Annotated in this window: 55 protein-coding genes, 1 tRNA gene and 1 riboswitch; of the genes, 44 read left to right on the forward strand and 12 right to left on the reverse strand. The window is 63.4% G+C overall.

Translation table 11 applies throughout. The features are described 5' to 3' along the window. The coding region (locus tag J8I87_RS34185; protein ID WP_209936686.1) for a hypothetical protein at positions 1-193 on the reverse strand (193 nt) is incomplete at its 3' end. Between the two features lie 69 nt (positions 194-262). On the opposite strand from J8I87_RS34185, the gene thpR reads away from it, so the two are divergent. Next, positions 263-892, forward strand: a complete 630-nt coding sequence (gene thpR, locus J8I87_RS34190) for an RNA 2',3'-cyclic phosphodiesterase (protein ID WP_209936688.1) — start codon at positions 263-265, stop codon at positions 890-892. A gap of 24 nt (positions 893-916) precedes the next feature. Here thpR and J8I87_RS34195 read toward each other — a convergent pair whose 3' ends face one another. From J8I87_RS34195 to J8I87_RS34210, 4 genes are all read right to left on the reverse strand, one after another. After that, complete coding sequence (locus J8I87_RS34195; protein ID WP_209936690.1) at positions 917-2,185, reverse strand: D-amino acid dehydrogenase; 1,269 nt, start codon at positions 2,183-2,185, stop codon at positions 917-919. Between the two features lie 13 nt (positions 2,186-2,198). Further along, positions 2,199-3,476, reverse strand: a complete 1,278-nt coding sequence (locus J8I87_RS34200) for an MFS transporter (protein WP_209936692.1) — start codon at positions 3,474-3,476, stop codon at positions 2,199-2,201. 514 nt (positions 3,477-3,990) lie between these two features. Then, the gene (locus J8I87_RS34205; protein ID WP_209936694.1) at positions 3,991-4,764 is read right to left on the reverse strand and encodes an SDR family NAD(P)-dependent oxidoreductase; all 774 of its coding nucleotides are present in this window, start codon (positions 4,762-4,764) and stop codon (positions 3,991-3,993) included. After that, entirely contained in the window at positions 4,761-6,494 is a 1,734-nt protein-coding gene (locus J8I87_RS34210; protein WP_209936696.1) for an ABC transporter ATP-binding protein/permease, read from the reverse strand. Before J8I87_RS34210 ends, J8I87_RS34205 begins: the two co-directional genes overlap by 4 nt. A 325-nt stretch (positions 6,495-6,819) precedes the next feature. Further along, positions 6,820-6,930, forward strand: a riboswitch (TPP riboswitch). A 226-nt stretch (positions 6,931-7,156) separates the two neighbouring features. Between J8I87_RS34210 and J8I87_RS34215 the strand changes: the two genes are divergently transcribed. From J8I87_RS34215 to tatC, 29 genes are all read left to right on the forward strand, one after another. Further along, complete coding sequence (locus tag J8I87_RS34215) at positions 7,157-8,296, forward strand: FAD-dependent oxidoreductase (RefSeq protein ID WP_209936698.1); 1,140 nt, start codon at positions 7,157-7,159, stop codon at positions 8,294-8,296. Between the two features lie 10 nt (positions 8,297-8,306). After that, positions 8,307-8,504 carry a sulfur carrier protein ThiS gene (gene thiS, locus J8I87_RS34220; protein WP_209936699.1) on the forward strand — a complete coding sequence of 66 codons (198 nt, stop codon included), beginning with the start codon at positions 8,307-8,309 and terminating at the stop codon, positions 8,502-8,504. Positions 8,505-8,551: 47 nt separating this feature from the next. Beyond that, positions 8,552-9,376, forward strand: coding sequence for a thiazole synthase (locus J8I87_RS34225; RefSeq protein ID WP_209936701.1), 825 nt, complete (start codon positions 8,552-8,554; stop codon positions 9,374-9,376). Beyond that, the gene (gene thiE, locus J8I87_RS34230; RefSeq protein WP_209936702.1) at positions 9,373-10,515 is read left to right on the forward strand and encodes a thiamine phosphate synthase; all 1,143 of its coding nucleotides are present in this window, start codon (positions 9,373-9,375) and stop codon (positions 10,513-10,515) included. Before J8I87_RS34225 ends, thiE begins: the two co-directional genes overlap by 4 nt. 84 nt (positions 10,516-10,599) lie before the next feature. Continuing rightward, the gene (locus J8I87_RS34235) at positions 10,600-11,424 is read left to right on the forward strand and encodes an ABC transporter ATP-binding protein (protein WP_209936703.1); all 825 of its coding nucleotides are present in this window, start codon (positions 10,600-10,602) and stop codon (positions 11,422-11,424) included. Continuing rightward, positions 11,421-12,188: a lipid asymmetry maintenance ABC transporter permease subunit MlaE gene (mlaE, locus tag J8I87_RS34240; RefSeq protein ID WP_209936704.1), complete on the forward strand. Its 768-nt coding sequence runs from the start codon at positions 11,421-11,423 to the stop codon at positions 12,186-12,188. Before J8I87_RS34235 ends, mlaE begins: the two co-directional genes overlap by 4 nt. 103 nt (positions 12,189-12,291) lie before the next feature. Further along, a complete protein-coding gene (gene mlaD, locus J8I87_RS34245) occupies positions 12,292-12,834 on the forward strand; it encodes an outer membrane lipid asymmetry maintenance protein MlaD (RefSeq protein WP_209936706.1) in 543 nt (180 codons plus the stop codon). Between the two features lie 12 nt (positions 12,835-12,846). Further along, positions 12,847-13,797, forward strand: coding sequence for a VacJ family lipoprotein (locus J8I87_RS34250; RefSeq protein ID WP_209936707.1), 951 nt, complete (start codon positions 12,847-12,849; stop codon positions 13,795-13,797). A 140-nt stretch (positions 13,798-13,937) separates the two neighbouring features. Continuing rightward, positions 13,938-14,570 (forward strand): phospholipid-binding protein MlaC, encoded by a 633-nt coding sequence (locus tag J8I87_RS34255; RefSeq protein WP_209936708.1) that lies wholly within the window; start codon positions 13,938-13,940, stop codon positions 14,568-14,570. Further along, on the forward strand, positions 14,567-14,872 hold the full coding sequence (locus J8I87_RS34260) for an STAS domain-containing protein (protein ID WP_209936750.1): 306 nt from the start codon (positions 14,567-14,569) through the stop codon (positions 14,870-14,872). The genes J8I87_RS34255 and J8I87_RS34260 overlap by 4 nt, the downstream gene beginning before the upstream one ends. Before the next feature lie 290 nt (positions 14,873-15,162). After that, entirely contained in the window at positions 15,163-16,089 is a 927-nt protein-coding gene (locus J8I87_RS34265) for an ABC transporter ATP-binding protein (protein ID WP_209936710.1), read from the forward strand. Further along, entirely contained in the window at positions 16,086-16,853 is a 768-nt protein-coding gene (locus J8I87_RS34270; RefSeq protein ID WP_209936711.1) for an ABC transporter permease, read from the forward strand. Before J8I87_RS34265 ends, J8I87_RS34270 begins: the two co-directional genes overlap by 4 nt. A gap of 11 nt (positions 16,854-16,864) precedes the next feature. Continuing rightward, positions 16,865-17,104: a BolA family protein gene (locus tag J8I87_RS34275; protein ID WP_054918605.1), complete on the forward strand. Its 240-nt coding sequence runs from the start codon at positions 16,865-16,867 to the stop codon at positions 17,102-17,104. A 218-nt stretch (positions 17,105-17,322) separates the two neighbouring features. Continuing rightward, positions 17,323-18,585 carry a UDP-N-acetylglucosamine 1-carboxyvinyltransferase gene (gene murA, locus J8I87_RS34280; RefSeq protein WP_209936712.1) on the forward strand — a complete coding sequence of 421 codons (1,263 nt, stop codon included), beginning with the start codon at positions 17,323-17,325 and terminating at the stop codon, positions 18,583-18,585. After that, on the forward strand, positions 18,582-19,280 hold the full coding sequence (hisG, locus tag J8I87_RS34285; protein ID WP_209936713.1) for an ATP phosphoribosyltransferase: 699 nt from the start codon (positions 18,582-18,584) through the stop codon (positions 19,278-19,280). The genes murA and hisG overlap by 4 nt, the downstream gene beginning before the upstream one ends. A 66-nt stretch (positions 19,281-19,346) precedes the next feature. Next, the gene (gene hisD / locus J8I87_RS34290) at positions 19,347-20,669 is read left to right on the forward strand and encodes a histidinol dehydrogenase (RefSeq protein WP_209936714.1); all 1,323 of its coding nucleotides are present in this window, start codon (positions 19,347-19,349) and stop codon (positions 20,667-20,669) included. A 152-nt stretch (positions 20,670-20,821) separates the two neighbouring features. Continuing rightward, the gene (gene hisC, locus J8I87_RS34295) at positions 20,822-21,892 is read left to right on the forward strand and encodes a histidinol-phosphate transaminase (RefSeq protein ID WP_209936715.1); all 1,071 of its coding nucleotides are present in this window, start codon (positions 20,822-20,824) and stop codon (positions 21,890-21,892) included. Between the two features lie 57 nt (positions 21,893-21,949). Beyond that, positions 21,950-22,537 carry an imidazoleglycerol-phosphate dehydratase HisB gene (hisB, locus tag J8I87_RS34300; protein ID WP_209936716.1) on the forward strand — a complete coding sequence of 196 codons (588 nt, stop codon included), beginning with the start codon at positions 21,950-21,952 and terminating at the stop codon, positions 22,535-22,537. 61 nt (positions 22,538-22,598) lie between these two features. Then, positions 22,599-23,219: a MarC family protein gene (locus J8I87_RS34305; protein ID WP_209936717.1), complete on the forward strand. Its 621-nt coding sequence runs from the start codon at positions 22,599-22,601 to the stop codon at positions 23,217-23,219. After that, complete coding sequence (hisH, locus tag J8I87_RS34310) at positions 23,216-23,857, forward strand: imidazole glycerol phosphate synthase subunit HisH (RefSeq protein ID WP_209936718.1); 642 nt, start codon at positions 23,216-23,218, stop codon at positions 23,855-23,857. The genes J8I87_RS34305 and hisH overlap by 4 nt, the downstream gene beginning before the upstream one ends. 197 nt (positions 23,858-24,054) lie before the next feature. After that, positions 24,055-24,807: a 1-(5-phosphoribosyl)-5-[(5-phosphoribosylamino)methylideneamino]imidazole-4-carboxamide isomerase gene (hisA, locus tag J8I87_RS34315; protein ID WP_209936719.1), complete on the forward strand. Its 753-nt coding sequence runs from the start codon at positions 24,055-24,057 to the stop codon at positions 24,805-24,807. 131 nt (positions 24,808-24,938) lie between these two features. Then, the gene (gene hisF, locus J8I87_RS34320) at positions 24,939-25,712 is read left to right on the forward strand and encodes an imidazole glycerol phosphate synthase subunit HisF (RefSeq protein WP_209936720.1); all 774 of its coding nucleotides are present in this window, start codon (positions 24,939-24,941) and stop codon (positions 25,710-25,712) included. A 1-nt stretch (position 25,713) separates the two neighbouring features. Then, complete coding sequence (hisI, locus tag J8I87_RS34325; RefSeq protein WP_209936721.1) at positions 25,714-26,124, forward strand: phosphoribosyl-AMP cyclohydrolase; 411 nt, start codon at positions 25,714-25,716, stop codon at positions 26,122-26,124. Then, complete coding sequence (locus J8I87_RS34330) at positions 26,121-26,495, forward strand: phosphoribosyl-ATP diphosphatase (RefSeq protein ID WP_209936722.1); 375 nt, start codon at positions 26,121-26,123, stop codon at positions 26,493-26,495. The genes hisI and J8I87_RS34330 overlap by 4 nt, the downstream gene beginning before the upstream one ends. Before the next feature lie 96 nt (positions 26,496-26,591). Next, positions 26,592-26,987 (forward strand): DUF4870 family protein, encoded by a 396-nt coding sequence (locus tag J8I87_RS34335; protein ID WP_209936723.1) that lies wholly within the window; start codon positions 26,592-26,594, stop codon positions 26,985-26,987. Positions 26,988-27,033: 46 nt separating this feature from the next. Continuing rightward, positions 27,034-27,399 (forward strand): histidine triad nucleotide-binding protein, encoded by a 366-nt coding sequence (locus J8I87_RS34340; protein ID WP_209936724.1) that lies wholly within the window; start codon positions 27,034-27,036, stop codon positions 27,397-27,399. Between the two features lie 305 nt (positions 27,400-27,704). Next, positions 27,705-27,941, forward strand: coding sequence for a Sec-independent protein translocase subunit TatA (gene tatA / locus J8I87_RS34345; protein WP_209936725.1), 237 nt, complete (start codon positions 27,705-27,707; stop codon positions 27,939-27,941). 56 nt (positions 27,942-27,997) lie between these two features. Further along, positions 27,998-28,552, forward strand: coding sequence for a Sec-independent protein translocase protein TatB (gene tatB, locus J8I87_RS34350; protein ID WP_209936727.1), 555 nt, complete (start codon positions 27,998-28,000; stop codon positions 28,550-28,552). A 42-nt stretch (positions 28,553-28,594) separates the two neighbouring features. After that, positions 28,595-29,374, forward strand: a complete 780-nt coding sequence (gene tatC / locus J8I87_RS34355; protein ID WP_209936728.1) for a twin-arginine translocase subunit TatC — start codon at positions 28,595-28,597, stop codon at positions 29,372-29,374. A 144-nt stretch (positions 29,375-29,518) separates the two neighbouring features. Here the strand turns inward: tatC and J8I87_RS34360 are convergent, their stop codons facing one another. Next, the gene (locus tag J8I87_RS34360; RefSeq protein ID WP_209936729.1) at positions 29,519-30,727 is read right to left on the reverse strand and encodes a Do family serine endopeptidase; all 1,209 of its coding nucleotides are present in this window, start codon (positions 30,725-30,727) and stop codon (positions 29,519-29,521) included. A gap of 19 nt (positions 30,728-30,746) precedes the next feature. Here J8I87_RS34360 and J8I87_RS34365 point away from each other — a divergent pair, with 19 nt between their 5' ends. The 8 genes from J8I87_RS34365 to J8I87_RS34400 all read left to right on the forward strand — a co-directional run bounded on the left by J8I87_RS34365 (position 30,747) and on the right by J8I87_RS34400 (position 37,157). Next, a complete protein-coding gene (locus tag J8I87_RS34365; protein WP_209936730.1) occupies positions 30,747-31,493 on the forward strand; it encodes a Nif3-like dinuclear metal center hexameric protein in 747 nt (248 codons plus the stop codon). A gap of 218 nt (positions 31,494-31,711) precedes the next feature. After that, entirely contained in the window at positions 31,712-32,329 is a 618-nt protein-coding gene (petA, locus tag J8I87_RS34370) for a ubiquinol-cytochrome c reductase iron-sulfur subunit (RefSeq protein WP_209936731.1), read from the forward strand. Further along, positions 32,329-33,711: a cytochrome b gene (locus J8I87_RS34375; RefSeq protein ID WP_209936732.1), complete on the forward strand. Its 1,383-nt coding sequence runs from the start codon at positions 32,329-32,331 to the stop codon at positions 33,709-33,711. Before petA ends, J8I87_RS34375 begins: the two co-directional genes overlap by 1 nt. A 23-nt stretch (positions 33,712-33,734) precedes the next feature. After that, positions 33,735-34,490 (forward strand): cytochrome c1, encoded by a 756-nt coding sequence (locus tag J8I87_RS34380; protein WP_209936734.1) that lies wholly within the window; start codon positions 33,735-33,737, stop codon positions 34,488-34,490. A 96-nt stretch (positions 34,491-34,586) separates the two neighbouring features. Beyond that, positions 34,587-35,198 (forward strand): glutathione S-transferase N-terminal domain-containing protein, encoded by a 612-nt coding sequence (locus J8I87_RS34385; protein ID WP_006052302.1) that lies wholly within the window; start codon positions 34,587-34,589, stop codon positions 35,196-35,198. A gap of 69 nt (positions 35,199-35,267) precedes the next feature. Further along, the gene (locus J8I87_RS34390; protein WP_209936735.1) at positions 35,268-35,747 is read left to right on the forward strand and encodes a ClpXP protease specificity-enhancing factor; all 480 of its coding nucleotides are present in this window, start codon (positions 35,268-35,270) and stop codon (positions 35,745-35,747) included. Between the two features lie 19 nt (positions 35,748-35,766). Continuing rightward, a tRNA-Thr gene (locus tag J8I87_RS34395) sits at positions 35,767-35,842 on the forward strand. A gap of 190 nt (positions 35,843-36,032) precedes the next feature. After that, a complete protein-coding gene (locus J8I87_RS34400; RefSeq protein WP_209936736.1) occupies positions 36,033-37,157 on the forward strand; it encodes a class I SAM-dependent methyltransferase in 1,125 nt (374 codons plus the stop codon). 20 nt (positions 37,158-37,177) lie between these two features. Here the strand turns inward: J8I87_RS34400 and J8I87_RS34405 are convergent, their stop codons facing one another. Next, entirely contained in the window at positions 37,178-38,452 is a 1,275-nt protein-coding gene (locus J8I87_RS34405) for a TIGR03862 family flavoprotein (RefSeq protein WP_209936737.1), read from the reverse strand. Positions 38,453-38,773: 321 nt separating this feature from the next. Between J8I87_RS34405 and J8I87_RS34410 the strand changes: the two genes are divergently transcribed. Beyond that, positions 38,774-38,983, forward strand: coding sequence for a DUF1059 domain-containing protein (locus J8I87_RS34410; protein WP_209936738.1), 210 nt, complete (start codon positions 38,774-38,776; stop codon positions 38,981-38,983). A 159-nt stretch (positions 38,984-39,142) separates the two neighbouring features. Here J8I87_RS34410 and J8I87_RS34415 read toward each other — a convergent pair whose 3' ends face one another. Then, positions 39,143-39,463, reverse strand: a complete 321-nt coding sequence (locus tag J8I87_RS34415; protein ID WP_209936739.1) for a DNA-binding protein — start codon at positions 39,461-39,463, stop codon at positions 39,143-39,145. A 399-nt stretch (positions 39,464-39,862) separates the two neighbouring features. Here J8I87_RS34415 and J8I87_RS34420 point away from each other — a divergent pair, with 399 nt between their 5' ends. Beyond that, the gene (locus tag J8I87_RS34420; protein ID WP_209936741.1) at positions 39,863-40,693 is read left to right on the forward strand and encodes a class I SAM-dependent methyltransferase; all 831 of its coding nucleotides are present in this window, start codon (positions 39,863-39,865) and stop codon (positions 40,691-40,693) included. Between the two features lie 21 nt (positions 40,694-40,714). Here J8I87_RS34420 and J8I87_RS34425 read toward each other — a convergent pair whose 3' ends face one another. Together J8I87_RS34425 and J8I87_RS34430 are read right to left on the reverse strand one after the other, a co-directional pair. Beyond that, positions 40,715-41,284 carry a DUF1415 domain-containing protein gene (locus J8I87_RS34425; protein WP_209936742.1) on the reverse strand — a complete coding sequence of 190 codons (570 nt, stop codon included), beginning with the start codon at positions 41,282-41,284 and terminating at the stop codon, positions 40,715-40,717. Between the two features lie 28 nt (positions 41,285-41,312). Beyond that, positions 41,313-41,945, reverse strand: a complete 633-nt coding sequence (locus J8I87_RS34430; protein WP_209936743.1) for a TetR/AcrR family transcriptional regulator — start codon at positions 41,943-41,945, stop codon at positions 41,313-41,315. Positions 41,946-42,116: 171 nt separating this feature from the next. Between J8I87_RS34430 and J8I87_RS34435 the strand changes: the two genes are divergently transcribed. Further along, a complete protein-coding gene (locus J8I87_RS34435) occupies positions 42,117-43,400 on the forward strand; it encodes an MFS transporter (RefSeq protein ID WP_209936744.1) in 1,284 nt (427 codons plus the stop codon). 192 nt (positions 43,401-43,592) lie between these two features. Beyond that, positions 43,593-44,186 (forward strand): nitroreductase family protein, encoded by a 594-nt coding sequence (locus J8I87_RS34440; protein WP_209936745.1) that lies wholly within the window; start codon positions 43,593-43,595, stop codon positions 44,184-44,186. A gap of 70 nt (positions 44,187-44,256) precedes the next feature. Here the strand turns inward: J8I87_RS34440 and J8I87_RS34445 are convergent, their stop codons facing one another. Continuing rightward, positions 44,257-45,726: an MFS transporter gene (locus J8I87_RS34445; protein WP_209936746.1), complete on the reverse strand. Its 1,470-nt coding sequence runs from the start codon at positions 45,724-45,726 to the stop codon at positions 44,257-44,259. A 264-nt stretch (positions 45,727-45,990) separates the two neighbouring features. Between J8I87_RS34445 and J8I87_RS34450 the strand changes: the two genes are divergently transcribed. Then, positions 45,991-47,259, forward strand: coding sequence for an Hsp70 family protein (locus J8I87_RS34450; protein WP_209936748.1), 1,269 nt, complete (start codon positions 45,991-45,993; stop codon positions 47,257-47,259). Positions 47,260-47,355: 96 nt separating this feature from the next. On the opposite strand, the gene J8I87_RS34455 is transcribed toward J8I87_RS34450, so the two are convergent. Beyond that, positions 47,356-47,559 carry a cold-shock protein gene (locus tag J8I87_RS34455; protein WP_054918658.1) on the reverse strand — a complete coding sequence of 68 codons (204 nt, stop codon included), beginning with the start codon at positions 47,557-47,559 and terminating at the stop codon, positions 47,356-47,358. A 518-nt stretch (positions 47,560-48,077) separates the two neighbouring features. On the opposite strand from J8I87_RS34455, the gene J8I87_RS34460 reads away from it, so the two are divergent. Beyond that, the coding region (locus tag J8I87_RS34460) for an APC family permease (protein ID WP_209936749.1) at positions 48,078-48,607 on the forward strand (530 nt) is incomplete at its 3' end.

The raw sequence follows: 48,607 nt of genomic DNA on the forward strand, positions 1-48,607 counted from the left end.
CTTTGCTTACTTTCTTTGCGGCGGCAAAGAAAGTAAGTGCCGCCCCGCACAGGGGCAACGCCCGCGCCGCGAGGCGCATCGCGGATGCCAGCGATAGCGGCAAAACAAAACGCATCGCGGATGCCAGCGAAAGGGCAAGGCGAACCACATCGCGGATGCCCGCGCGGGAAAAACCCAAAGCAAACCAAAGCAACCCAAAGCACTGCATCCCATATCGCGCTAATCTCCCATTGAAGCAGGAACACGCCCGGGAGACCCAACGATGCAACGCACCGATCCGCAGCCTGATCCGGAAGAACCAGAAAGCACCGCAACGCCCGTCGATATTGGATCCGCGAACAGCGAAGCGGCGCCCCATCACGATTATCAGCGCTGTTTCATCGCGCTCGTGCCCGACGAGGCCACCCGCGATGCGCTCTCGGCAATCCCCGTCCCGACGATGGCGCGCCGCGTGCCCTACGAACAATTGCATCTGACCGTGACGTTTATCGGCGTGCTGCCGTACGAACTGAGCGCGGCATTGATCGACGCGATGACGCGCGAGACGGTGCCGCTTAATCCGTCGCCCGTCACAAAGATCGAACACTGGCCGCGCGCGTCGCATCCGCGCCTGACGGTCGCCACGCTGGCGATGTCCGATGAATTCGTCGCGCTGGATTGGCGCGTGCGTTCGTCGATGATCGCTCTCGGCTTGCCCGTCGACGCCCGCACGTTCCGCCCGCATGTGACGCTTGCGCGCTACCGGCACGACGCGGCAGCAGTCGGCCCCGCCGCTGATCTGCACACCGAACTCATCGCGCGCTTCGAGTCGCTGACGCTGTATTCGAGCACGCTGGCCCGCAATGGCGCGCGCTACCGGTCGCTGGCGAGCGTGCCCGTCGTCTACGCATGACGCGCGGCATAGCCCGCGCGTGACTCACGACGCGCGATAGCGCGCCAGCGTCAGTCCGTCGAGATCGATCTCCGGTTTGCGTTGCGTGATCAGGTCGGCGACCACGCGCCCCGATCCCAGCGACATCGCCCAGCCCGTCGAGCCGTGTCCGAGATTGATCCACAGCCTATCGATGCCGCAAGGTCCGAGCAGCGGCGCGCCGTCTGGCGTCATCGGACGGCGGCCGACCCAGAATTGCGCCGATGAAGGCGCCGTCGCGTGCGGGAACCAGTCGTCGAGCACTTTCATCAGCGTCTGCAGCGCCTGCTCGCGCAGCGTCGCCCGGCGGTCGCCAAGCTCGGCCGTGCCAGCGACGCGCAGATTCGGCCCGAAGCGTGTGATCGCCGTCTTCAGCGATTCGTCCATCAATGCGGCGCGCGGCGACTTTTCGTCATCGACGATCTGCAACGTCGCCGAGTAGCCTTTCACCGGATACAGCGGCACTTTCACGCCGAGCGGCGCGAGCAGTTCCGCGCTATCGACACCCGCCGCCACGATCACCGCATTCGCGACCAGCGTCTCGCTGCCCACCGCGCTTTCCACATGCACGCCATGCGCGGCGCCGCCCCGCACGTCGAGCGCCGCCACCCGCGTGTCGAAACGAAAGTGCACGCCGTTCGCCTCGCAGATCGCACGCAGTTCACGGGTGAAGCGCGCGCAGTCGCCTGCTTCGTCATCGGGCAGATAGAGGCCGCTCAGCGGCGCTTGACGAGCCCAGCGCAGCCCGGGCTCGATCGCGATGCATTCGTCCGCGCTCACTTCGCGATGCTTGATGCCCGCGTCGCGCAGCACGGCCAGCGCGGGCTGCGCGAGCTCGATGTCGAAGGCCGTACGAAAGAGTTGCAGATAGCCCTGGCTGCGTCCGTATTCGAACGGATGTCGCCCGCGAAACTCGCGCAGACATTCACGGCTGTAGTACGCGACGCGCTGCATTCGCTGCTTGTTGACGCGAAAGCGCGCTATATCGCATTCGCGCAGCCAGCGCGCAATCCAGCGCCATTGCGCCGTATCGAGCGTCGGCTGGAAGATCAGCGGCGAAGCGGGCTTGAACAGATACTTCAGGATCTTCAACGGCATGCCCGGCGCGGCCCACGGCGTCACGTAGCCGGGCGCGATCACGCCGGCATTGCCGAAGCTCGTCGCGAGCGCGACGTCGGATTCGCGCTCGATCACGGTGACCTCGCAGCCGCGCTCGCGCAGGTAGAAGGCGGTGGCGACGCCGATGATGCCGCCACCGAGAACGATCGTATGCATGGAGTGTGAAGCGTTATTGCACGGCCGATTCCGTGTGCTCGGCGGTGTCTGCCGTGAGCGACTTGCCTCTTGTCTCCGGCAGCGCGAGCGCCGCGACGACCACCAGCAGATAGCCCGAACCCGCGACGATGCCGATTGCTTTCACGAGCGTCATCGTTTGGGACAGCGTGCCGACCAGAATCGGAAAGAACGAGCCGATGCCGCGCCCGAGGTTGTAGCAGAAGCCTTGCCCCGAGCCGCGGATCGCGTTCGGATACAGCTCGGACAGATACGCGCCGACGCCCGCGAATATACCTTGCACGACGATGCCGAGCGGAAAGCCGAGCAGCAGCATTGCGCCGTCGGTGATGGGCAGCATCGTGTAGGCCATGCCGAGCAGGAACGAGCCGATGGCGAACAGGATGAACGAAGCACGGCGTCCAATCTTGTCGGAGAGAATCGCCCCGACGATATACCCCGTGAACGAGCCGACGATCAGCACGACGAGGTAGCCGCTCGTATTGAACACGGACAGATGACGCACGGTTTTCAGGTACGTCGGCAACCAGGTCGTGATCGCGTAGTAGCCGCCCAGCATGCCGCTGCACAGCAGGCTGCCGAGGATCGTGGTCTTCAGATACCCGGGCGAGAAGATCTGCAGGAAACGGGACGTGTCAAAGCCGCTGTCGCGCGCGCGGCGCGTGGCCACGTAGATGTCGGGATCGCTGACGTTGCGGCGGATATAGATGATCCACAGCGCAGGCACGATGCCGATCCAGAAGCATGCGCGCCATGCGTATTCTTCGGGCAGCAGCGCGAAGAACGCCCAGTAGAGGATCGCGGCCGCCGCCCAGCCGAACGACCAGCTGCTTTGCACGGTGCCGACGGCTTTCGCGCGATGCTGCGGCGAGCGGATCGTCTCGGCCATCATGATCGTCACCACCGACCACTCTCCGCCAAAGCCGATGCCTTGCAGCGTGCGCGTCGTCAGCAGTTGCCAGAAGCCATTCGTGAAGCCGGACAGACAGGTGAACACCGCGAAGGTCGCGATCGTCCATTGCAGCACGCGCACGCGGCCGTAGCGGTCGGCGAGTATGCCGGCGAGCCAGCCGCCCATCGCCGACGAAATCAGCGAACTCGTCGCGATCATTCCCGCTTCGCTTTTCGACATGCCCAACGACGCGATCAGCGTCGGGATCAGGAACGAGTAGATCATGAAGTCGAACGCATCGACGGCATAACCGCCGAAGCCCGCGTAGAGCGTGCGCCGCTCGCGCGTCGATAGTTCTGAAAACCACTGAAATGACGCCATCCCCTCTCCTTTGGTCGCATGCGGGCTGATTGCTGTTTTGATCCAGGCGGTTCGTGGGTGGCTTGTATTCTACGGTCGGCTTCGGCGGCGGGCCACGGCGTCGCCAAAAAAGCGTGCCGAACGGTGAAATGGCATTAACGCATGGCAGGGCGCCCGCATTCCAAATGCTTACCGATTACTACATGTCACTGTGGTTGTGTTTGCGTCATTACACTGCACGTCGGCACGTCTAATGATCGATCGCGCTGCCGATCGACCTGTCAACTCGTTTAGCGACGAAGCGATCCAGTATCTGTAGATGCTCGTGACATGGCAGGTATTTCCAGTGACGTTGAACATGCGTCACGGGCTGCCCCGGGGCAGCGTCTGGCCCACCATGCAATCGTCGCTGGAAATACCTGTGCGCAAAACACGGACCGCGCGCGCTTGGAAAATGCTTTCGAACGGGTCGAGCGTTCTGTCCGGAAGTTGCGCGTGCAGGCAGCGCGTAACGCGCGGCGAACGCGCGCCTCGTTCAACCGAGCGTCAGCCCGCCGTCGACGTGAATCACTTGCCCCGTGATATGTCGTGCTTCGTCGGAAAGCAGAAATACGATCAGTGCAGCGATGTCGCCAGGCTCGGCGACATGTCCGAGCGGCGTCGCCTCCGCCGCGCGCGCCCATGCCGGCGCGTTGTCCGCGCTCGGGCCGCGATCCTTGCGCGTATAGCCCGGCGCGACGCAGTTCACCGTGACGCCGTGCGGCGCGAATTCCGCCGCCGCCGTTTTCGCCAGCGATTCGAGCGCGGCTTTCGCGGCGGCCGTCGCCGCAAACGGCGAGTCCGCGCGATAGCGATGCGCGACAAACGAACTCACGGCGACGACGCGTCCGCGCTTCGATGTTTCGAGTGCAGGCGCCGCGCGTCTGACGAGCGCGGCGAACGCGGCGGGCACCGCCGCGAACGATTCGGCGAGCGCTTCGAAATCGAGCGCGCCGATCGATTGACGTTGCGCGTGTCCCGCGTTGGCCACGATCTGATCGAGCGCGCCGAATTGCGCGAGCGTCTGATGGACCGCGTGTTCGGGCGCGCCGCGCTCGGCGAGGTCGCCCAACACCGTCGAACACGTCGCGCCGCGCGATGCGCAGTCGGCCGCGACGTTCTCGAGCCGCTCGCGCGAGGCTGCGTCCGCGCCGCGCGCATGCAGCATCAGCGCGACACGCGGCGCCGCGATGCGCCGGGCGAGCGCGGCGCCGATGCCGGAGCCCGCGCCCGTGATCAGCACGGCGCGCTCGAACGCGGCGCCGCTCATGCGGCCACGCGCTCCACGGCGCGCTCGATGAACAGCGTCTGATCGTGGAACGCTTCGAGCGTCTTGCGATGCGCGACGCTGACAATCGCCGCACCCGGCAGACGCTCGATCAGCGCGTTGTAGATGATGCTTTCGTTGTCGGGATCGAGCGCGCTCGTCGCTTCGTCGAGGAACAGGAAGTCCGGCTTCTGCAGCAGCGCGCGCGCTGCGGCGAGCCGCTGCTGTTCGCCCGGCGACAGCGAGCGCTCCCAATGCGCCGACTCGCCGAGCCGGCCCGCGAACTCCGCGAGACGGCAGACGTTGAGCGCTTCACGGCACGCTTCGTCGGAATAGGCGGACGCATCGGACGGATAGCAGAGCGCCGACTTCAGCGTGCCGATCGGCAAATAGCTGCGCTGCGGAATGAACAGCAGCCTTGCGCCCGCGGGCATCTCGATCGTGCCTTCGCCGAACGGCCACAGGCCCGCGAGCGTGCGCATCAGCGTGCTCTTGCCCGCGCCCGACGGACCGCGCACGAGCCAGCGCGATCTTGGCGAGATCCGGAACGAGCCGACGTTCGCCATCGGCTCGCCGTCCGGACGCTGCAGCCGCAGGTTCGTCACGTCGATCGAATCGGTGTCGGTCAGGTGAATGTTGATGCCGCCGTGCGCCGTGCCTTCGACCACCGACTCGTGCAGATGCTGCGAGCGCATCACGCGATGGAATTCCCGCAGACGGTTGACGGTCGCGCGCCATTCGGCGAGCGAATCGTAATTGTTGATGAACCAGGAGAACGAATCGCTGACCGTCCCGAACGCGCCCGTCACCTGCTGATACACGCCGAGCGAAATCGACTTCGAGAAGTACTTCGGCGCGGCGGCGATGTACGGAAACACGATCGCCAGCTGCGAGTAACTGATGACGACGATATTGAACCGCCGCGTGAAGCGCATGATGAGACGCCAGTTGTCACGGATATGGCCGAACACGCCTTTGAGCGCTCTTTCTTCCGAGGGCTCGCCTTGATACAGCGCGATCTGGTCGGCGTTCTCGCGGATGCGGATCAGCGAGAAACGGAAGTCCGCTTCGACGCGCTGCTGCTGGTAGTTGATCGACACGAGGGGATGGTTGACCTTGTGCGTGACCCACGAGCCGAGCGCCGCGTAGATCAGCGCCGCCCACACCATGTAGCCGGGAATCGAGACCTCGGTGCCGAACACTTGAAACGCGAGCGCACCCGACAGGTTCCACAAGATCACGATGAACGAGAACAGCGTGACCGTCGTGGACAGAAGGCCGAGCGACAGATTAAGCGTTGAACTCGCCAACCCTTGCAGGTCGGCGGACACACGCTGGTCGGGGTTGTCGGCGAGATTGTCGCGTTCGATCCGGTAGTACGCGCGGTCGCCTAGCCACTCGTTCAGATAGCGGTTGGTGAGCCATTGCCGCCAGCGGAATTCGAGCATCTGGCGGAAGTACGTCCGATACGAGCCGAGCAGGATCAGCGCGAGCGCGATGACGGTGAACTGCAGCAGCGAATACTTGAAGACGGGGTAGTTGTATTGCTGGATCGCGTCGAAGAACGTGCGCTGCCAGGTGTTGAACCAGACGTTGGCCGCGACCATCGTCATGTTCATCGCGATGACGAGCGCGAGCAGGCCCCACGCTTTCCATCGGTCCTCGGACACCCAGTAGGGCTTGATGAGGCCCCACGCGGTGATGTCCGCGGGATTGGTCGAGTTGTCGGTCATAAGCATCCTTTCATACGGTCGGCCGAGCTGCGGCGCCGACGCATTGCGTGGCTGCGTTGCACTGCTGCCCCGCACCGTCGAATTCGCGGCCTGGGCTGCGATTGTTCCGGCAGCGACTTAATCTGAACTTAAGCGGACACGACACCGCGCCTCAGCCCGCAGCGCAGACCCGACAGCGGGCTTGCAGCGGCGCGGCATCCAGTCCGCATTGACGCGTGCCATTGTGCCAGAGCCGGGCAAGACCACGCCTGGAAGAAAAATAAGCCCCCGCCGATTGCGGTCTGCCCGGGTTTGCGGCGCGCGCGGCTTTTATGGTCTAATGGTCCGGACGAAACAGGGGTGCTTTGTGCGCGGGCAGTCACTGCGGCGAGGCTGAGAGAAACCCTTCGCACCCGATCCGGGTAATACCGGCGCGGGAAGTTTTCGGGAAGTTTTTCCTGGAAGTTCTCCTTCCGCCGGGGTGGCGTTCCGGACCCAACCGTGAGCGCCCAATGCCCGGCCGGCCTTGCCCGCCGGTTTCGTCCTTGGGTACGTGCGCACGTCAGCCGTACGGAAAAGGATTCGATGACCGCTCATTCTTCAGTTATTTGCTTCATGGCCGCCGGTTTCGCGCGGTGCTTTGCCGTGGGTGCGCCGTCTGCGGCACATTGGGGAGCCGGGCGATGAAATCTTCCGCTCAACCGGATTTTGCCGTGATCGGCGGCGGGCTCTGCGGGCGACTCGTCGCGTGGCAGCTTGCGGGCGATGGGCACCGCGTCGCGCTTTACGAACGGGGCGACGCGGCCGGCTCGCAAGCGGCCGCGTGGGTCGCGGCAGCGATGCTCGCGCCGCTCGCCGAAGCCGCCAGCGCGGAGCTGCTGATTACGCGGCTCGGCGCGGCGTCGCTGGAAACCTGGCCGACGCTGCTCGCGCAGTTGCCGGAGCCCGTGTTCTTCCAGCGCAACGGCTCGCTGATCGTGTGGCACCACAGCGATCGAGCCGAAGCGCCGCTGTTCGAGCGCAGGCTGCGCGCGAACGCACCCGCCGAACTGCTCGACGGCGGGCTGGTGGCGCTCGCGGGCGCGCAGGTCGGCGCGGCCGAACCCGCGCTCGCGGGCCGCTTCACGCAAGGCTGGCTGCTGCCGCACGAAGGTCAGCTCGACAACCGTCAGGTGCTGACTGCGCTGGCGGCGGGACTGGCGGCGCGCGGCGTCGAGACGCACTGGAACACGGCCGTCGACGATCGGGCGTTGCCCGCCGCGCGGATCACGATCGATTGCCGAGGGCTCGGTGCGAAGCCTGTCATGCCGACGCTGCGGGGCATTCGCGGCGAAGTCGCGCGCGTGCACGCACCCGGCGTCGGTCTGACGCGCCCCGTGCGTCTGCTGCATCCGCGCTATCCGCTGTATATCGCGCCGAAGCAGGACGACCTGTATGTGATCGGTGCAACGGAGGTGGAGGGCGAGGACATGTCGCCCGTCAGCGTGCGCTCGGCGCTCGAATTGCTGAGCGCGGCGTTTTCGGTGCATCCGGGTTTCGGCGAGGCGCGCATTCTCGAACTGAATTCGCAATGCCGGCCGACGCTGCCGGACCATCGCCCCGTGCTGTTGTGGGACGGCGCCAGTACGCTGCGCGTGAACGGACTGTACCGGCACGGCTACATGATCGCGCCGGAAGTCGCGGGCGAAGCGGCGCGGTTCTCGGCGGCGCTGCTGGATGGGCGCGTCGCCGATGCCGATGCGTTCGCCGAATGGCAGCGCAACGCGCGCTGGAGCGAACTCTTCCAGCTCGACCGCGAGCGGTCCGCAACACTCAACGTTTGAACCAGAAGACATGGATATCCAGATCAATCAGAAACCGTTGTCGCTGCCCGAAGGCGCGACCGTCGCCGATGCGCTCAGCGCGTACGGCGCGCGGCCGCCGTTCGCCGTCGCGCTGAACGGCAATTTCGTCGCGCGCGCGCAGCATGCGGCGCGCGCATTGCAGGCGGGCGACAAGCTCGACGTCGTGCATCCCGTCGCAGGCGGCTGATCCGCCACGCGACGCCGAGACAAGTGACCTAAGCCAAGGACTCACACATGAACTCTCACGCGAACGCTCCCGCCGACGCGCTCACGCTCTACGGCGAGACCTTTCAGAGCCGCGTGCTGCTGGGCACGTCGCGCTATCCGTCGCTGCAGTCGCTGTCGGATTCGATCACGGCGTCGAAGCCCGGCATGGTGACCGTCGCGCTGCGCCGGCAGATGAGCGAGGGCGGCGCGCAAGCCGGCTTCTTCGATCTGCTCAAGCGCCATCGCGTACCGCTCCTGCCGAACACGGCGGGCTGCCAGACGGTAGGCGAGGCGGTCACGACCGCGCATATGGCCCGCGAGGTCTTCGATACTGACTGGATCAAGCTCGAACTGATCGGCGACGACTATACGCTGCAGCCCGACCCCGTTGGGCTGATCGAAGCGGCGGCGCAACTCGTGAAGGACGGCTTCAAGGTGCTGCCGTATTGCACGGAAGACCTCGTGATCGGCCGCCGTCTGCTCGACGCCGGCTGTGAAGCGCTGATGCCGTGGGGCGCGCCGATCGGCACCGGCAAGGGTGTCGTGAATCCGTACGGTCTGCGCGTGCTGCGCGAGCGTCTGCCCGACGTGCCGTTGATCGTCGACGCGGGTCTGGGCGTGCCGTCGCATGCGTGCCAGGTGATGGAGTGGGGCTTCGACGGCGTGCTGTTGAACACGGCTGTCTCGCAGGCCACACACCCCGAAACGATGGCGCGGGCGTTCGCGATGGGCGTCGAAGCGGGCCGCGAGGCGTATCTGGCTGGCCCGATGGCCGAACGTGAAACCGCCCACGCGAGCACGCCCGTTGTCGGCATGCCGTTCTGGCACCAGGATGGGAGCGCCGCGGCATGACGGACACCCTCAAACTCGCGGGCCGCGACCTGTTCTGGCCGCCCGCCGACGAACTCATGGAAGCCGCCGAGCGTATCCGCGCCCGGCTGGGAGACTGGCCGCCGACGCATGTGAACTGGCGCATCTGCCTGACGGCGCCCGACGATGCGAATGGCGGTGACCTGATCGTCATAGCCGATTCGCCGCGCGCTTTACAGCACGACGGACAGCACGTCGCGCGGATCGCGCGCTGGCTCACGCAGGGCGCGGGCGTGATCGAAGCGGCGGCGGGCCGTGCGGTGCTGCATCTGGGCGGCGTGCGCTATCAGCTCGAAGGTCATCTTCCCGAAGACTGGATCGCCGCGCTGGCGGCGTTCCTCGACTGCGGATTCGATCCGCATGACGCGCTGGTGCTCGCGCTCGCCTGGCGCGACGGCGACGAGACGAGAGCCGCCGATGCGTGGCCATGCGACCTGTCGCGCTTTCCGCGCATCGCGGGCTTGCCGGATGCGCCCGCGCAACCGTTCGCCGCATGTCCCGATGCACTCGGCCTTTACGCGGTGCTGCCGACAGCGGATTGGGTCGAACGCGTGACGGGCTTCGGCGTGAAGACGGTGCAGTTGCGCCGCAAGTCGGCGCAGCCAGGCGAACTGAAAGAGGAAATCACGCGCTCCGTCGCGGCGGGACGTGAGCACGACGCGCAGGTCTTCATCAACGATCACTGGCAAGCCGCCATCGACGCGTGCGCGTACGGCGTGCACCTCGGCCAGGAAGACGTGCATACGGCCGATCTGCACGCGCTCGCGGCGGCTGGCTTGCGCCTGGGCCTGTCGACGCACGGTTACTATGAGATGTTGACGGCGCTGCATTTCCGTCCGAGCTACATCGCGCTGGGCGCCGTGTTCCCGACGACGACCAAGGTGATGCCGACGGCGCCGCAAGGTCTGGCGAGGCTCGCGCGCTACGTGAAACTGCTGGATGGGGTCGTGCCGCTCGTCGCGATCGGTGGAATCAGCGGCGAGGTGCTGCCGCAAGTGCTCGCCACGGGCGTGAAAAGCGCGGCCGTCGTGCGCGCGGTGACGGAAGCAGCCGATCCCGCCTCCGCCGTAGACGCATTACAGCAGGCGTTTGCGCAACGCAAGATTCAGAAAAGTTTATAAAAGTTAAATCGTTAGCGTCGTCAAGGCAGGGTTTGCACGAAGGCCCTATAATTCGGCCTTCCGTGTAAAAGAACTGTCAGTTTCGTGCCATCCTCTTCTGAGACCCTCCTTGAGCTGCGCGACGTCGACTTCGGCTATGGCGACGAGCGCCTTGTCCTGTCGAATCTGAATCTGCGCTTCAAACGCGGCCAGGTGGTCGCGGTGATGGGCGGCTCAGGGTGCGGGAAGACCACCGTGCTGCGGCTGATCGGCGGCCTCGTGCGCGCAAATCGCGGGCAGGTGCTGTTCCACGGACAGGACATCGGCGCACAGACGCGCGAGGGCCTGTACGCATTGCGCCGCAAGATGGGCATGCTGTTCCAGTTCGGCGCGCTCTTCACCGACATGTCGGTGTTCGAGAACGTCGCCTTCGCGCTGCGCGAGCATACCGATCTCCCTGAGGAACTGATCCGCGATCTCGTGCTGATGAAGCTCAACGCGGTCGGCCTGCGCGGCGCGCGCGATCTCGCGCCGTCGCAGATCTCTGGCGGCATGGCGCGGCGCGTGGCGCTGGCCCGCGCGATTGCGCTCGACCCCGAACTGATGATGTACGACGAGCCCTTCGCCGGTCTCGACCCGATCTCGCTCGGCATCACCGCGAACCTGATCCGCGCGCTCAACCAGGCGCTCGGCGCCACGTCGATTCTGGTGACGCATGACGTGCCCGAATCGTTCGCGATCGCCGACTACGTCTACTTTCTCGCAAACGGCGGCGTGCTCGCCGAAGGCACGCCCGCCGAGCTGCGCGCATCGGCCGATCCGACCGTGCGCCAGTTCATCGACGGCACGCCCGACGGCCCGTTCAAATTTCACTATCCGAGCAGCACGCCGCTTGCGGCGGACTTCGGCATCGGCGGAGGTCGCGCATGATCAGCAGCATCGGCCGTTTCGTCATTTGCGGGCTCGGACAGACGGGTTACGCGACGCGCATGTTCGTGCGCCTCGTCCTTGAATTTTTTCCGCTGCTGCGCCGTCCGCGTCTTGTCACGAAGCAGATCCACTTCGTCGGTAACTATTCGCTGGTGATCATCGCGGTGTCGGGGCTGTTCGTCGGCTTCGTGCTGGGTCTGCAGGGCTATTACACGCTCAATCGCTACGGCTCCGAACAGGCGCTCGGCCTGCTCGTCGCGCTGTCGCTCGTGCGCGAGCTGGGGCCCGTCGTGACGGCGCTGCTGTTCGCCGGGCGCGCGGGCACGTCGCTCACGGCCGAGATCGGCCTGATGAAGGCGGGCGAGCAACTGACCGCCATGGAAATGATGGCCGTCGATCCGCTGAAAGTGGTCGTCGCGCCGCGCATGTGGGCGGGCATCGTTTCGATGCCGATTCTCGCCGCGATTTTCAGTGCGGTCGGTGTGATCGGCGGCTATGTCGTGGGCGTGCTGATGATCGGCGTCGATGCGGGCGCGTTCTGGTCGCAGATGCAGGGCGGCGTCGACGCGTATCGCGATGTCGGCAACGGCGTGATCAAGAGTATCGTGTTCGGCTTCGCGGTGACGTTCATCGCGCTCTACCAGGGCTACGAAGCGAAGCCCACGCCGGAAGGCGTGTCGCGCGCGACGACGAAAACCGTCGTCTATGCATCGCTCGCGGTACTCGGTCTCGATTTCCTGCTGACCGCGCTGATGTTCAGCTAAGCGGTATTACGACTTGCGCGGAGTGGTCCGCGGCGCGGCGCGCGAAGACGAGCAGCGCCGCCCGGATGTCACGCCGCAGCGACAGATTCTCTTTGGGATGACGATGAAAAAAACTGCTCTCGATTTCTGGGTCGGTCTGTTCGTGGTGCTGGGGTTCATTGCGCTGCTGTTTCTCGCGCTGAAGGCCGGCAACATGAGCTCGCTGTCGTTTCAGGCGACGTATCCCGTCAAGCTGAAATTCGATAATATCGGCGGCCTCAAGGTGCGCGCGCCCGTCAAGAGCGCGGGCGTGACGGTGGGCCGCGTGGCGTCGATCGGCTTCGACAGCAATTCGTATCAGGCGCTCGTGACGCTCGATCTCGACAAGCAGTATCAGTTTCCGAAGGACACGTCCGCGAAGATCCTGACGTCGGGTCTGCTGGGCGAGCAATACATCGGCCTCGAACCGGGTGGCGACACCGAAATGCTAAAGGCCGGCGACACGATTTCGATGACCCAGTCGGCCATCGTCCTCGAGAATCTGATCGGACAGTTTTTGTATAGCAAGGCAGCGGATGCGGGTGGGGCCAAGCCGGGCGGGTCCGCGGGCGCGGCGCCCGCGCCGGCAGCGCCGGCTGCCGCTGCGTCTGGCGCATCCGGTCAATAAGGAGAACAACAAATGAAGACGACGCGCCTACGTGTCGCGGCGCTCGCGCTGGCGGCGGCAACGCTCGCCGGCTGTGCAACCGTTCAGAACCCCACGAAGGAAGATCCGCTCGAAGGCTTCAACCGCACGATCTTCACGTTCAACGACACGGTTGACAAATACGCCGTGAAACCCGTCGCGAAGGGCTACGTGTTCGTCACGCCGCAACCGGTTCGCGACAGCGTGACGAACTTCTTCTCGAATATCGGGGACGTGTACATCGCAGCGAACAACCTGCTGCAACTGAAGATCGCCGATGGCGTGTCGGACATCATGCGTATCGTGATCAACACGATCTTCGGTGTCGGCGGCCTGTTCGATGTCGCGACGATCGCGAAGCTGCCGAAGCACGACAACGACTTCGGCTTGACGCTCGGCCACTATGGCGTGCCGGCGGGGCCGTATCTCGTGCTGCCGCTGTTCGGGCCGAGCACGGTGCGTGACGGCGTGGGCATCGTGGGCAACTACTTCATCAATCCGCTGACGTATGTGAAGCCGGATAGCGTGAGCTGGGCGCTCTACGGCCTGAACCTGATCAACACGCGCGCGAACCTGCTGAACGCGAGCGACGTGCTCGAAGGCGCGGCGCTCGACAAGTACTCGTTCGTGCGCAACGCCTATCTGCAGCGTCGCCGTTATCTGCTGTCGGACGGCAGTGCGTCGACGGGTCTGCCGGACTACGGCAGCGAAGCGCCGCTGCCAAAATATGAGGATGTCGACGGCGGCGCGGCGGCAACGCCCGCACCCGTGCCGGGTGGCGCCGCGCCCGCCACGCCGGCGCCCGCATCGGCGCCGGAACCGGCTTCTGGCGCGACACCGGGCGCTGCCGAGCCCGCCTCCAGCACACCAGCGCCGCCGACGGTCCCGGCGGGCCAGATCGTGCCGCCCGCGCACTTCGGCTACCCGTCGCTGAAGCTGCGATAAGGAATGCCAGTTGCGAGAGTTGTCTATCCGTCTGCCGTAACACTCGGATACGACTCTCGCAGTTTGGGCGTGGATTGCGGCTGAACTGGCGTGATATTGTCGCCTCCAACGCTAAGCTTATTTTTTTTGCAGGACTGGAAATGAAAAAATTCTTCTTCTACATCCCGTTTTTTGCAGCGCTGTTTGCGTTCGGTAGCGTGGCGTCCGCGCAAACCGTGGATTCCAGCAACCCGGACGCGTTAGTCAAGACGGTCACACAGCAGGTGATCGACGCCGTGCGTGCCGACAAGACGATCCAGAGCGGCAATATCTCGGCCGTCACGAAGCTGGTGAACGAAAAAATTCTGCCGTACACGGACTTCCGCCGCACGACGCAACTGGCGATGGGCCGCAACTGGCGCACCGCGACGCCTGAGCAGCAGGACGCCGTCGTCGAGCAGTTCAAGACGCTGCTGATCCGCACGTATTCGGGCGCGCTGGCCCAGGTGAAGGACCAGCAGATCCAGTACAAGCCGTTCCGCGCAAACCCCGACGACACCGACGTGGTCGTGCGCTCGGTCGTGATGAACAACGGCTCGCCCGTCGAACTCGACTATCGCCTGTACAAGACGCCGCAAGGCTGGCGCGTGTATGACCTGAACGTGCTCGGCGCATGGCTGATCCAGGCGTACCAGCAGCAGTTCAACGAGCAGATCCAGAAGAGCGGCGTCGATGGCCTGATCCAGTTCCTCACGGCGCGCAACCAGCAACTCGCAAGCGGCAAACAGTCGTGAACAATCTTGCAAGCGCGCCGGTGAGCACGTCGGCCAATACGTTCGAAACGGGCGCCACGCTGACCCACGAGAGCGCAAAAGCCGCGCTCGCGGCGGGGCTTGCGCGCATCGGCGGCGGGGCGACGGCCGTCGATTGCGCGCCGCTCACGCAGTTCGATTCGTCGGCGCTCGCCGTGCTGCTCGCTTGGCAGCGCGCGGCGAGCGCACGCGGCACGCCGCTTGTCATCGTCAACCTCCCTGCGGGACTGTCCAGTCTCGCGCAAGCGTACGGCGTCGACTCCCTCATTTCGATCCGACATTGACGCTCATCCGATGGTGATGCGTCCTTGAGCTCTGCGGCGCGTCCAACCGCGCGCAATGGCTCGGGCTCTCTCAAGGCAAGTCGGGCGGTTTCGACTTTTGCCCTATAATCAAACGTTTTTTGGCGCCTGGCTGTTTCGGTCTGTACCCCGGAAACGGCTGCAGTAGCGGGCGGAGCCGTCGCGAGAGCGGCGTTTCGCGCCGGGCCCCAATTTCCGCTTTCCTTTCTTCAAGTTTTGCGCCCCTTGCCGGGCGACCTATCAGGCGCTGTCCACCTCGACGGCGCACAGTCATGTCAGCGATTGAAATTCGTAACGTCAGGAAGCGCTACAAGGATCTGCAAGCGCTCAAAGGCGTCAGCTTCACTGTCGAACAAGGCGAGTTCTTCGGGCTGCTCGGTCCGAACGGCGCGGGCAAGACGACGCTCATCAGTATCCTCGCCGGGCTTGCGCGTGCCGACGAGGGCAGCATCGCGGTTCACGGGCACGATGTCGTCGACGATTTCCGCCGCGCGCGCCGTGCGCTCGGGGTCGTGCCGCAGGAACTCGTGTTCGATCCATTCTTCACCGTCCGCGAGACGCTGCGCATCCAGTCGGGCTACTTCGGCCTGCGCAAGAACGACGACTGGATCGACGAAGTGATGGCCAACCTCGACCTCACCGAAAAAGCCGACGCGAACATGCGCGCGCTGTCGGGTGGGATGAAGCGCCGCGTGCTGGTCGCGCAGGCGCTCGTGCACCGTCCGCCCGTGATCGTGCTCGACGAGCCGACGGCGGGCGTCGATGTCGAGCTGCGCCAGACGCTGTGGAAGTTCATTTCGCGTCTGAATCGCGAGGGCCACACGATCGTGCTGACCACGCACTATCTGGAAGAAGCCGAATCGCTGTGTGACCGGATCGCGATGCTACGGCGCGGCGAAGTCGTCGCGCTGGAGCGCACCAGCACGCTGCTGCAGCGCTTCGCGGGCACGCAGCTTTTCATCCGCTTCGAGCAGGGCGTGCTGCCTGCCGAACTGCGTTCGCTCGAAGTCGATCCGGGCGACGTCAACGGGCGTCAGCATTTGCTGCGCCTGTCGAGCTATGACGATGTGGAGCGCATCCTCGCGCAATGCCGCGCGGCGGGCTGCACGTTCGAAGAAATCGAGGTGCGCAAGGCCGACCTTGAAGATGTGTTCATGCAGGTGATGAACGGACCGGAAGTCGTCGAGGGGTTGGCATGAGCGGCTATAGCGGTGGATTCGGCACGCTCTTCTACAAGGAGCTGCTGCGTTTCTGGAAGGTCGCGTTTCAGACCGTGCTTGCGCCCGTCATCACGGCCTTGCTCTACCTGACTATTTTCGGCCACGCGCTGCGCGATCATGTGCAGGTCTATCCGGGCGTGCTGTACACCAGCTTTCTCGTGCCCGGCCTCGTGATGATGAGCGTGCTGCAGAACGCGTTCGCGAACAGTTCTTCGTCGCTGATTCAATCGAAGATCACGGGCAATCTCGTGTTCGTGCTGCTGCCGCCGCTCTCGCACTGGGAGATGTACGCCGCGTATGTGCTCGCGGCTGTCGTGCGCGGGCTGTGCGTCGGCTTTGGCGTGTTCGTCGTGACGATCTGGTTCATCCCGGTGAATTTCGCCGCGCCGCTTTATATCATCGCGTTCGCGGTGCTGGGCTCGGCGATTCTGGGCACGCTCGGCCTGATCGCGGGCATCTGGGCCGAGAAGTTCGATCAGCTCGCGGCGTTCCAGAATTTCCTCATCATGCCGCTCACTTTCCTCTCGGGCGTGTTCTACTCGACGCATACGCTGCCGCCCGTGTGGCGCGAAATCTCGCGGCTGAACCCGTTTTTCTACATGATCGACGGCTTTCGCTATGGCTTCTTCGGCATGTCGGATATCAATCCGCTGTGGAGCCTCGTGATCGTCGGCGCTTTCTTCGTCGTGCTGGCCGCGCTGGCGATGCGCATGCTCGCGTCCGGCTTCAAGCTGCGTCACTGACAGGAGGTCAAATGCTACCCACTCCAGAACAGGTCAAGAACTACATCGCGGCTGGACTTCCCTGCGAGCATCTCGAAGTGGAAGGTGATGGCCAGCACTTCTTCGCGACCATCGTGTCGCCGAACTTCGAAGGCAAGCGCCTGATTCAACGGCATCAACTCGTGTATGCGGCGCTCGGTGACCGCATGCGCGAAGAAATTCACGCGCTCAGTATGAAAACGCTGACGCCCGCCGAATGGCAAAGCGCCTGACCTGAGCAAACAAACGAGCTGTCTGTCGGGGGGCAGCGCAATAACCTGGCTGCACGAAGAGCGGAAAAACAAGCTGCACAATAAGCTTCAGACGTAGCTGCAAACTGGCTGGAAAACGAGTGCGAATTACACATGAGAGTCGCGACGCCGCGCACGGCGCCGCAGCAACCGCCCACAAGACGCCCGTTGGCGGACGGGCAGATCAGGAACATTCAGGCATGGATAAACTCGTGATTGAAGGCGGGCAAAAGCTCGCTGGTGAGATCGTTGTTTCGGGCGCGAAGAACGCGGCACTGCCGATCCTCTGCGCAGGCCTGTTGAGCGCGGAGCCCATTCATCTCGACAACGTGCCCGATCTGCAGGACGTGCGCACGACGCTCAAGCTGCTCGGGCAGATGGGCGTGCGCACGGAAAGCGGCGAAGGCAAGGTGGCGCTCGATGCGTCGAAGGTCGACAATCTCGTTGCGCCGTACGAGCTCGTAAAGACGATGCGTGCGTCGATTCTCGTGCTCGGTCCGCTCGTTGCGCGCTTCGGCGAGGCGAAGGTGTCGCTGCCGGGCGGCTGCGCGATCGGCGCACGTCCCGTCGACCAGCACATCAAGGGCCTGCAGGCGATGGGCGCCGAGATCAGCATCGAGCACGGCTTCATTGAAGCGCGCGCGAAGCGTTTGAAGGGCGCGCGCATCATCACCGACATGATCACCGTCACGGGCACCGAGAATCTGCTGATGGCAGCCGTGCTCGCGGAAGGCGAGACGGTGCTCGAAAACGCGGCTCGCGAGCCGGAAGTAATCGATCTGGCGAACCTGCTCGTTGCGATGGGCGCGAAGATCGACGGCATCGGCACGGATCGCCTCGTGATCCAGGGCGTCGACAGGCTGCACGGCGCGCAGCACACGATCGTGCCGGACCGGATCGAAGCGGGCACTTTCCTGTGCGCGGTCGCGGCGGCGGGCGGCGACGTGACGTTGCGCCACGTGCGCCCGCAGATTCTCGAAGCCGTGACGGACAAGCTGCGCGAAGCGGGCGTCACCATCGAGGAAGGCGACGACTGGATGCGCGTGCGCATGCAACAGCGTCCGAAGGCCGTGTCGTTCCGCACGTCGGAGTACCCGGCGTTCCCGACCGACATGCAGGCGCAGTTCATGGCGCTGAACGCGCTGGCTGAAGGCACGTCGCAAGTGGTCGAAACGATCTTCGAAAACCGCTTCATGCACGTTCAGGAACTGAACCGTCTCGGCGCGCACATCACGACCGACGGCAACACGGCGCTCGTCAACGGCGTCGAGAAGCTGTCGGGCGCGAAGGTGATGGCGACCGATCTGCGCGCGTCGGCGAGCCTCGTGATCGCGGGCCTGTGCGCGGACGGCGAGACGCTGGTCGATCGCATCTATCACCTCGATCGCGGCTACGACCGAATGGAATCGAAGCTCACCGCAGTCGGCGCGAAGGTGCGCCGCATCAAGGGTAATCAGGCATGAGCGAACTGCCGCAAACGTCGTCGTCGCCGGCCGTGGACAGGCCGCTGACGCTCGCGCTGTCGAAGGGCCGCATCTTCGAGGAAACGGTGCCGCTGCTCGCGGCAGCGGGCATCGAAGTCACGGAAGACCCAGAGACGTCGCGCAAGCTGATTCTGCCGACCACCGATCCGAATCTGCGCGTCATCATCGTGCGCGCCACCGACGTGCCGACGTACGTCGAGTACGGCGCCGCCGACTTCGGCGTCGCGGGCAAGGACGTGCTGATCGAGCACGGCGGCGGCGGCCTTTATCAGCCGATCGATCTGGATATCGCGCGTTGCCGGATGTCGGTCGCCGTCGCGGCCGGCTTTGACTACGCGAACGCGGTGCGCCAGGGTGCGCGGCTGCGCGTCGCCACGAAGTACGTCGAAACCGCGCGCGAGCACTTCGCCGCCAAAGGCGTGCACGTCGATCTGATCAAGCTGTACGGCTCGATGGAGCTCGCGCCGCTCGTGGGCCTCGCCGACGCGATCGTCGACCTGGTCAGCTCGGGTGGCACGCTGCGTGCCAACGATCTTGTCGAGGTCGAAGAGATCATGCAGATCTCGTCGCGCCTCGTCGTGAACCAGGCGGCGCTGAAGCTCAAGCGCACCGCGCTGGCTCCGATCCTCGACGCGTTCGAACGCGCGTCGCAACGCTTTGACGCAACAGCCTGACGAAACAGCCTGACAAGCAGTTCAGTTCGCAGTTCACTCGCGCGCCTTACCGAAACGGATACCAGCATGTCTATCAAGATTCGCAAACTCGATTCCAGCACTGAAGATTTCCAGAAGTCGCTGCATGCGGTGCTCGCGTTCGAAGCGAGCGAAGACGAGGCGATCGAGCGCTCGGTCGCGCAGATTCTGGCCGACGTGAAGGCGCGCGGCGATGCCGCCGTGCTCGACTACACGAACCGTTTCGACCGGCTGAACGCCGGCAGTGTGGCCGCGCTCGAATTGCCGCTGACGGAACTCGAAGCCGCGCTCGAAGGGCTCGAACCGAAGCGCCGCGCCGCGCTCGAAGCGGCGGCGGCGCGCGTGCGCGGCTATCACGAGAAGCAGAAGATCGAATGCGGCAGCCATAGCTGGCAATACACGGAGGCCGACGGCACCGTGCTCGGCCAGAAGGTCACGCCGCTCGATCGCGCGGGCATCTATGTGCCGGGCGGCAAGGCTGCGTATCCGTCGTCGGTGCTGATGAACGCGATTCCGGCACGCGTGGCGGGCGTGCGCGAGATCGTCATGGTCGTGCCGACGCCGGACGGCGTGAAGAATCCGCTTGTGCTCGCGGCGGCGCTGCTGGGCGGCGTCGATCGCGTGTTCACGATCGGCGGCGCGCAGGCTGTCGGCGCGCTCGCCTACGGGACCGAATCCATTCCTGCCGTCGACAAGATCTGCGGCCCGGGCAATGCGTATGTTGCATCGGCAAAGCGCCGCGTGTTCGGCACGGTCGGCATCGACATGATCGCCGGGCCGTCGGAAATTCTCGTGCTGTGCGACGGCACGACCGATCCGCGCTGGGTGGCGATGGACCTGTTCTCGCAGGCCGAGCACGACGAACTCGCACAATCCATTTTGCTGTGCCCGGATGAAGGCTTCATCGCGCGCGTCGAGGAAGCCGTCAACGAGCTGCTGCCCGCGATGCCGCGCCGCGACGTGATCCAGGCGTCGCTCGAAGGGCGCGGCGCGCTCGTCAAGGTGCGCGATATGGAGCAAGCGTGCGCCATCGCCAACGACATCGCGCCGGAGCACCTCGAAATTTCCGCGCTGGAGCCGCAGCAGTGGATGCAGCAGATCCGTCACGCGGGCGCGATCTTCCTCGGCCGCTATACGAGCGAGAGCCTCGGCGACTACTGTGCGGGGCCAAATCACGTGCTGCCTACGTCTCGTACCGCACGTTTCTCGTCGCCGCTCGGTGTTTATGATTTCTTCAAGCGTTCGAGCCTGATCGAAGTGAGCGCGGACGGTGCGCAGACGCTCGGCGAAATCGCCGCGGAACTTGCCTATGGCGAAGGCCTGCAGGCTCACGCGCGCAGCGCCGAATACCGGATGAAAAACACGGGTTGACGTCGCTGGGCGGCCGTTTCAGGCGGGTATCGCGCATGCCCGTTCCAGCGCAGACCGCGTTTTTGGACAGATCGATAACCCGACAACCCGGGCGGCCGGCGAGCCGCCCCATTGTGCTGTCGCCTGCCGGAGAGGGCGGGCGCGCCTCCATCATGACGACACCTCAAGACATCATTCGCCGCGACGTGCTCGCGATGACGAGCTATCCCGTTCCGGACTCGACGGGACTCGTGAAGCTCGATGCGATGGAAAATCCGTTTCCGCTGCCCGACACGCTCGCCGCGCAACTCGGCGAGCATCTGGCGGGCGTCGCGTTGAACCGCTATCCGGCCCCGCGCCCTGGGGCGCTGCTCGACAAGCTCAAGCGCGTGATGAACGTGCCGGTCAATTGCGAGGTGCTGCTCGGCAACGGCTCGGATGAACTGATCAGCATGATTTCCGTCGCGTGCTCGACACCTGGCGCGAAAGTGCTTGCGCCCGTGCCGGGCTTCGTGATGTACGCGATGTCGGCGAAGCTCGCGCATATGGAGTTCGTCGGCGTGCCGCTCAACGCCGATTTCACGCTCGACACGGACGCGCTGCTCGCAGCGATCGCCGAGCATCAGCCGGCCGTCATCTATCTTGCGTATCCGAACAATCCGACGGGCACGCTGTACGACGCCGCCGACATGGAGCGCATCATCGTTGCAGCGAGCAAGAGCCTCGTCGTGATCGACGAGGCATATCAGCCGTTCGCGCAGCAGAGCTGGATGCCGCGCGCGGGCGAGTTCGACAATGTCGTCGTGATGCGCACGGTGTCGAAGCTGGGTCTCGCGGGCATCCGTCTTGGCTACATGGCGGGCCGCACGGAATGGATCAATGAATTCGACAAGGTGCGCCCGCCCTACAACGTCAATGTGCTGACGCAGGCGACGGCCGATTTCCTGCTCGATCACATCGATGTGCTGGACGCGCAGGCAAGGCAATTGCGCGACGAGCGCACGAAACTGGCCCAGGCCGTCGCCGCGTTGCCAGGCGCGCAAGTGTTCCCGAGCGCGGGCAATTTCCTGCTCGTGCGCGTGCCGGATGCGTCCGCGACATTCGAAACCCTGCTCACATCACGGGTTTTGATCAAAAACGTGAGTAAAATGCATCCATTGCTCGCGAACTGCGTGCGTTTGACGGTTGGTTCGCCGGAGGAAAACGCGCAGATGCTCGAAGCGCTGAAACTCGTGCTGAACTAGCGGCACGTCAGTACTTTTCTCAACCCCACCTTTTCAAGTCAGATTCGAGGAATTGCCATGCGCCTTGCGGAAGTCGTTCGCAACACCAGCGAAACGCAGATCCGTGTGAAGATCAACCTGGACGGCACCGGTCAGCAGAAGCTCGCCACGGGTGTGCCGTTCCTCGATCACATGCTCGACCAGATCGCCCGCCACGGGCTGATCGATCTGGACATCGAAGCGCATGGCGATACGCATATCGACGATCACCATACCGTCGAAGACGTCGGCATCACGCTTGGCCAGGCCGTCGCCAAAGCGGTCGGCGACAAGAAGGGCATTCGCCGCTACGGTCACTCCTACGTGCCCCTCGACGAAGCGCTGTCGCGCGTGGTGATCGATTTCTCCGGCCGTCCGGGCCTCGAATTCCACGTGCCGTTCACGCGCGCGCGCATCGGCACGTTCGATGTCGATCTGTCGATCGAATTTTTCCGCGGCTTCGTGAATCATGCCGGCGTTACGCTGCATATCGACAACTTGCGCGGTCTGAACGCGCATCATCAGATGGAAACGGTGTTCAAGGCGTTCGGCCGCGCGCTGCGCATGGCCGTCGAACTGGACGAGCGCGCGGCGGGGCAAATTCCGTCGACCAAGGGCAGTCTCTGAGCGCCCAAAAGCCACCAATGCCACCCAAAGGACCGGTTGCGCGTCGCGTGGCCGGCTTGAGATGGACATCATCAAGTCGTTTATTTCGCTGCTGGCGTTGATCAACCCCGTCGGCGCGATACCGTTCTTTCTGAGCCTGACGTCGCAGCAAACGGTCGCCGAACAGCGCCGTACGATTCGTGTTGCATCGATTTCGGTGTTCTGCGTGATCGCGGTGACGACGCTGCTGGGGCAGCAGATCATCCGCTTTTTCGGCATTTCGATCGGCGCGCTCGAAGTGGGCGGCGGCATCATCATGCTGCTGATGTCGATCAGTATGCTGAACGCGCAGGTCGGCAATGCCCGCTCGACGCCGGAGGAGCGCCACGAAGCCGAGATGAAGGACAACATCGCCGTCGTGCCGCTGGCGATTCCGCTGCTGACGGGGCCCGGCTCCATCAGTACTGTCCTAGTCTATTCGGCCAGCTATCCTCATTGGTACGAGCGGATTAGTCTGATCGTCATCGGCGCTGTGATTGCGGCGCTTTGCTTCGGATCGCTGAGTCTTGCTGAACCGATTGCACGCTGGGTCGGGCGGACGGGAATCAATATCGGCACGCGGTTGATGGGTTTGATGTTATCGGCGCTGGCGGTGGAGTTCATCGTCGACGGATTGAAGGCGTTGCTGCCTAACTTGAAATGAAAACTTCGATTGCGATTGTGGATTACGGAATGGGCAACCTGCGCTCGGTGGCGCAGGCGTTGAGGAAGGCCGCGCCGGAAGCGGACGTGGCGATCGTCGACAAGCCTGAGGCCATCCGCGCGGCGGACCGTGTCGTGTTGCCGGGGCAGGGCGCGATGCCCGACTGCATGCGCTCGCTCGGCGAATCCGGCTTGCAGGACGCTGTCGTTGAAGCGTCGCGCAACAAGCCGCTGATGGGTGTGTGCGTCGGCGAGCAGATGCTGTTCGACTGGAGCGCGGAGGGCGACACGAAGGGCCTCGGCGTGTTGCCCGGCAAGGTCGTGCGCTTCGATCTGGAAGGCCAGCTGCAGGACGACGGCTCGCGCTTCAAGGTGCCGCAGATGGGCTGGAACCGCGTGCGCCAGGCGCAGCACCACCCGCTTTGGGACGGCGTCGCCGACAACGCGTTCTTTTATTTCGTGCACAGCTATTACGTGGTGCCGGAAAACGCAGCGCATACGTCCGGCGAAACGGTGTACGGTGTGCCCTTTACCTCGGCGGTGGCGCGGGATAACATTTTTGCGACCCAATTCCACCCGGAAAAGAGCGCCGACGCGGGCTTGCGCGTGTATCGCAACTTCGTGCACTGGAATCCCTAATCGCTTTCGTCAGCCTCTTTAACCGTCCATGTTCTCTATCCGCTTCCACTGCCTCGTTCAGGTGCACGCGCACCGGAAACCCGTTGGCAAGGTCGCCGAAAGACATGTACTAAACTAGCGGAACGGCCTGGCGCGGGCCGCAGCCGGTTTTCCCGCCAGCCGAACTTCAACTTTTTCCCAGACAACACCCGATTGCTATGCTGCTGATCCCCGCCATCGACCTGAAAGACGGTCAGTGTGTACGCCTCAAACAGGGCGATATGGACCAGGCGACGATTTTCCACGAGAAACCGGCGGTGATGGCCCGACATTGGGTCGACCGTGGCGCGCGGCGCCTGCACCTCGTCGACCTGAATGGCGCATTTGCCGGCAAGCCGAAGAACGAAGACGCGATTCGCGCGATCATCGAAGAAGTCGGCGGCGAGATTCCCGTGCAGCTGGGCGGCGGCATCCGCGACCTGAACACGATCGAACGCTACCTGGACGACGGCCTCGAGTACGTGATCATCGGCACGGCGGCAGTGAAGAATCCGGGCTTCCTGCTCGAAGCGTGCACGGCATTCGGCGGGCATATCATCGTCGGCCTCGACGCGAAGGACGGCAAAGTGGCCACGGACGGCTGGAGCAAGCTGACGGGCCATGAAGTGGCCGATCTCGCGCGCAAGTTCGAAGACTACGGCTGCGAGTCGATCATCTATACGGACATTGGCCGCGACGGCATGCTCCAGGGCATCAATATCGAGGCGACGGTGCGCCTTGCGCGCGCCGTCAAGATTCCGGTCATCGCGAGCGGCGGCCTGTCGAATCTGGGCGATATCGAAGCGCTGTGCGAAGTGGAAGACGAGGGAATCGAAGGCGTGATCTGCGGCCGCGCGATTTACTCGGGCGACCTGGACTTTGCCGCGGCGCAAACGCACGCGGACCGCTTGCGCGAATCGGACGACGCCTGAGCGCGCAGCGTGCCTGACGTTTCAGGCGCGCCTCCCGCGACATCCGGCGTGCCGGCCCAGCGCCGCTCCCCCAGCAACTGGCTGACGGGCGAGCGGCCTCACCAGCGGTATTGGCAAGAACTGGCAAGATCATGGCTTTAGCTAAACGCATCATCCCCTGTCTGGACGTCACGGCTGGCCGCGTGGTCAAGGGCGTCAATTTCGTCGAGCTGCGCGACGCGGGCGATCCCGTCGAAATTGCGCGCCGTTACGACGAGCAGGGTGCAGACGAACTCACGTTCCTCGACATCACGGCGACCTCCGATCAGCGCGACCTGATCCTTCCCATCATCGAGGCGGTTGCTTCGCAGGTATTCATTCCGCTGACGGTGGGCGGCGGCGTGCGCGCCGTCGAAGACGTCCGCCGCCTGCTGAACGCGGGCGCGGACAAGGTCAGCATGAACTCGTCGGCCGTCGCGAATCCGCAACTCGTGCGCGATTCGACCGACAAATACGGCTCGCAGTGCATCGTCGTCGCCATCGACGCGAAGCGCGTGTCAGCAGAAGGCGAAACGCCGCGCTGGGAAGTGTTCACGCACGGCGGCCGCAAGGCGACGGGGCTCGATGCCGTCGAATGGGCGCGCAGGATGTCCGACCTCGGAGCGGGCGAAATCCTGCTGACGAGCATGGACCGCGACGGTACGAAAAGCGGCTTCGACCTTGCGCTGACGCGCGCGGTGTCGGATGCCGTGCCTGTTCCCGTGATCGCGTCGGGCGGCGTGGGCACGCTGCAGCATCTCGCCGACGGTATCAAGGAAGGCCGGGCGGATGCCGTGCTGGCCGCAAGCATCTTTCACTATGGCGAACACACCGTCGGCGAAGCGAAGCATTTCATGGCCGAGCAGGGCATTTCAGTGAGGTTGTAACGTGGTGAATCCGTCTGAAGTCAGTTGGCTCGACAAGGTGAAGTGGGACGCGAACGGCCTCGTGCCCGTGATCGCGCAGGAAGCGTCGACCAACGACGTGCTGATGTTCGCGTGGATGAATCGCGAAGCGCTTTCGAAGACGATCGAAACGGGCCGCGCGGTCTATTTTTCGCGCTCGCGCCAGCGTCTGTGGTTCAAGGGCGAGGAGTCGGGCCATGTACAGCGCGTGCATGAAGTGCGCATCGACTGCGACGAAGACGTCGTGTTGCTGAAGGTCGAACAGGTGTCGGGCATCGCGTGCCACACGGGCCGGCATTCGTGCTTTTTCCAGAAATTCGAAGGCTCCGTCGATTCCGGCAGTTGGGTTGCCGTCGAACCCGTGTTGAAAGACCCCGAACATATCTACAAATGACGCAAAATTCGCAATCGACGGCCGATACGCTTGCCCGCCTCGCCGCCGTCATCGATAGCCGCAAGGGCGGCGATCCCGACGTTTCCTACGTGTCGCGCCTGTTCCACAAGGGCGACGACGCGGTGCTGAAAAAGATCGGCGAGGAAGCGACGGAGGTCGTGCTCGCCGCGAAGGACGTGCGCCTCGGCGCGGAACGCAAGGCGCTCGTCAGTGAAGTGGCCGACCTGTGGTTTCATTGTCTCGTGATGCTGTCGCACTTCGATCTGAATCCGGCGGACGTGCTCGCCGAGCTGGAGCGCCGCGAAGGGCTGTCGGGCATCGAGGAAAAGGCGCTGCGCAAGAGCCGCGAGCGCGAGCAGAACGGCGACTGAGCCAGCCGGCGTCGGCAGGCTCAGGTTCGGTTGATATCAGGCGAGGCAGGTTCGGCACAGCAACAAGTCCATTCGCACCTCGAGGAGGACGCAAGCATGGAACAGTCGCACGGCGGATATCCGCCACCGTCGTATCAGAACGCCATCGAGATCGACCGGCAGCGCGGGCTGCGCACGCTGACACACATCATCTATGCGCTTTATGCCGTGTACTGGCTGACGGGCGGGATTTCGGTGCTGATCGCGATCATCCTCAACTACATCAAGCGCTCGGAAACCGTCGGCACGCCCTACGAGGCGCATTTCGAATGGCAGATTCGCACGTTCTGGATGGGGCTGATCGGGCATCTGATCGGCGTCGCACTGTTTATCGTGCTGATCGGCGTGCCCATTCTGTGGGCTGTCGCGATATGGACGTTGTACCGTATCATCAAAGGCTGGCTGTATCTGTACGACAACAAGCCGCTTACGAATCCACGCGGCTGGTTCTGACCATCGCCAAGTCCGGCGCGTGCAGCGATCGCCGTCCACGTAGACCATGAGCCACGATCCGAACTGCCTTTTCTGCAAGATTGCGGCGGGCGAAATCCCGTCGACGAAAGTCCATGAAGACGCCGAGTTTGTCGCGTTCCGCGACATCCGCCCGGCCGCCGAGACCCATGTGCTCGTGATCCCGCGCAAGCACATCGAAACGCTGTCGAACTGCACCGAAGGGGACGCCGCTCTGCTTGGTAAAATGCTGGTATTGGTCGCTCGTCTCGCAGAACAACTGGGCGTCGCATACAAGGGTGGCCAGACGGGTTTCCGGACGGTCATCAATACGGGGCCGGGTGGCGGACAGGAGGTCTATCACTTGCACGCGCATTTGCTGGCCGGGCCGCGCCCGTGGCTGCGCATGGGTTGAACGCGGTCCCCGGCAGGCTGCGCGCGCTGCCGCACATTCCGCGGGACGCAGATCGACAAAGATTCGCCGCATGCACTTTTACTGCGCACAGGGCGGTCCTTGCATGGGGCGCCGCTGTTTAATGGGGATGTAACGACAGTGACTCGCGGACATGTCCATAATGGAATCAAGCGGCGCTGACGCAATTTCCGGGCGTCGACGCGAGTTTCATAGACGGAGTGCGTTCAGGCGCGCTTCAATTCACGCCGCAAGGCATACGAGCCGTCGCATGGATATGCGGCGCCTGGGGGCTAAGGAGATTTTTCATGGGTTCATTGAGCATTTGGCATTGGCTGATCGTCCTGCTGATCGTCGCATTGGTGTTTGGCACGAAGAAGCTGCGCAATATCGGCAGCGATCTGGGCGGCGCGGTAAAGGGCTTCAAGGAAGGAATGAAGGACGGCGAGACGCCCGATGCGCCGCAGCGCGATCAGCTGTCGCGCACGAATACCGTCGATGTCGACGCAAAGGAAAAGGCGCCGCATTCCGGCGATTCCCGCTAATCCGGCGCCAGCCGACGCTTGCGCTGACCGGCGCGTACTGACGGGAAGGCCACTCCATGCTGGACCTCGGTTTGACCAAGATGGCGTTGATCGGCGTGGTCGCGCTGGTCGTGCTCGGCCCGGAGCGTTTGCCGCGCGTGGCCCGCACGGCAGGCGCGCTGTTTGGCCGTGCGCAACGCTATATCAACGACGTGAAGGCCGAAGTTACGCGTGAAATCGAGCTCGACGAGTTGCGCCGCATGAAGACCGAGTTCGCGTCGGCGGCACAAAACGTCGAAAGCTCGATTCAGGAAAATCTGCGCAAACACGAAGCCGAACTGAACGAAGCGTGGGCGCAGGGCACGTCGACGTCGCCGAGCATAGCGGGCGGCGCGGCGGACAGCCTTGCCTCGTCGACAGCGGACGCGTCTGGCGCGGCCTCGACGGACGGCTTTGCCTGGCGCAACACCAGTGCGGCAACGCCGAAGCGCAAGAACTGGCGTGTCAAGCAGACGGCCACGCCCGCCTGGTACAAGCACGCCACCTTGCGACGCACGCGCGTGCAATCGGGGGCGGCGCGCGTCGCGCGGCATACGCCCGTGAGCATGCGTCGTCCTACACGCTTTCTCTGATCTTCCGATGTCACGCGCATCAATCTCTAACCGAGGGCCGGTGTGAGCGACCCCCAAAACCAGAACGAAGGCACTGAAGAGACCTTCATCTCGCATCTCGTCGAACTGCGCGACCGCATCATCCGCGCGGGCATTTCGGTGATCGTCGTGTTCGTCGGGCTCGTCTACTGGGCGCCGGACATCTTCCGGCTGCTCGCGCGTCCGCTGATGAACAATCTGCCGAAGGACGGCAAGATGATCGTCACCGACGTCACAGGGTCGTTCTTCGTGCCGATGAAGGTGACGATGCTGGTCGCCTTCGTGATTGCGCTGCCGTTCGTGCTGTATCAGATCTGGGCGTTCGTCGCGCCGGGGCTTTATCAGCATGAGAAGAAGCTGGTTGGGCCGCTGGTTGGCAGCAGCTATACGCTGTTCCTGTGCGGCATGGCGTTTGCCTATTTCGTCGTCTTTCCGACCATTTTTCGCGTGATGGCGCACTACAACGCACCGCTCGGCGCGGAAATGACGACGGATATCGACAATTACCTGAGCTTCGTGCTGACGATGTTCATCGCGTTCGGCGTGACGTTCGAAGTGCCCATCGTCGTCGTGCTGCTCGTGCGCATGGGCGTGCTGACGGTGAAGAAACTCAAGGAAATCCGTCCTTATGTGATCGTCGGCGCGTTCGTCATTTCGGCTGTGGTGACGCCGCCGGACGTGTTCTCGCAGCTGATTCTCGCGATTCCGCTGATCGTGCTGTACGAGGCGGGCATCATCGCGGCGCGGCTGTTCGTCAGCAAGCCAGTCGCAACGGCCGAGAACGAGGGCAACGCGGCGAGTTGAGAGGGCGCGTTTCGAATCGCACGGGCAACGAAAAGGGCAGTGCTCCAACGGAGACTGCCCTTTTTGTTTGCATTGACGGTGTTTGCGTGCCCCCGCCTGACGCGCCATCCATTTGCATCGCGCCTTGTTGCGGCTGCTTGCTGCTCAACCGCCGTCTTCATCGTCGCCTTCGTCGGAAGGCTGCTTCGGCGGCGGCGGGCGCTTGCCGATCATCACGGTCAGGTCCATTTCCTTGTTCTTGCGCACGAGATGCACCTTCGCATCGGTGCCGGGCTTGATCTGCGCGATGACGTTCAGAAGCCGCGTGGTATCAGTGATGTCCTGCCCGTTGACCGACACGAGGATGTCGCCCGGCTTGATGCCGGCCTTGTCAGCGGGGCCGCCCTTCAGGACGCCCGCGACGATTGCGCCCGACTTCTGATCCAGCCCGAACGATTCGGCGATCTCGGGTGTCACGTCCTGCGGCTCGACGCCGATCCAGCCCCGCGTCACCGTGCCCGTCGTGATGATGCTCTCCAGCACGCTGCGCGCCGTCGACACGGGAATCGCGAAACCGATGCCGAGCGAGCCGCCTGAACGCGAATAGATCGCCGTGTTGATGCCGAGCAGGTTGCCGTTCACGTCGACGAGCGCGCCGCCCGAATTGCCGGGATTGATCGGCGCATCGGTCTGGATGAAGTTTTCGAACGTATTGATGCCGAGGTGATTACGGCCTAGCGCGCTGACGATGCCCATCGTCACCGTTTGCCCGACGCCGAACGGATTGCCGATCGCGAGCACCACGTCGCCCACGCGCGTCTGGTCCATGCGGCCGAGCGTGATCGTAGGCAGATTGGTCATGTTGACCTTGAGCACGGCGAGATCGGTTTCGGGGTCGACGCCAATCACCTTCGCGTTGGCCGTGCGGCCGTCCGCGAGCGCGATTTCGATCTGATTGGCGCCGTCGACGACGTGCTGGTTCGTTAGAATGTAACCTTCCGAACTCACGATAACTCCCGAGCCGAGGTTGGCCGCGGGTTGCTCTTGCTGCTTTTTGTTCTTGTCGCCGAAGAAATAGCGAAACAGCGGGTCTTTGGCGCGCGGGTCGGGTGGAAGCGATCCGTCCTTGCTGGAAAACACGTTGACGACGGCGGGCATCGCCTTTTGAGCCGCATCGGCATAGGAATTCTGGACAGCGCCGCCGCTGCCGATCCCGGGAGCCACCTCTCGCAGCGCGACGATCGGCTCGGCCAGCTGCTTGCCGAACTGCCCTTGACGCTGCAGCCATTGCGGTTTGAGGGTCGCAATGATGAACATCAGCGCCAGCAGCACGGTCACCGCCTGGGCGAAGAACAGCCAAAAGCGTCTGAGCATCTGAAAATTAGAGGTGGATATGGATCGGATCGAACTCGAATTGTACTTGAACAATCTCCTTGAAACTTCGCGCTTCAAGGACTACTGCCCGAACGGTCTGCAGGTCGAAGGGCGGCGCAAGATCGAGAAAATCGCGACGGGGGTGACGGCGTCGCTGGCCTTTCTGGAGGGGGCGCTGGAGTGGGGCGCCGATGCCGTGCTGGTCCATCACGGCTACTTCTGGCGCAACGAGCAGCCGCAGATCACCGGCCGTAAATACCAGCGGCTCAAGGCGCTGCTCGCCAACGACCTGAATCTGTTCGCCTTTCATTTGCCACTCGACGACCACCCCATCTACGGCAACAACGCGCAGCTCGGCGCGAGGCTCGGCCTGATCGGTGAATCGCGCTTCGGCGACAACGACATCGGCTGGATGAGCACGCTGCCGATGCCGATCACGCTCGCGCACTTTGCCGCACAAATCGAGCATACGCTTGCTCGCGCACCTCTGGTGCTCGGCGATTCCGACCGGGAATTACGGCGGGTCGCATGGTGCACGGGCGCCGCGCAAGGCTATTTCGAGGCGGCCATCGAGGCCGGCGCGGACGTCTATCTGACCGGCGAGATTTCCGAGCCGATCACGCATATGTCGGCGGAGAGCGGCGTCGCGTTCGTTTCGGCGGGACATCACGCGACCGAGCGGTACGGCGTGCAGGCGCTGGGCGCGCACCTGTCCGAGCAGTTCGAACTCGAGCACCTGTTTATCGATATTCATAATCCAGTATGACAACTGCCCGAATTAAGCGACAAAAAGGTTCGGAAAACGGAGGAAATGCTTAATAAAAGCCGCAAAAAGGTTTGCGATTCGTGCGGGAAAACCCTGATTTATCAATGGCTTCGCACGGATTGTGGCAATCGGCCCTTGTAAATGCCGACTCCATTCGAGCAAACTAGCGGCGGTAGACCCGACGTGAAGGAAAATCCAACTCAGAAGTGGGGCGTGTGATGCGAGACAAGGAAGATGAACGCGTCGACGGCAGCCGCCGTTCCTGGCTGATTGCGACGACCGTAGCAGGTGGCATCGGAGGTGTCGCCACCGTCGTACCCTTTGTTAGTTCATTTGCACCATCCGAAAAAGCCAAAGCGGCGGGCGCGCCCGTCGAAGTCGATATCTCCAACCTGAAGCCCGGAGACATGCTCACCGTCGCGTGGCGCGGCAAACCCGTATGGATCATCAACCGCACGGACAGAATGCTCGCCGACGTCCAGAAGGCCGACAAGGAAGTCGCTGACCCACAGACCAGGAACCCGTTTTCGATGCCCGAGCCGGACTACTGCAAGAACGAGTTCCGCTCCAGGCCCGATCACAAGAACCTCTTCGTTGCCGTCGCGGTATGCACCCATCTGGGCTGCACGCCGACGCCGCGCTTCCAGGAAGGCGCGCAGTCGAACCTTCCCGACGACTGGCCCGGCGGTTTTCTCTGTCCCTGCCACGGCTCGACCTACGACATGGCCGGCCGCGTCTTCAAGAACAAACCTGCGCCGCAAAACCTCGATATCCCGCCTTATATGATCACCGGCACCACGCTCGTGATCGGCAAGGACGAGAAAGGAGAAGCGTAATGGCGACAACCGAAAAAGAGGTGGAAACGGCAGGACTGACCGGCTGGATCGATCGCCGCTTTCCGATGACGGCGACCTGGAAGGCTCACGTCTCCGAGTATTACGCGCCGAAGAACTTCAACTTCTGGTACTTCTTCGGCTCGCTTGCGCTGCTGGTGCTCGTCAACCAGATCGTCACCGGCATCTTTCTGACGATGAACTACAAGCCCGATGCGACGCTCGCGTTCGCGTCGGTCGAGTACATCATGCGCGAGGTGCCGTGGGGCTGGCTGATCCGCTACATGCACTCGACGGGCGCGTCGATGTTCTTCGTCGTCGTGTATCTGCATATGTTCCGCGGGCTGTTGTATGGCTCGTACCGCAAGCCGCGCGAGCTGGTCTGGATCTTCGGTTGCGCGATCTTCCTGAGCCTGATGGCGGAGGCGTTCTTCGGCTACCTGCTGCCTTGGGGCCAGATGTCGTACTGGGGCGCGCAGGTGATCGTGAACCTGTTTTCGGCGATTCCGTTCATCGGCCCTGACCTGTCGCTGTGGATTCGCGGCGACTATGTCGTGTCGGACGTCACGCTGAACCGCTTTTTCGCGTTTCATGTGATTGCGATTCCGCTCGTGTTGCTGCTGCTCGTGTTCGTGCACATCGTCGCACTGCATGAAGTGGGGTCGAACAACCCGGACGGCATCGAAATCAAGGCAAAGAAGGACGCAAATGGCATTCCGCTCGACGGCATTCCGTTTCATCCGTACTACTCTGTGCACGACTTCATGGGCGTGTGCATCTTCCTGATCGTGTTTGCGGCGATCATCTTCTTTGCGCCGGAGATGGGCGGCTACTTCCTCGAAGCGAACAACTTCATCCCGGCCAATCCGCTTCAGACGCCGCCGGAGATCGCGCCTGTCTGGTACTTCACCGCGTTCTACGCGATGCTGCGCGCCACCACCGATCCATTCAAGATCGTGCTGATGATCGTGATCGGCCTGCTCGGCCTGTTCGCGCTGATCCGCGCGCGCGGCAAGTGGAAGCTCGGCCTGCCCGTGCTCGCCATTCTCGTGATCCTCGCGATGGCGTTCACGGAATCGAAGTTCTGGGGCGTCGTGGTGATGGGCAGCGCGGTCGTATCGCTGTTCTTCCTGCCGTGGCTCGACCGGTCGCCGGTGAAGTCGATCCGCTACCGGCCGTTCTTCCACAAGGCCTTTTACGCGATCTTCGTGCTGGCCTTCCTGACGCTGGCGTTCCTCGGCACGAGGCCGCCGTCGCCCGCGGCCACGCTGATTGCGCAGATTTGCGCGCTGATCTACTTCGCGTTCTTCCTCGGCATGCCGTTCTGGACGCCGCTTGGGCGATTCAAGCAGCCGCCCGAACGAGTGCGGTTCAAGCCCCACTAACCGAGAGCCAGGAGAGAACGAAGATGAAAAAACTGCTTTCGACGCTCGCGCTGCTCGGTGCGACCGTGCTGGCGCTGTCCGCGATGCCGGTTCGCGCGGAAGGCGAATTTCCGCTCGACCGTGCGCCCGACAGCGCGGACAATATTGCCTCGTTGCAGCACGGCGCCCAATTGTTTGTAAACTACTGCCTGAATTGCCACAGTGCGAGCCTAATGCGCTACAGCAGATTGCAGGATATCGGCATCGGGCAGAAGGAAATTGAAAAAAACCTGTTGTTCACGACAGATAAAGTTGGCAACACAATGACGGTCGCCATGCGCCCCGATGACGCGAAAGCGTGGTTCGGCGCGTCGCCGCCGGATCTGTCGGTGGAAGCGCGCGCGAAAAATCGTGACTGGCTGTACACGTATTTGCGCGGTTTCTACCGCGATGACACACGGCCGACTGGCTGGAACAATATAGTGTTTGAGAACGTGGGCATGCCTCACGTGTTGTGGCAGCTTCAGGGGCAACGCACAGCGAAGTTCAAAGACGAAATCGACGAGAACACGAAGGAAAAGGTCAGGAAGTTCGTGGGATACCAGCAGATCACGCCGGGTACGTTGTCGCCGGTAGATTATGATTCTGCTGTGGCCGACCTCGTGTCGTACCTGTCATGGATGTCCGAACCGACGCAGAAAACCCGTCGTCAACTCGGGGTTTGGGTGCTGCTGTTCCTAGGCGTTCTGAGCTTTTTAGCCTGGCGACTGAACGCCGCGTACTGGAAAGATATCAAATAGTCACGCCGTAACTGGTGTGGGGCCGGCGCAAGGGAAGACCTGCAGGACGGTTTTTCCCACTCGCTGGCCCTTTAAGTTTTTTGAGGAAACGCAAACATGATGGTTCTGTATTCCGGCACTACTTGCCCGTTCTCCCAGCGCTGCCGGCTGGTGTTGTTCGAAAAGGGCATGGACTTCGAAATCCGCGATGTCGACCTGTTCAACAAACCGGAAGACATCGCCGTAATGAATCCGTATGGTCAGGTGCCGATCCTCGTCGAACGGGATCTGATCCTGTACGAATCGAACATCATCAACGAGTACATCGACGAACGCTTCCCCCATCCGCAGCTAATGCCGGCCGATCCCGTTCAGCGTGCTCGCGCGCGTCTGTTCCTGTTGAACTTCGAAAAGGAACTGTTCGTCCACGTCGGCACGCTCGAAAACGAAAAGGGCAAGGCCGCGGAGAAGAATCACGAGAAGGCGCGTCTCGCGATCCGCGATCGCCTGACGCAGCTCGCGCCGATCTTCCTGAAGAACAAGTACATGCTCGGCGAGGAGTTCTCGATGCTCGACGTCGCGATCGCGCCGCTGCTGTGGCGTCTGGATCATTACGGTATCGAGCTGTCGAAGAACGCTGCGCCGCTAATGAAGTACGCGGAGCGTATTTTCAGCCGTCCGGCTTATATCGAAGCGCTGACGCCGTCGGAAAAGGTGATGCGCCGCTGAGTTTGAGATTCGCTTCGGGCGCGGCGCGTGGGATTCGGCTCACGCGCCTGCCGGGCAAAAGGACAGTTGATGCAAGAGATTTCCACGAAGCCGTACCTGCTGCGCGCGCTCTACGAATGGTGTACCGATAACGGCTTTACGCCGCATATCGCGGTGCGTGTCGATAACCAGACGCGCGTGCCGCGCCAGTTCGTGCGCGACAACGAGATCGTATTGAACATCAGCTTCGAGGCGACGAGCCAGCTGCAGATGGGCAACGAGTGGATCGAGTTCCACGCGAGGTTCTCGGGCAAGTCGCACAAGATCGAGGTGCCGGTGGCGAACGTGCTCGCCATCTACGCACGCGAGAACGGGCAGGGGATGGCGTTCCCGGTCGAATCGGCGGGGGGCGAGGCGACGGATTCCGAGGACGATGAAAGCGTCATCGCCGACGAGCCGGAAGCGGCGCCTCAGGCGGCGGAAAAAGTCAGCGAAACCGACGATGAACCGCGTCCCGACGACGATGGAACAAAAGGTGGCGGAAGAGGCCACCTCAAAGTCGTGAAATGAAGTAGAATCGCGTTCTCACGCCGGCTTAGCTCATCTGGTAGAGCAGTTGATTTGTAATCATCAGGTGGCGGGTTCGAGTCCTGCAGCCGGCACCAGTATCAAGAAACGGGTCACGCATATCGCGTGGCCCGTTTTGTTTTTGCGGCCCAGTGGTTTCCAGCGAAGCATCGACAGTCGCGGCACGCGCCCTCGCCAGAACGTTCAATACAATATGGGCATCGAAGCGCGAAGCCGCGTTGCGCATCTCGACCGATGCATCGCCTTTCGCCGCACAATACCGTACCCATGACCACGCCCCCGATCCTCACCTGGCCCGAAGCTGACGGCCCGCACTCCGCCCGCTGGCGCTCCGAAGCCGCCGTTGCGCCCGCCAAACGCGTCGTGATCGCCGACGACCGCACAACCGCCGACGCCGCCTATCGCCTCGCCTGCGAGGGCACGGCGCTGCTCTGGCGCGGGGATTTCCAGAACGCGCGTCAGTTGTTGCAGGCGATGACTCGCCGCCTGGAGCGCAAGCCGCGCAAGCAGGCCGCGAATCCACTGGACGCGTTCAATCTGCATCGGCAAGCCCAATCACAGAAGGCCCGCACGCTCGGCATGCTGCTGATTCCGCTCGAAGGCGACTACGCGATTCCGTTGCGCCGCGCGCCCAACGTCCAGCAGGCATGCGAAGAAGTCTACGGGCCGCCGACCGGCGAGCCGTCGGTCGTCTCGCTGCGTGAGCTGCTCGGCCTGGTCGGCGCGCACGAATGGCGCAAGAAGGGCGTCGAGATTCCTGCGCTCGAGGCACGCATCCATCCGCACTACGGCGTGTTCTCGCCCGTGCGAGGCGAGTATGTCGATCTCGTCGCGCGAACGCCGCTACCGTCGCAGGAGAAGGCATTCGATATCGGCGTCGGTACGGGCGTGTTGTCAGCCGTGCTCGCGAAGCGCGGCGTCAAGCGCATCGTCGCAACCGACCAGGATCCACGCGCGCTAGTCTGCGCGCATGCGAACCTCACGCGGCTCGGCTATGACAGGCAGGTTGAGATCATCGCTGCCGATCTGTTTCCGGAAGGGCGTGCGCCGCTTGTCGTCTGCAATCCGCCGTGGGTGCCTGCGCGCCCGGCATCGCCGATCGAAAACGCGGTGTATGACTACGAGAACCGCATGCTGCTCGGTTTTCTGAACGGGCTCGCCGATCATCTCGATCCGGGCGGCGAGGGCTGGCTGATCCTGTCGGACTTCGCGGAGCATCTGGGTATGCGCACGCGCGACTGGCTGCTGGCCGCAATCGGCAACGCGGGCCTCGTCGTCGCGGGGCGCGAGGACATCCGGCCGCGCCATCCGAAGGCGACGGACGCCACCGACCCACTGCACACCGCGCGTGCCGCCGAAGTCACCTCTCTCTGGCGTCTAAAGGCCAAATAGGGCGCGTAGCCGCAAACCGTTCAGCGCGGCGAAGCCCCGATGTAACCCAGTGCGCCCCGCCCAGCCACGAGACCGCTGGCAAAACACGCAGTCAGCAGATAGCCGCCCGTCGGCGCTTCCCAGTCGAGCATCTCGCCAGCGCAGAACACGCCGGGCAGTTGCCGGATCATCAACGTGCCGTCGAGCGCTTCGAACGGAACGCCGCCCGCGCTGCTGATCGCTTCGTCGATCGGCCGCACGCGCGTCAGCCGCAATGGCAGCGACTTGATCGCTTGCGCGAGTGTCGCTGCGTCGGCGAACGCTTCTTTCGACAGGCATTCGTGCAGCAGGCCCAGCTTCACCCCCGTGATGCCGATCCGGCCATGCAGATGGCTCGACATCGAGCGCGAGCCGCGCGGCCGCGTCACTTCGTCCGCCACGCGCTGCGCGCTCAGTCCGGGCGCGAGGTCGAGACGAAGCGTCACTTCGCCGTCGGCCATCAAACGGTCGCGGATCGTCGACGAAAGCGCGTAGACGAGGCTCCCTTCAATGCCCGTCGAGGTCACGACGAACTCACCTTGTCGCTCTTGGACTGTGCCGTCCACGCTTTCGACAGAGATCGAAACGGGCTTCACAGGCTGGCCCGCATAGCGCTCGCTGAAGTAGTCGCGCCAGTCGGCATCGAAGCCGCAGTTCGCGGGCAACAGCGGCGAGACGGGCACGTCGCGCTGCGCGACCAACGGCACCCACGCGGCATCGGAGCCGAGGCGCGCCCAACTGCCGCCGCCCATCGCGAGCACGACTGCATCCGCCTGCACTTCGGATTCGCCTTGGGGTGTCGCGAACCGGAGGCCATGCGCATCGGCCGATGCAGACGCGGCCCAGCCGATCCACTTGTGCCGCATATGAAAACGCACGCCCGATTCCCGCAGCCGATGCAGCCAGGCGCGCAGCATCGGTGCGGCCTTCATGTCGGTCGGAAACACGCGGCCCGAACTGCCGACGAACGTATCGATGCCAAGCTCGACGAGCCATGCGCGCAACGCATCGGGGCCGAACGCGTCGAGCAGCGGCGCCATGTCGGCGCGGCGCTTGCCGTAACGGCTGAGAAACGGCTCGATCGGCTCCGAGTGCGTGATGTTCATTCCGCCTTTGCCCGCCATCAGAAACTTGCGCCCGACGGAAGGCATCGCGTCGTACACGTCGACGCGCACGCCGCCCAGCGCGAGCGCCTCGGCGGCCATCAGCCCCGAAGGGCCGCCGCCGATAATGGCAACCCGGGTGTGATCAATCGTGTGTTGGTGCGGATTCGACATCGAGTGCAAGTCGTGCGGAGAGGAGAGGGACGCGCTGCGAAGGCCGGTATTGTCCCACCCGCCCACAGGCGCGGCAAACAGCGGGGCAAGCACACGGCCCGATGCCCGATGCGGCCGACACGGCACGCCACGGCGACAGGCGCTGCCGCATGGCAGACGCGACCTATACTTTTCTCACACACCTACGGTTCCGGCGCACGCTGCGCCTTCCTGTCGCGCACAACTCACGCATACCGCCGCTACCAGGCTTCGCCGATACACTCGGCGAGGTCGCTGCGGCGCATGCATTGCGCTCGACGCCTTTGATCTGAGGAGTTTGTCATGGGCCGCAAATACATCGATTGCCGCGAATGCCCGAGCGACATCAACTGCACGGTCGCGCTTGCCGCGGATTCTGAAAACGAGCTGCTCGAAGCGGCCGTCGCGCACGCGATCCAGGCGCACAAACACAGTGACACGCCGGAACTGCGCGCGCAGCTGAAGTCGATGTTTCATGACGGCACGCCGCCCGTCGGCGCCCCCGCCGCTTGATTCTGGAAGCCACGATTAGAAGCCCTCGGAGCGAAGGCGGTACAAGCTGGACCCGGGCAAAGGGAGCAGCGCGCAGGGCCCGGCGCGCCGGCACGGGCCGCAACCCGCACGGGCGGCGGGTTGCGGCTGCGCGAAACGGGCGCGCAGCCGTTGACGGATTCAGCCCGGATAGGCTTCGTCGACCTTGAGTCCCGCCAGTTTGAAGATGACGCGTAGCGTCTGAGGCTTGATGTCGCGTCGCGATGCGAGCGTCGTCATGACGAAGTCGAGCACTTTCGCGTATTTGAGCAGCGTAAGGCACGTCTCGAGATCGACGCTGCCGTCGCGCATGAGTTCCGCGAGGCGCAGCATCTCGACCGAGATGTCGCGCGCCATTTCGAGTTCGAGTTGCTGCTTCTCAGTCCACTCGGGGGTGGCCAGCAGTTTCGCCATGAGTTCCTGAAACTTCTGCTCGGCGTTTCCGTTGGGTGTCGTATCCATTTGCCGCCTCATCAGATCTGAGCGCGCTTCGTCGCAGTCCCGGCGCGTCTCAGGTTACGTAACGTTCGAACTCGTGTTCCGGTTCGACCTCCCCCACGCGTATCGGCCGCTTCTGCCGCGTCTCGACGTTGCCGCGGCCGGTAGCTTGTCTTTCGTTATGCATCCCGCGAGCTTTCGTTTTCCTTCGCCCGCGACAGACGACTGCCGGTGCGACGCTTTTCCGTGTGATCCGGAGGTCGGCCGTTTTGCTGCACGAAATGTTCCAGCCAGGGTTTGGGGTTGCCGTCGACGCGAAGGAACTGGGACCCTCCTCCGCGGTTTGGGTAAACTGACAGACACTTTTCCCTACTTCCGTCACCTGACGCACGTTCGCGATGCATTCGGGGGCGTGTTCATTCGATGTCCAGCAAAACCTACGAAGTTCGTCCTAACCAGTCCGTCGAACTGCTGAAGGAACTCCATATCCTCACGCGCGACGGCAAGATGAATCAGGACAGCCGCCGCAAGCTCAAGCAGGTCTATCACCTGTTCCAGTTCATCGAGCCGCTGCTCAAGGACCTGAAAGAGACGAAGGGTGAACTGACTCTCGTCGATCACGGCGCGGGCAAGTCCTACCTTGGCTTTATTCTCTACGACTTGTTCGTCAAGGAACTGCGGGATAACTCGCATATCTACGGCATTGAGACGCGCGAGGAACTGGTGGCGAAGTCGGAGGAGCTGGCGCACCGGCTCGGCTTCAAAGGTATGTCGTTTCTGAATTTATCAGTGGCGGAGTCGATTGTTTCGGACAAGCTGCCCGCCAACGTGGATATCGTCACGGCCCTGCACGCGTGCAACACGGCCACCGACGACGCGATCCGCTTCGCGCTGGAAAAGCACGCGAAATACATCGTCGTCGTGCCGTGCTGTCAGGCGGAAGTGGCGGGCGTGCTGCGCAAGAACAAGGGCAAGTCGCTCGGCAGTGCGCTGACGGAGATCTGGCGGCATCCGTTGCACACGCGTGAGTTTGGCAGTCAGATCACCAACGTGCTGCGCTGCCTCCAGTTGGAGGCGCACGGCTATCAGGTCAACGTGACCGAACTGGTGGGATGGGAGCACTCGATGAAGAACGAGCTCATCATCGCCACGTACAAGGATTTGCCGCGCCGGCGTCCCGCCGAGCGGCTCAATGAAGTGATGGAAGCGCTCGGCATCACGGAACTGCGCGAGCGCTTTTACGCCGAGGCGTGACGGGTTGCGGGCGCTGGGCGGTCAGCCTTTTGCCGGCTCGCTCATCCACTTTTGCCAGCCCGCCAGACCGAGACGGCGCATCGTTTCCTCGTTGCGTTCGTAGATGTCGGCTGCATCCGGAAAGGCGTCCGCTGCGCGCGCTATGCTCGCTTCTCTCAGCAGATGAAGGATCGGGTAGGGCGCGCGGTTCGTGTAGTTCTCGATATCGTCGGGGCCGTTGCCCTCGAACTGATAGCGCGGGTGGAAGCTCGCGATCTGCAACGTGCCTTCCAGACGCATTTGTCTGAGCATCCGGTCAGCGAAAAAGAGGCAATCGTTGTATTCGAGAAAATCGCTGAGCGCGCGCGGGATGATCAGCAGCGTCGTGTCGATATCGGCGGGGTCGGCTTGCACCAGCGTATGCAGCTCGGTTTCCAGATCGGCGAGCACGCCTTCCATATCGGTTGCTTCGCTGATCGCGTAGCGAATCTGATTCTTCACGTGCACCGCCTTCGCGAAAGGGCACAGGTTTAGCCCGATCACCGCCTGCGTCAGCCAGTGGCGCGTGGCGGCGAGAATGGTGTCGTGCGAATCGGTGAGCGTCGAGGACATGGTGGTGCTTGCAGCGAGAGCAAAACCGCTATTTTACCGGCGCATCACCGCATGCCTGCGCGACAAGCTGCGCGGCGACCAACGGCGCAACCTTGATCGGCCCGCAGCCCGGACCATACGTCTGGCTCGACGCGTAGATCCCTTCGATCAGCAGCGCGAGCCCATTCGCCAGCTCACCCGGATCGCGCGCGCCCGCCGCCGTGCAGATTTCGTTCAAGCGCTGCATCAGCTTCGTCTTGTTGTTCAGCACGCATAGCCGCGCGGGATGCGAAGGGTCCGGAAATTCCGCAGACACATTGACGAACGGACAGCCTCGGTAGTCATCCTTCGACGCCCGTTCTGCCAGATCCTCGAAATACTGCACGATCTGCTTTTTCGGCTCGCCCGGATGTTTCGCGAAGCTTTCCTCGACGCGCCGGAAAAACTGCTCGTCTGACTGCTCGAGATACGCGACCACCAGATCGTCTTTTGACGAGAACTGGCGGTACAGGCTCATCTTGTTGACGCCCGCGCGCTCGACGACGGCATCGACGCCCACGGCCCGCACGCCTTCCCGGTAGAACAGCTCGGCGGCGGCGCGCAACAGGTGTTGCTGCGCATCGGAGCCAGCCGTCTGCGCACGGCGGCTCGGCGCGGGTTTCGCGGTTTCGGAATTGGCCATGGTCTCTTGATCGACGAATCAGACACCTTGACATGTTACCGATCGGTAACTAACATCGCAACACCGATTGTGACAGGTCAGTCACAAATCCTTTACGAAGCTGGTAACAATCAGATGCAATCGGGTGTCGACGGAGGTCGATGTCCGAGGCAGGAATTGAATGGAGAACCGATGAACTGGGCAGCAAGAATGATTGGTGGGCGCTTCCACTACGGGTGGCTGGCCGTGGCGGTGGTCTTCCTCGTACTGCTGGCGGCGGCCGGCACGCGCGCGACGCCGAGCGTGATGATGGTACCGCTCGAACATGATTTCGGCTGGAGCCGCGCGACGATCTCGCTGGCGATTTCCGTCAATATCGCGCTGTACGGTCTGATGGGCCCGTTCGCGGCGGCGGCGATGCAGCGCTTCGGCGTGCGCCCGACCATCCTGACGGCGCTCGGCACGATGGCGGCGGGCGTCGGCCTGTCGTCGCTGATGACGCATCCCTGGCAGATGATTCTCGTGTGGGGCGTGATGGTCGGCGGCGCGACGGGCGTGGCGGCGCTAACGCTGTCGGCAACGGTGGTGAACCGCTGGTTCACGACGCATCGTGGCCTCGTGATGGGCATGCTCACGGCGAGTTCGGCGACGGGTCAGCTCGTGTTCCTGCCGCTGCTCGCGGCAATCGCACAGCATCATGGCTGGCGGCCCGTCGTGTGGACGGTCGCGGCGGCCGCCGCCGTCGTGCTGCCGCTGGTCGCGTTCCTGCTGCCGGAGCGTCCCGCCGACATGGCGCTGCGCCCGTTCGGCGAGCCCGCCGACGCGCCCGTCAAATTGGATATGAGCAAGCAGAATCCGCTGGCGATTGCGTTCGGCACGCTGGCCTCGGCGAGCAAGACGCGCGACTTCTGGCTGCTGTTCTTCAGCTTCTTCATTTGCGGCGCGAGCACGAACGGCTATGTTGGCACGCACCTGATCGCGATGTGCGGCGACTACGGGATGACGGAAGTGCAGGGCGCGTCGCTGCTCGCGGCGATGGGCATTTTCGACCTGTTCGGCACGACGCTGTCGGGCTGGCTGTCGGACCGTTTCAACGCGCGCGTGCTGCTGTTCTGGTATTACGGGCTGCGCGGGCTGTCGCTGATCTATCTGCCGCACGCGTTTGGGATCGACTTTTTCGGCTTGCCGCTTTTCGCGGTGTTCTACGGCCTCGACTGGATCGCCACCGTGCCGCCGACCGTGCGTCTTGCCACGGATGTGTACGGCAAGGACTCGGCGCCCGTCGTGTTCGGCTGGGTCGTCGCGGGCCACCAGCTCGGCGCGGCATTCGCGGCGCTCGGCGCGGGCATGCTGCGCGCGAGTCTCGGCACGTACACGGTGGCGTCGATGATTTCGGGCGGCTTGTGCATCGTCGCGTCGGTCATCGTGCTGCGGATCAACCGCGGCGAACGCAGCGTGGCGGCACAGCCGATCTGACGCATCGCGATTGCGGAGCGTTCTCGAAGCGCACGAACGCGCGCCGTGGCTGAATGGCCGCGGCGCGCGTTTTCTTATACGTCCCCGCACTGCATCTCAGCGACATGCAAGGCGCGATGGGGGCGCCTCGGTTATCCTAGGAACCCGCCGGGCCACCGCCCGCCGATCATGAATTTCGACCGAGAGATGCGCATGACCAACAAACCCGCACCCACCGACGTTTCCATTCATGACCTGATCGCTGGCCGCTGGAGCCCGCGAGCGTATTCCAACGAGCCGGTGAGCCGCGAGCAGTTGCGCGCGGTGCTCGAGGCGGCGCGCTGGGCGCCTTCGTCGTACAACATGCAGCCGTGGCGCTTCATCGTGTTCGACCGCTCGACGGACGAAGTCGCATTCAGAAAAGCGTTCGATACGCTCGTGCCGTTCAATCAGGGCTGGAACGCCAATGCGTCGGTGCTGATCTGCGTGACGGCGCACACGCTGACGTCGAAGGGTGAAGTGAATCGCTGCGCGCCGTACGATGCGGGCGCGGCAGCGATGTCGCTGGTGTTGCAGGCGCACGCGCTGGGTCTTGCCGCGCATCAGATGAGCGGCTTCGACGTCAACGCATTCCGCAAGGCGTTCTCGGTGCCCAAAGACGTCGAGGTGATCGCGATGATTTCGCTCGCGCACTATGGCGACATGGCCAAGCTCGATCCCGTGCTGCGCGAACGCGAAAAGGCGGCGCGCACGCGTGTGCCCCTCGGCGACATCGCTTATGCGGGAGCGTGGAACAAGGCGTTCTGAGCGCACGCCGGTTCCCCTTCGTGTGACGACGCAAGGCGGCCCGACGGCCGCGTTTTTTGTGCCGCCGCCATCAGTCACCGTCGATTGCCGACAGCGGCGCGGCCACGGTTTCCAGCGGCCGCCGTTCCGCATCGACGCCCCAGATCGCCGCGATCACCGCTGCGGCCAGCATCAGCGCCGAGCCGACGAGATAGCCCGAAAAGACTTCGCTGCGCTGCCCCGTATCGATCAGCCGGCCGAAGAGCGCCGGTCCCGCAATGCCGCCGAGCGCCGTTCCGAACGCATAGAACACGGCGATCGCGAGCGCGCGGATTTCGAGCGGAAACGATTCGCTGACGGTCAGGTACGCCGAGCTTGCCGCCGCCGACGCAAAGAAGAAGATCACCATCCACGCGATCGTCTGGGTCGTGACGGTGAGCAACTGCTGCTCGAACAGGTATCCGCTGAGCGTCAGCAGGATCGCCGACAGTGCGTAGGTCGCGGCGATCATCTTGCGGCGGCCGATCACGTCGAACAGCCGGCCGATCAACAGCGGCCCCGTAAAATTGCCCAGCGCGAACGGCAGGATGTACCAGCCGACGTCGTCGCCCGGCACCTGATAGAAATCCGTCAGCACCAGTGCGTAGGTGAAAAAGATCGCGTTGTAGAAGAACGCCTGCGCCGTCATCAGCGACAGGCCGACCAACGCGCGTCGCCGATGCAGCATGAAGAGCGTGTGCAACACTTCGCGCAACGTCGTGCGCTCGCGGGCGCGCAGACGCAGGCGCCTGAGCGCGTCGTCGGCGAGCGCGTGGTTGTTCGCGCGAAACCTCCCCTCGATGCCTTCGACGATCGAGCGCGCCTCTTTTTCTTTGCCGTGCGTCAGCAGCCAGCGCGGGCTTTCGGGTATCCACATGCGCATCGGCAGGATCGCGAGCGCGAGCACCGCGCCGATGAAGAAACACGCGCGCCAGCCCCAGTCGCCGGGCAGCACGTGCGGGTCGAGCAGCACCAGCGAGCCGAGCGCGGCTAGCGCGGCGCCGACCCAGAACGTGCCGTTGATCGCGAGATCGGTATGCCCGCGCACGCGGGCGGGCGTGAACTCCTGGATCGTCGAGTTGATCGCCGTGTACTCGCCGCCGATCCCCGCGCCCGTCAGAAACCGGAACACCAGAAAACTCGTGAGATTCCAGGAAAATGCCGTTGCCGCCGTGGCGGCCAGATACAACGCGAGCGTGATGAAGAACAGCTTGCGCCGGCCGAGCCGGTCGGTCAGCCAGCCGAAGCCGAGCGCGCCCAGCACCGCGCCGGCGATGTACGCGCTGCCCGCCAGCCCGACATCTGCGTTCGACAAGCGCAGCACCGCGCTCGACTTCAACGCGCCCGCGACGGAACCCGCGAGCGTGACCTCGAGGCCATCGAGCAGCCACGTCACGCCGAGCGCGACGACGATCAGCGTATGGAAGCGGCCCCAAGGCAACCGGTCGAGCCGCGATGGCAGATCGGTTTCGACGATAGCTGTCGAATCGGTGCGAACCGCGGCGGCGGAGGGTTCTTGCATCGGGTCTCCTGTGTGTCTGTGCAAATGAGCGGCCGAATGAGCGAGGCGCGAGCGTGCGGCGTCATCGGAAGACTCTGTAAGCGGGTTGCCGAACAGCGTATCCTGTCGGATTCATCGCTGCGCCGCGCGACCCTCCCGTCAAGCAAACTGCGTTCCGCAATGACGGCAGCGCGCGCGGCGCGCTCCGGTTGATGATGTCACTGCTTTCATGTTACAAAGCCGGTCCTCTTTCTGTGCGCGGCAGCGCGAGCGCCGAAACCTGCCATGACCTATTGCGCGATTGACTTCGGCACGTCTAACTCGGCAGTTGCCGTACCTGTGGGCGGCCCGCCGGGTGAACAGGCGTCGTTGAAGCTGGCGCCCGTCGAGGGCGACTACACCACGCTGCCTACTGCCGTCTTCTTCAACACCGACGAAAATTCGCGCGACTACGGCCGCGCGGCGCTCGAAGCGTATATCGACGGTTTCGACGGCCGGCTGATGCGCTCGATGAAGAGCATTCTCGGCTCGCCACTCGCCGATACCACAACCGATCTTGGCGACGGTTCTGCGATCAAGTACACCGATGTGATCGGGATCTTCGTCACGCATCTGAAGCGCTGCGCGGAGCAGGCGGCAGGCGCGCCGATCGGACGCGCAGTGCTCGGACGCCCCGTGTTCTTCGTCGACGATGATCCGCGCGCCGATCTGCTCGCGCAGCAGCAGCTGGAAGCGGCGGCGCGCTCAGTCGGTCTGGGCGAAATTCACTTCCAGTACGAACCGATTGCCGCCGCGTTCGATTACGAAGCGCATCTGACGGAAGAGGCCTTGGTGCTGGTTGCGGATATCGGCGGCGGCACATCGGACTTCTCGCTGGTACGCGTGGGCCCGGAGCGGATGAAGCGGCTCGAGCGCAAGGACGACGTGCTCGCGCACCATGGCGTGCATGTCGCCGGAACGGACTTCGACCGGCGCGTGGAACTCGCGACCATTCTGCGGGAGCTGGGCTATCAGTCGCTCGATCCGGAGGGCCGCGAAGTGCCCAACCGGATTTATTTCGACCTCGCCACCTGGCATCTGATCAACACGGTTTATACGCCGAAGCGGGTGTCGGAACTCGGCTTGATGCGCCATCTGTATTCGGACACGCGGCATCATGACCGGCTGATGCGTGTCGTCGAGCGGCGCCTTGGCCACGCGCTTGCGGCGCATGCGGAAGAGGCGAAGATCGGCGTCGCGGCGGGCGGCGAGACGCTGATCGACCTGGAAGTCGTCGAGGAAGATTTGCGTCTCGCGTTCGACGAGGCGCAACTGATTGTTGCGGGCAAGGACGAGACGCAGCGCATCGTCCAGGCCGCGCGCGATACCGTGCAACGGGGGGGCGTGGCGCCGCGCGACGTCGACGCGTTGTATTTCACGGGCGGATCCACGGGGCTTGCGTTCTTGTCGGGCGCGCTCGCGGCCGCATTTTCCGACGCGCGTCCCGTTTTTGGCGACCGGCTCGCGAGTGTCGCAACCGGATTGGGCATTCATGCTCGACGTGTGTTTCGGTAAAGAATTCACGCGATACACCGATATTCGGATTAACCCGCCATTAAATAAAAAACCCCGCCGAGGCGGGGTTTTTTGCGTTCCGTACAGGAGCGAAGCTTAGGCCGGCTTGATGTTAGCGGCTTGCTTGCCCTTCGGGCCCGTCTTCACGTCGTAGGTAACCTTTTGGTTTTCCTGCAGCGTCTTGAAGCCTTCGACGCGGATTTCGGAGAAATGCGCGAACAGATCTTCGCCGCCGCCGTCCGGCGTGATGAAGCCAAAGCCCTTAGCGTCGTTGAACCACTTGACGGTACCGGTTTCCATATTACTTTTTCCTAAAAATGGTGAATAAGGCCAAAGCCAAAACAGCTCTAACCCGAGGGTGCATGAAAATCAAGGAAGGGTAATGGGACCAACCGGAGTACCGTTGATGGGCGAACTACGAAAGAACCAATTCACTCGCCGCTTGAAATCCTGCCCGTTCTTTATACGGGCATTTCGAGAGAAGGTCAACCGTAATCTGCAAAACTCCGCCGGTTAGTGGGGACATATACACCCCAGATTGCTTACAAAGCTTGCTATTTCCGCGATTTTTTTGTAGGGCGCCAACGCATTTTGACTGCAATCGAACGGTGCAACCGTTAAACTACGCCCCGCGCGCGGCCCGGTTGCACTTGGCACAACCTGCAATCGAATTCGCGGCCGCCCGCTGCATGCCCTAGTCCTGGTCAAGACTTCAAACCTTGCCTCATGCGGCAGTGGCGTGCTTTCAGATAGTAACGATGTTGTATGGGACGGAAGGAGGCGCGGCAGCGCTTAATCCCGTCGACACAGGAGAAGACGTGAAAAGTTCAATTCAACGTCACATCGGCCCATTTGCGCTGATGCTGACGGGACTCGGTTCGATCATCGGGTCCGGCTGGCTGTTCGGCGCCTGGAAGGCAGCCAAGATTGCGGGCCCTGCGGCGCTGTGCGCATGGGTGATCGGCGCAGTGGTGATTCTCGCGATCGCGCTGACCTACGCGGAACTCGGCGCGATGTTTCCGGAGTCGGGCGGCATGGTGCGCTACGCGCGCTACTCGCACGGCGCGCTGGTCGGCTTCATCAGCGCATGGGCTAACTGGATTGCGATCGTGTCGGTGATTCCGATCGAGGCCGAGGCTTCGATCCAGTACATGAGCACGTGGCCGTACGAATGGGCGCACAACCTGTTCGTCAACAGCGAACTGACGATGCCCGGATTGCTGCTCTCCGCAGTGCTTGTGGTCATTTACTTCCTGCTGAACTACTGGGGCGTGAAGGTGTTCGCGCGCGCCAACTCGGCGATCACGATCTTCAAGTTCCTCATCCCCGGCCTGACGATCCTCGGCCT

This window comes from Paraburkholderia sp. LEh10 (genome assembly GCF_017814945.1).
GTDB lineage: Bacteria > Pseudomonadota > Gammaproteobacteria > Burkholderiales > Burkholderiaceae > Paraburkholderia.

What these genes read in the sequence shown, in the direction of transcription:
- J8I87_RS34205 (WP_209936694.1), bottom strand. Translation starts at nt 4,764, where the DNA reads ATGAGCGGCGCCGCGTTCGAGCGCGCCGTGCTGATCACGGGCGCGGGC.
- J8I87_RS34450 (WP_209936748.1), top strand. Translation starts at nt 45,991, where the DNA reads ATGACCTATTGCGCGATTGACTTCGGCACGTCTAACTCGGCAGTTGCC.
- tatB (WP_209936727.1), top strand. Translation starts at nt 27,998, where the DNA reads ATGCTGGACCTCGGTTTGACCAAGATGGCGTTGATCGGCGTGGTCGCG.
- murA (WP_209936712.1), top strand. Translation starts at nt 17,323, where the DNA reads ATGGATAAACTCGTGATTGAAGGCGGGCAAAAGCTCGCTGGTGAGATC.
- hisD (WP_209936714.1), top strand. Translation starts at nt 19,347, where the DNA reads ATGTCTATCAAGATTCGCAAACTCGATTCCAGCACTGAAGATTTCCAG.
- hisG (WP_209936713.1), top strand. Translation starts at nt 18,582, where the DNA reads ATGAGCGAACTGCCGCAAACGTCGTCGTCGCCGGCCGTGGACAGGCCG.
- J8I87_RS34360 (WP_209936729.1), bottom strand. Translation starts at nt 30,727, where the DNA reads ATGCTCAGACGCTTTTGGCTGTTCTTCGCCCAGGCGGTGACCGTGCTG.
- J8I87_RS34440 (WP_209936745.1), top strand. Translation starts at nt 43,593, where the DNA reads ATGACCAACAAACCCGCACCCACCGACGTTTCCATTCATGACCTGATC.
- J8I87_RS34305 (WP_209936717.1), top strand. Translation starts at nt 22,599, where the DNA reads ATGGACATCATCAAGTCGTTTATTTCGCTGCTGGCGTTGATCAACCCC.
- J8I87_RS34425 (WP_209936742.1), bottom strand. Translation starts at nt 41,284, where the DNA reads ATGTCCTCGACGCTCACCGATTCGCACGACACCATTCTCGCCGCCACG.
- hisC (WP_209936715.1), top strand. Translation starts at nt 20,822, where the DNA reads ATGACGACACCTCAAGACATCATTCGCCGCGACGTGCTCGCGATGACG.
- J8I87_RS34265 (WP_209936710.1), top strand. Translation starts at nt 15,163, where the DNA reads ATGTCAGCGATTGAAATTCGTAACGTCAGGAAGCGCTACAAGGATCTG.
- thiE (WP_209936702.1), top strand. Translation starts at nt 9,373, where the DNA reads ATGACGGACACCCTCAAACTCGCGGGCCGCGACCTGTTCTGGCCGCCC.
- J8I87_RS34385 (WP_006052302.1), top strand. Translation starts at nt 34,587, where the DNA reads ATGATGGTTCTGTATTCCGGCACTACTTGCCCGTTCTCCCAGCGCTGC.
- hisA (WP_209936719.1), top strand. Translation starts at nt 24,055, where the DNA reads ATGCTGCTGATCCCCGCCATCGACCTGAAAGACGGTCAGTGTGTACGC.
- hisH (WP_209936718.1), top strand. Translation starts at nt 23,216, where the DNA reads ATGAAAACTTCGATTGCGATTGTGGATTACGGAATGGGCAACCTGCGC.
- J8I87_RS34375 (WP_209936732.1), top strand. Translation starts at nt 32,329, where the DNA reads ATGGCGACAACCGAAAAAGAGGTGGAAACGGCAGGACTGACCGGCTGG.
- J8I87_RS34215 (WP_209936698.1), top strand. Translation starts at nt 7,157, where the DNA reads ATGAAATCTTCCGCTCAACCGGATTTTGCCGTGATCGGCGGCGGGCTC.
- J8I87_RS34420 (WP_209936741.1), top strand. Translation starts at nt 39,863, where the DNA reads ATGTCCAGCAAAACCTACGAAGTTCGTCCTAACCAGTCCGTCGAACTG.
- J8I87_RS34405 (WP_209936737.1), bottom strand. Translation starts at nt 38,452, where the DNA reads ATGTCGAATCCGCACCAACACACGATTGATCACACCCGGGTTGCCATT.
- J8I87_RS34225 (WP_209936701.1), top strand. Translation starts at nt 8,552, where the DNA reads ATGAACTCTCACGCGAACGCTCCCGCCGACGCGCTCACGCTCTACGGC.
- J8I87_RS34390 (WP_209936735.1), top strand. Translation starts at nt 35,268, where the DNA reads ATGCAAGAGATTTCCACGAAGCCGTACCTGCTGCGCGCGCTCTACGAA.
- J8I87_RS34365 (WP_209936730.1), top strand. Translation starts at nt 30,747, where the DNA reads ATGGATCGGATCGAACTCGAATTGTACTTGAACAATCTCCTTGAAACT.
- J8I87_RS34270 (WP_209936711.1), top strand. Translation starts at nt 16,086, where the DNA reads ATGAGCGGCTATAGCGGTGGATTCGGCACGCTCTTCTACAAGGAGCTG.
- petA (WP_209936731.1), top strand. Translation starts at nt 31,712, where the DNA reads ATGCGAGACAAGGAAGATGAACGCGTCGACGGCAGCCGCCGTTCCTGG.
- J8I87_RS34430 (WP_209936743.1), bottom strand. Translation starts at nt 41,945, where the DNA reads ATGGCCAATTCCGAAACCGCGAAACCCGCGCCGAGCCGCCGTGCGCAG.
- J8I87_RS34275 (WP_054918605.1), top strand. Translation starts at nt 16,865, where the DNA reads ATGCTACCCACTCCAGAACAGGTCAAGAACTACATCGCGGCTGGACTT.
- J8I87_RS34335 (WP_209936723.1), top strand. Translation starts at nt 26,592, where the DNA reads ATGGAACAGTCGCACGGCGGATATCCGCCACCGTCGTATCAGAACGCC.
- J8I87_RS34330 (WP_209936722.1), top strand. Translation starts at nt 26,121, where the DNA reads ATGACGCAAAATTCGCAATCGACGGCCGATACGCTTGCCCGCCTCGCC.
- hisF (WP_209936720.1), top strand. Translation starts at nt 24,939, where the DNA reads ATGGCTTTAGCTAAACGCATCATCCCCTGTCTGGACGTCACGGCTGGC.
- J8I87_RS34210 (WP_209936696.1), bottom strand. Translation starts at nt 6,494, where the DNA reads ATGACCGACAACTCGACCAATCCCGCGGACATCACCGCGTGGGGCCTC.
- J8I87_RS34195 (WP_209936690.1), bottom strand. Translation starts at nt 2,185, where the DNA reads ATGCATACGATCGTTCTCGGTGGCGGCATCATCGGCGTCGCCACCGCC.
- mlaD (WP_209936706.1), top strand. Translation starts at nt 12,292, where the DNA reads ATGAAAAAAACTGCTCTCGATTTCTGGGTCGGTCTGTTCGTGGTGCTG.
- J8I87_RS34445 (WP_209936746.1), bottom strand. Translation starts at nt 45,726, where the DNA reads ATGCAAGAACCCTCCGCCGCCGCGGTTCGCACCGATTCGACAGCTATC.
- hisB (WP_209936716.1), top strand. Translation starts at nt 21,950, where the DNA reads ATGCGCCTTGCGGAAGTCGTTCGCAACACCAGCGAAACGCAGATCCGT.
- J8I87_RS34380 (WP_209936734.1), top strand. Translation starts at nt 33,735, where the DNA reads ATGAAAAAACTGCTTTCGACGCTCGCGCTGCTCGGTGCGACCGTGCTG.
- J8I87_RS34340 (WP_209936724.1), top strand. Translation starts at nt 27,034, where the DNA reads ATGAGCCACGATCCGAACTGCCTTTTCTGCAAGATTGCGGCGGGCGAA.
- thiS (WP_209936699.1), top strand. Translation starts at nt 8,307, where the DNA reads ATGGATATCCAGATCAATCAGAAACCGTTGTCGCTGCCCGAAGGCGCG.
- thpR (WP_209936688.1), top strand. Translation starts at nt 263, where the DNA reads ATGCAACGCACCGATCCGCAGCCTGATCCGGAAGAACCAGAAAGCACC.
- J8I87_RS34455 (WP_054918658.1), bottom strand. Translation starts at nt 47,559, where the DNA reads ATGGAAACCGGTACCGTCAAGTGGTTCAACGACGCTAAGGGCTTTGGC.
- mlaE (WP_209936704.1), top strand. Translation starts at nt 11,421, where the DNA reads ATGATCAGCAGCATCGGCCGTTTCGTCATTTGCGGGCTCGGACAGACG.
- J8I87_RS34435 (WP_209936744.1), top strand. Translation starts at nt 42,117, where the DNA reads ATGAACTGGGCAGCAAGAATGATTGGTGGGCGCTTCCACTACGGGTGG.
- J8I87_RS34255 (WP_209936708.1), top strand. Translation starts at nt 13,938, where the DNA reads ATGAAAAAATTCTTCTTCTACATCCCGTTTTTTGCAGCGCTGTTTGCG.
- J8I87_RS34400 (WP_209936736.1), top strand. Translation starts at nt 36,033, where the DNA reads ATGACCACGCCCCCGATCCTCACCTGGCCCGAAGCTGACGGCCCGCAC.
- J8I87_RS34410 (WP_209936738.1), top strand. Translation starts at nt 38,774, where the DNA reads ATGGGCCGCAAATACATCGATTGCCGCGAATGCCCGAGCGACATCAAC.
- J8I87_RS34200 (WP_209936692.1), bottom strand. Translation starts at nt 3,476, where the DNA reads ATGGCGTCATTTCAGTGGTTTTCAGAACTATCGACGCGCGAGCGGCGC.
- J8I87_RS34415 (WP_209936739.1), bottom strand. Translation starts at nt 39,463, where the DNA reads ATGGATACGACACCCAACGGAAACGCCGAGCAGAAGTTTCAGGAACTC.
- J8I87_RS34250 (WP_209936707.1), top strand. Translation starts at nt 12,847, where the DNA reads ATGAAGACGACGCGCCTACGTGTCGCGGCGCTCGCGCTGGCGGCGGCA.
- tatA (WP_209936725.1), top strand. Translation starts at nt 27,705, where the DNA reads ATGGGTTCATTGAGCATTTGGCATTGGCTGATCGTCCTGCTGATCGTC.